Annotated in this window: 46 protein-coding genes; 24 read left to right on the top strand and 22 right to left on the bottom strand. The window is 67.0% G+C overall.

Annotated elements, in window-relative coordinates; all coding sequences use genetic code 11:
* The coding region (locus tag ASD28_RS32265; protein WP_056126451.1) for a hypothetical protein at window positions 1–501 on the top strand (501 nt) is incomplete at its 5' end.
* Between the two features lie 5 nt (window positions 502–506).
* On the opposite strand, the gene ASD28_RS08885 is transcribed toward ASD28_RS32265, so the two are convergent.
* A complete protein-coding gene (locus ASD28_RS08885; RefSeq protein WP_056126478.1) occupies window positions 507–770 on the bottom strand; it encodes a hypothetical protein in 264 nt (87 codons plus the stop codon).
* Between the two features lie 147 nt (window positions 771–917).
* Window positions 918–1,799 carry an NAD-dependent epimerase/dehydratase family protein gene (locus ASD28_RS08880; RefSeq protein ID WP_056126449.1) on the bottom strand — a complete coding sequence of 294 codons (882 nt, stop codon included), beginning with the start codon at window positions 1,797–1,799 and terminating at the stop codon, window positions 918–920.
* A gap of 11 nt (window positions 1,800–1,810) precedes the next feature.
* Here ASD28_RS08880 and ASD28_RS08875 point away from each other — a divergent pair, with 11 nt between their 5' ends.
* The 6 genes from ASD28_RS08875 (at window position 1,811) to ASD28_RS08850 (ending at window position 7,392) form a co-directional block, all read left to right on the top strand.
* The gene (locus ASD28_RS08875) at window positions 1,811–2,839 is read left to right on the top strand and encodes a CDP-6-deoxy-delta-3,4-glucoseen reductase (protein ID WP_056126447.1); all 1,029 of its coding nucleotides are present in this window, start codon (window positions 1,811–1,813) and stop codon (window positions 2,837–2,839) included.
* Between the two features lie 120 nt (window positions 2,840–2,959).
* Window positions 2,960–3,718 (top strand): class I SAM-dependent methyltransferase, encoded by a 759-nt coding sequence (locus tag ASD28_RS08870; protein ID WP_056126445.1) that lies wholly within the window; start codon window positions 2,960–2,962, stop codon window positions 3,716–3,718.
* Window positions 3,719–3,796: 78 nt separating this feature from the next.
* Window positions 3,797–5,059, top strand: a complete 1,263-nt coding sequence (locus ASD28_RS08865; protein WP_056126443.1) for an MFS transporter — start codon at window positions 3,797–3,799, stop codon at window positions 5,057–5,059.
* Window positions 5,059–5,727, top strand: coding sequence for a DUF1345 domain-containing protein (locus tag ASD28_RS08860; RefSeq protein WP_056126441.1), 669 nt, complete (start codon window positions 5,059–5,061; stop codon window positions 5,725–5,727). Before ASD28_RS08865 ends, ASD28_RS08860 begins: the two co-directional genes overlap by 1 nt.
* A 75-nt stretch (window positions 5,728–5,802) precedes the next feature.
* Window positions 5,803–6,177 carry an HPF/RaiA family ribosome-associated protein gene (locus ASD28_RS08855; RefSeq protein ID WP_056126439.1) on the top strand — a complete coding sequence of 125 codons (375 nt, stop codon included), beginning with the start codon at window positions 5,803–5,805 and terminating at the stop codon, window positions 6,175–6,177.
* Between the two features lie 120 nt (window positions 6,178–6,297).
* Window positions 6,298–7,392 carry an acyltransferase gene (locus tag ASD28_RS08850; RefSeq protein WP_056126437.1) on the top strand — a complete coding sequence of 365 codons (1,095 nt, stop codon included), beginning with the start codon at window positions 6,298–6,300 and terminating at the stop codon, window positions 7,390–7,392.
* Here ASD28_RS08850 and ASD28_RS08845 read toward each other — a convergent pair.
* Window positions 7,385–8,173: a helical backbone metal receptor gene (locus tag ASD28_RS08845; protein ID WP_056126476.1), complete on the bottom strand. Its 789-nt coding sequence runs from the start codon at window positions 8,171–8,173 to the stop codon at window positions 7,385–7,387. The genes ASD28_RS08850 and ASD28_RS08845 overlap by 8 nt on opposite strands.
* A gap of 108 nt (window positions 8,174–8,281) precedes the next feature.
* Between ASD28_RS08845 and ASD28_RS08840 the strand changes: the two genes are divergently transcribed.
* The 3 genes from ASD28_RS08840 to ASD28_RS08830 all read left to right on the top strand — a co-directional run bounded on the left by ASD28_RS08840 (window position 8,282) and on the right by ASD28_RS08830 (window position 12,006).
* Entirely contained in the window at window positions 8,282–9,235 is a 954-nt protein-coding gene (locus tag ASD28_RS08840; protein ID WP_056126436.1) for a GGDEF domain-containing protein, read from the top strand.
* Between the two features lie 66 nt (window positions 9,236–9,301).
* Window positions 9,302–10,750: an exodeoxyribonuclease I gene (gene sbcB, locus ASD28_RS08835; RefSeq protein WP_056126434.1), complete on the top strand. Its 1,449-nt coding sequence runs from the start codon at window positions 9,302–9,304 to the stop codon at window positions 10,748–10,750.
* Window positions 10,751–10,791: 41 nt separating this feature from the next.
* A complete protein-coding gene (locus ASD28_RS08830) occupies window positions 10,792–12,006 on the top strand; it encodes an MFS transporter (protein ID WP_056126475.1) in 1,215 nt (404 codons plus the stop codon).
* Between the two features lie 92 nt (window positions 12,007–12,098).
* On the opposite strand, the gene pyrF is transcribed toward ASD28_RS08830, so the two are convergent.
* Window positions 12,099–12,920 carry an orotidine-5'-phosphate decarboxylase gene (gene pyrF / locus ASD28_RS08825; protein WP_056126432.1) on the bottom strand — a complete coding sequence of 274 codons (822 nt, stop codon included), beginning with the start codon at window positions 12,918–12,920 and terminating at the stop codon, window positions 12,099–12,101.
* A gap of 153 nt (window positions 12,921–13,073) precedes the next feature.
* On the opposite strand from pyrF, the gene ASD28_RS08820 reads away from it, so the two are divergent.
* From ASD28_RS08820 to ASD28_RS31735, 8 genes are all read left to right on the top strand, one after another.
* Window positions 13,074–13,652 (top strand): LemA family protein, encoded by a 579-nt coding sequence (locus tag ASD28_RS08820; protein WP_056126473.1) that lies wholly within the window; start codon window positions 13,074–13,076, stop codon window positions 13,650–13,652.
* 9 nt (window positions 13,653–13,661) lie between these two features.
* Window positions 13,662–14,516, top strand: a complete 855-nt coding sequence (locus tag ASD28_RS08815) for a YgcG family protein (protein WP_056126430.1) — start codon at window positions 13,662–13,664, stop codon at window positions 14,514–14,516.
* Complete coding sequence (locus ASD28_RS08810; protein WP_056126428.1) at window positions 14,516–15,025, top strand: TPM domain-containing protein; 510 nt, start codon at window positions 14,516–14,518, stop codon at window positions 15,023–15,025. Before ASD28_RS08815 ends, ASD28_RS08810 begins: the two co-directional genes overlap by 1 nt.
* Before the next feature lie 41 nt (window positions 15,026–15,066).
* Window positions 15,067–15,876 (top strand): YgcG family protein, encoded by an 810-nt coding sequence (locus ASD28_RS08805; protein ID WP_056126425.1) that lies wholly within the window; start codon window positions 15,067–15,069, stop codon window positions 15,874–15,876.
* Between the two features lie 48 nt (window positions 15,877–15,924).
* Complete coding sequence (locus ASD28_RS08800; RefSeq protein WP_056126423.1) at window positions 15,925–16,692, top strand: SDR family NAD(P)-dependent oxidoreductase; 768 nt, start codon at window positions 15,925–15,927, stop codon at window positions 16,690–16,692.
* A gap of 533 nt (window positions 16,693–17,225) precedes the next feature.
* Complete coding sequence (locus tag ASD28_RS30940) at window positions 17,226–17,549, top strand: hypothetical protein (RefSeq protein ID WP_082577584.1); 324 nt, start codon at window positions 17,226–17,228, stop codon at window positions 17,547–17,549.
* A gap of 74 nt (window positions 17,550–17,623) precedes the next feature.
* The gene (locus ASD28_RS08790; protein ID WP_229412275.1) at window positions 17,624–18,025 is read left to right on the top strand and encodes a VanZ family protein; all 402 of its coding nucleotides are present in this window, start codon (window positions 17,624–17,626) and stop codon (window positions 18,023–18,025) included.
* Between the two features lie 141 nt (window positions 18,026–18,166).
* Window positions 18,167–18,847: a hypothetical protein gene (locus tag ASD28_RS31735; RefSeq protein WP_156403955.1), complete on the top strand. Its 681-nt coding sequence runs from the start codon at window positions 18,167–18,169 to the stop codon at window positions 18,845–18,847.
* Window positions 18,848–18,869: 22 nt separating this feature from the next.
* Here ASD28_RS31735 and ASD28_RS08775 read toward each other — a convergent pair whose 3' ends face one another.
* From ASD28_RS08775 to ASD28_RS08750, 6 genes are all read right to left on the bottom strand, one after another.
* The gene (locus tag ASD28_RS08775) at window positions 18,870–21,473 is read right to left on the bottom strand and encodes an NAD(P)-binding protein (RefSeq protein WP_056126416.1); all 2,604 of its coding nucleotides are present in this window, start codon (window positions 21,471–21,473) and stop codon (window positions 18,870–18,872) included.
* 222 nt (window positions 21,474–21,695) lie between these two features.
* Entirely contained in the window at window positions 21,696–23,498 is a 1,803-nt protein-coding gene (locus ASD28_RS08770) for a glycoside hydrolase family 2 protein (RefSeq protein ID WP_056126413.1), read from the bottom strand.
* Window positions 23,485–24,585: a galactokinase gene (gene galK / locus ASD28_RS08765; protein WP_056126411.1), complete on the bottom strand. Its 1,101-nt coding sequence runs from the start codon at window positions 24,583–24,585 to the stop codon at window positions 23,485–23,487. Before galK ends, ASD28_RS08770 begins: the two co-directional genes overlap by 14 nt.
* Before the next feature lies 1 nt (window position 24,586).
* Complete coding sequence (locus tag ASD28_RS08760; RefSeq protein WP_056126409.1) at window positions 24,587–25,702, bottom strand: Xaa-Pro peptidase family protein; 1,116 nt, start codon at window positions 25,700–25,702, stop codon at window positions 24,587–24,589.
* Window positions 25,699–26,793 (bottom strand): galactose-1-phosphate uridylyltransferase, encoded by a 1,095-nt coding sequence (galT, locus tag ASD28_RS08755; protein ID WP_056126407.1) that lies wholly within the window; start codon window positions 26,791–26,793, stop codon window positions 25,699–25,701. The genes ASD28_RS08760 and galT overlap by 4 nt, the downstream gene beginning before the upstream one ends.
* A gap of 322 nt (window positions 26,794–27,115) precedes the next feature.
* Window positions 27,116–28,645 carry a dipeptidase gene (locus ASD28_RS08750; protein WP_056126404.1) on the bottom strand — a complete coding sequence of 510 codons (1,530 nt, stop codon included), beginning with the start codon at window positions 28,643–28,645 and terminating at the stop codon, window positions 27,116–27,118.
* 120 nt (window positions 28,646–28,765) lie between these two features.
* Here ASD28_RS08750 and ASD28_RS08745 point away from each other — a divergent pair, with 120 nt between their 5' ends.
* Window positions 28,766–29,620, top strand: coding sequence for a pirin family protein (locus ASD28_RS08745; protein ID WP_056126402.1), 855 nt, complete (start codon window positions 28,766–28,768; stop codon window positions 29,618–29,620).
* Window positions 29,621–29,684: 64 nt separating this feature from the next.
* On the opposite strand, the gene ASD28_RS08740 is transcribed toward ASD28_RS08745, so the two are convergent.
* Complete coding sequence (locus ASD28_RS08740; protein WP_056126400.1) at window positions 29,685–30,053, bottom strand: hypothetical protein; 369 nt, start codon at window positions 30,051–30,053, stop codon at window positions 29,685–29,687.
* 332 nt (window positions 30,054–30,385) lie between these two features.
* Here ASD28_RS08740 and ASD28_RS08735 point away from each other — a divergent pair, with 332 nt between their 5' ends.
* The 5 genes from ASD28_RS08735 (at window position 30,386) to ASD28_RS08715 (ending at window position 36,110) form a co-directional block, all read left to right on the top strand.
* The gene (locus tag ASD28_RS08735) at window positions 30,386–31,465 is read left to right on the top strand and encodes an asparaginase (RefSeq protein ID WP_056126397.1); all 1,080 of its coding nucleotides are present in this window, start codon (window positions 30,386–30,388) and stop codon (window positions 31,463–31,465) included.
* 75 nt (window positions 31,466–31,540) lie between these two features.
* Window positions 31,541–31,987 carry a MarR family winged helix-turn-helix transcriptional regulator gene (locus ASD28_RS08730; RefSeq protein ID WP_056126467.1) on the top strand — a complete coding sequence of 149 codons (447 nt, stop codon included), beginning with the start codon at window positions 31,541–31,543 and terminating at the stop codon, window positions 31,985–31,987.
* Between the two features lie 26 nt (window positions 31,988–32,013).
* Window positions 32,014–33,516: an MDR family MFS transporter gene (locus tag ASD28_RS08725; protein ID WP_056126465.1), complete on the top strand. Its 1,503-nt coding sequence runs from the start codon at window positions 32,014–32,016 to the stop codon at window positions 33,514–33,516.
* 16 nt (window positions 33,517–33,532) lie between these two features.
* Entirely contained in the window at window positions 33,533–34,957 is a 1,425-nt protein-coding gene (locus ASD28_RS08720; protein ID WP_162252927.1) for an efflux transporter outer membrane subunit, read from the top strand.
* Between the two features lie 4 nt (window positions 34,958–34,961).
* Complete coding sequence (locus tag ASD28_RS08715; RefSeq protein WP_056126394.1) at window positions 34,962–36,110, top strand: HlyD family efflux transporter periplasmic adaptor subunit; 1,149 nt, start codon at window positions 34,962–34,964, stop codon at window positions 36,108–36,110.
* Between the two features lies 1 nt (window position 36,111).
* Here the strand turns inward: ASD28_RS08715 and ASD28_RS08710 are convergent, their stop codons facing one another.
* The 11 genes from ASD28_RS08710 to ASD28_RS08660 all read right to left on the bottom strand — a co-directional run bounded on the left by ASD28_RS08710 (window position 36,112) and on the right by ASD28_RS08660 (window position 47,627).
* The gene (locus ASD28_RS08710) at window positions 36,112–36,402 is read right to left on the bottom strand and encodes a protealysin inhibitor emfourin (RefSeq protein ID WP_056126393.1); all 291 of its coding nucleotides are present in this window, start codon (window positions 36,400–36,402) and stop codon (window positions 36,112–36,114) included.
* Window positions 36,402–37,430: a M4 family metallopeptidase gene (locus tag ASD28_RS08705; RefSeq protein WP_056126392.1), complete on the bottom strand. Its 1,029-nt coding sequence runs from the start codon at window positions 37,428–37,430 to the stop codon at window positions 36,402–36,404. Before ASD28_RS08705 ends, ASD28_RS08710 begins: the two co-directional genes overlap by 1 nt.
* 79 nt (window positions 37,431–37,509) lie before the next feature.
* On the bottom strand, window positions 37,510–38,439 hold the full coding sequence (locus ASD28_RS08700; protein WP_229412276.1) for a 2-hydroxyacid dehydrogenase: 930 nt from the start codon (window positions 38,437–38,439) through the stop codon (window positions 37,510–37,512).
* 5 nt (window positions 38,440–38,444) lie between these two features.
* Complete coding sequence (locus ASD28_RS08695; protein ID WP_056126388.1) at window positions 38,445–39,143, bottom strand: fumarylacetoacetate hydrolase family protein; 699 nt, start codon at window positions 39,141–39,143, stop codon at window positions 38,445–38,447.
* A 97-nt stretch (window positions 39,144–39,240) separates the two neighbouring features.
* The gene (locus ASD28_RS32705; RefSeq protein WP_056126386.1) at window positions 39,241–40,926 is read right to left on the bottom strand and encodes a methyl-accepting chemotaxis protein; all 1,686 of its coding nucleotides are present in this window, start codon (window positions 40,924–40,926) and stop codon (window positions 39,241–39,243) included.
* Between the two features lie 152 nt (window positions 40,927–41,078).
* Window positions 41,079–42,020, bottom strand: a complete 942-nt coding sequence (locus ASD28_RS08685) for a LysR family transcriptional regulator (RefSeq protein ID WP_036238599.1) — start codon at window positions 42,018–42,020, stop codon at window positions 41,079–41,081.
* Window positions 42,021–42,073: 53 nt separating this feature from the next.
* On the bottom strand, window positions 42,074–43,027 hold the full coding sequence (locus ASD28_RS08680) for a glycoside hydrolase family 43 protein (RefSeq protein WP_056126384.1): 954 nt from the start codon (window positions 43,025–43,027) through the stop codon (window positions 42,074–42,076).
* Window positions 43,028–43,124: 97 nt separating this feature from the next.
* On the bottom strand, window positions 43,125–44,108 hold the full coding sequence (gene yjfF, locus ASD28_RS08675; RefSeq protein ID WP_056126382.1) for a galactofuranose ABC transporter, permease protein YjfF: 984 nt from the start codon (window positions 44,106–44,108) through the stop codon (window positions 43,125–43,127).
* A complete protein-coding gene (locus ASD28_RS08670; RefSeq protein ID WP_056126380.1) occupies window positions 44,105–45,139 on the bottom strand; it encodes an ABC transporter permease in 1,035 nt (344 codons plus the stop codon). Before ASD28_RS08670 ends, yjfF begins: the two co-directional genes overlap by 4 nt.
* Window positions 45,136–46,653 (bottom strand): sugar ABC transporter ATP-binding protein, encoded by a 1,518-nt coding sequence (locus ASD28_RS08665; protein ID WP_056126378.1) that lies wholly within the window; start codon window positions 46,651–46,653, stop codon window positions 45,136–45,138. Before ASD28_RS08665 ends, ASD28_RS08670 begins: the two co-directional genes overlap by 4 nt.
* An 11-nt stretch (window positions 46,654–46,664) precedes the next feature.
* Window positions 46,665–47,627 carry an ABC transporter substrate-binding protein gene (locus ASD28_RS08660; RefSeq protein WP_056126376.1) on the bottom strand — a complete coding sequence of 321 codons (963 nt, stop codon included), beginning with the start codon at window positions 47,625–47,627 and terminating at the stop codon, window positions 46,665–46,667.
* Between the last annotated feature and the right edge of the window lie 289 nt (window positions 47,628–47,916).

The raw sequence follows: 47,916 nt of genomic DNA, 5'->3' as shown, positions 1-47,916 counted from the left end.
GAGGACACGGCGCCGCTGGTCGACGTCGACACGTTCTGGCACTACCACATCCTCGACACGATGAAATATGCCGCCGACTGCGAGCAGGCCTTCGGCTATTTCCTGCACCACTACCCGTACGTCGGCATGGGCGGCGGCGATGACGAGCAGTTCCGCCTCGCCAGCGGCGACCGCATGCGCGAGCTGTACGAAGCCACGTTCGGCGACACCTACCCGGGCGCCGTCGCCCAGTCCGCGGACGGCGCGGCCGCATGGTGCGCAAGCCCGCACATCGAGCCGGGCCAGGTGACGGACAGCGCGACCGCATGGTGCGCGAGCCCGCATACCGCGGGCAAGCGCGCCGCCGCCACCGCGTGGTGCGCGAGCCCGCACATCGACAAGCTGACCCGGCGCGCGATCGACACCGCCTGGTGCGCCAGCCCGCACATCGGCAAGCTGACCCACGACGGCGGCGCCACCGCCTGGTGCGCCAGCCCGCACACCGCCAACAAGGCCGCCTGAGCGGGTCAGGCCGCGCTGGCCTCCGCGTGGGGCCGCACCATCAGCGAGCGCAACTCGCGGATGCTGTAGTCGGACACCTCGTGCATGCGCAGCAGGAGGGTGGCGCCGATCGGCAGGGTGTTGTGGCGGATCTTGCTGATCACGGGCGGCGCCACTTCCAGCAGCCGCGACAGCGCGGCGTCGTTCTTGAGCTTGAGTTTATTGATGATGGCGTCGAGGACCCGGTTCGGGTCATACTCGGCGCCGTCAGGTATGCGTCTGATGGGCATGTTCGTCTTTCGCTTTGTGACATCCATGGGAAATTTTCCACAACCCATAGCGGGTTATGGAAAATCAGCCAGTTTCGGGAAATATAAGTTCTTTGTGTGGTCGCTCTACGGCGTACCCGAATGATACATGGATTAGTTGCGAAATGCTTAAGACGCCCTTATGCCGTCGCCGACATGGGGATAGCGCAGGCGGGCCCGCAGCTCCGTGCCGAGGCGGCGGTTGTCCAGCCGGCGCGATTCCGACATGAAGGACAGCAGCATCGGCGACACCGCCTTCTCCAGCTCGGCGCGCGCGAGACGCGGCGGCCGCGCCAGGCCGAATGCATCGGCCACGAGATCGAAATAATCCCCCATCTTCATGCGCGTGTCGTCGGACGCGTTGTAGACACGCCCCGGCCATGCGCGGAACAGCGCCAGCGCGCACAGCCGCGCCAGGTCATCGGCGTGGATGTGGTTCGTGTACACGTCGTCCGCGCTCGCCAGCGCCGGCGTGCCCCGCTGCAGCCGTTCGATGGGCAGGCGGTCCGCCGCATAGATGCCGGGCGCGCGCAGGATCGCCACCTTGCCCCCGCTCGCCACGGCCCATGCGCGCAGCACGCGTTCGGCGTCCACGCGGCGCCGCGCACGCGCATTGCGCGGGGCGACGGGCGTCGTCTCGGGGGTCGCCGCGCCGCTACGGTCGCCGTAGACGCCCGAGGTGCTGACATAAACCACCCGCGCGCCCTCGGGTAGAATGGCGATCAAATTGCGCGTGCGCAAATCGAGCGCGCCGTCCTGCTGTGGCGGCGCTAGATGAACGACCCGCTGCGCCAGTCCTGCCAATCGCTTCAGCGTCGCTGGCCGGTCGAGGTCGGCCACGACGGGGACGGCGCCCGCCGCACGCAATGCCGCGCACCGGGCCGGCTGGCTCGTCACGGCGAACACGCGAAAACGCTCGCGCACCAGCGGCAGCAAACGCATGCCGACGTCGCCGCAGCCCACGATCAGGAGGCGCGGCTTGTTGAACCTGACTTTGTTTTTTGTATCCATTCGAGGATTGTATGACGTTTCAGATCACTGTCCAGCCCAGCGGCCACCACTACGACTGCGACGCGGACGAAACCGTGCTCGCGGCCGCGATCCGCTCCGGCATCGGCCTGCCGTACGGCTGCAAGAACGGCGCCTGCGGTTCCTGCAAGGGCAAGGTCGTCGAAGGCACGATCCATCACAAGCCGCACCAGGCACGCGCGCTGACCGACCAGGAAAAGCTGCAGGGTCTCGCCCTGATGTGCTGCGCCGTGCCCGAGGGCGACGTCGTGATCGAAGCGCGCGAAGTGGGCGGCAGCAGCGAGTACCCGGTGCGCAAGATGCCCACCCGCGTCACCGCCATCCGCCGCGCCGCGCCGGACGTCGCCATCCTCACCTTGCAGCTGCCGGCCAACGAAGCCCTCGCCTACCGCGCCGGCCAGTACATCGAATTCATGCTCAAGGACGGCAAGCGCCGCGCCTATAGCATCGCCAGCGCGCCGTCGCTGGGCGGCCCGGTCGAACTGCACATCCGCCACCTCCCCGGCGGCGTGTTCACGGACCATGTCTTCGGGGCGATGAAGGAACGCGACATCCTGCGCTTCGAGGGTCCGTTAGGCACGTTCTTCCTGCGCGAAGACTCGGACAAGCCGATCGTGCTGCTGGCCTCCGGCACCGGCTTCGCGCCGGTCAAGGCGCTCGTCGAGCACATGATCCACCTGAAGTCGGAACGTCCCGTCGCCCTGTACTGGGGCGGACGCCGGCCGCAGGACCTGTACATGCACGCGTTGTGCGAGCAGTGGGCGCGCGAGCTGCCCCACTTCACGTACGTGCCCGTCATCTCGGACGCGCTGCCGGAAGACGGCTGGACGGGCCGCACGGGCTTCGTGCACGCGGCGGTGATGCAGGACATCCCCGACCTGTCGAACCACCAGGTGTATGCGTGCGGCGCGCCGGTCATGGTCGATTCCGCACGGCGCGACTACGTCGAGCAATGCGGCCTGCCGGCCGACGAGTTCTACGCCGACGCCTTCACGACGGAAGCGGACCTGGCCCAGCCCTGACGTGCCCGGCGGGGCGCACATGCAGACACGATTCCTGTATATCTCGACAAGAATTTGGAGTATGTTCCCGTTTGCCCCGGCCGCACCGGCCGGTTACCAAACAAGAAAGGGTCCATTAACATGCACAAGACGCTCCGCCGTGCCCCTGTCCTGCTCGCCCTGTCGGCCGCCCTGGTGTCGACAGCCCTCCTTTCGGGCGCCCTCCCCGCCCACGCCGCCGACCAGGCGAGCAACAGCTGGCAAACCGTCCTCGCCAGCCCGCTCCGCACGGACGACGACCGCAAGGGCGACGCACACCGCAAATCCGCCGAATTCCTCACGTTCGCCCAGGTGAAGCCGGGCATGAAGGTGCTCGACGTGGCGTCCGGCGGCGGCGCCACCGCGGCCCTGCTGACGGCGGCCGTGGGGCCCAAGGGCGAAGTCTGGGCCCAGAACGCCAAGCCGAACGCCAAGCTGGACGCGCGCCTGGGCCAGGCCACGCTGCCGAACCTGCACGCCGTCGTGGCGGACTTCAACGATCCGGTCCCGAAAGGCACGCCGCCGCTGGACCTCGTCACGATCAACATGTCGTACCATGACATCGTCAACACGCCGGCCGACCGCGCCGCGCTGAACAAGCGCCTGTACGACGCCCTCAAGCCGGGCGGCCACCTCGTCATCATCGACAACGCGGCCAAGAAGGGCAGCGGCCTCACGGCCACGAAGACCCTGCACCGCATCGACGAGGACACGGTCGTCGACGAGGTGACGAAGGCCGGCTTCAAGGTCGACGCGAAGAGCGACTACCTGCGCGCGCCGTCCGACCCGCGCGATCTGCCGTTCTTCGAAATGAAGGGCGCGCCGGACGACAAGTTCGCGATCCGGTTCGTCAAGAAGTAAAGCCGCTGTCAAGACAGCACATCGCGCGGACATCAGGCACAATGAGGGTTGCATTCCCGCCATTCCCTCTCCCAACCTATGTCCGTGCTTTCTCCGACAGGGCGCCTTGCCGTCCTGCGCAACCGTAACGTTTCGTTCTACCTGTCCTCGCGCTTCCTCGGCACGCTCGCCGTCCAGATGCAGAGCGTGGCCGTCGGCTGGCAGGTCTACCAGATCACGCACAGCCTGTTCGACCTCGGCCTCATCGGCCTCGCCCAGTTCGCGCCATTCCTTGTCCTGATCCTGTGGGCCGGCCACGTGGCCGACACGCACAACCGCCGCAACATCGTCCTCGCCTGCATGGCCACGCAGCTGCTGTGCAGCCTGCTGCTCGTCGCGTTCACGCTGTCCGGCAGCAAGACCGTGTGGCCCGTGTACGCCGTGCTCGTGCTGTTCGGCAGCGCGCGCGCCTTCATGCAGCCGGCGTCGCAGGCGGTGCTGCGCAACCTCGTCGCCACGAAGGATTTCTCGCAGGCCGTCGCGCTGAGCTCCTCGACGTTCCAGGTGGCCGTGATCGTCGGCCCGGTGCTGGGCGGCCTGCTGTACGTGTTCGGGCCGAACGTCGTGTATGGCGTGTCGAGCACGCTGCTCGTCATCGCGGTGCTGCTGATGTCCGGCACGAAAAGCGCACCGCAGGCGATGAACAAAGCGCCCGTCAGCTGGCACACCCTGCTGGAAGGCCTGCGCTTCGTGTGGTCGCGGCAGATCGTGCTGGGCGCCATTTCGCTCGACCTGTTCGCCGTGCTGTTCGGCGGCGCCACCGCCCTGCTGCCCGCCTACGCCCATGATGTGCTGCACGCCGGCCCCACGAGCCTGGGCCTGTTGCGGACCGCGCCCGGCGCTGGCGCCACCTTGTGCTCGATCGCGCTCGCGTTCTGGCCGATCACGCGCAAGGTCGGCCCGTGGATGTTCGGCGGCGTCGCCCTGTTCGGCGCGGCCACCGTGACGATGGGCCTCACGCACAGCTTTTATGTCGCCCTCGTCGCGCTGTTCCTGCTGGGCGCGGGCGACATGGTCAGCGTCTACATCCGCCACCTGCTCGTGCAGTACGAGACGCCGGACGAGATCCGCGGCCGTGTCAGCGCCGTGAACGCCGTGTTCATCGGCGCCTCCAATGAACTGGGCGAATTCGAATCGGGCCTGACGGCGAGCTGGTTCGGCCTCGTGCGCGCGATCGTGTTCGGGGGCGTCGCCACGCTGGTCGTCACCGGCGCGTGGATGAAGCTGTTCCCCGTGCTGTCGCGCATGGACCGCTTCCCGCACCACGACGCGGAACAGGCGGCCAAGGCCGGGGCCGCGTGATGGAACGGCAGCCAGGCTTCCTGTTGCGCTTCATCCGCAGCCGCCCGTACCTGCTCGGCGCGCTGATGCTCGGCGTGGCGGTCGCTATGCTCGTGCCGGCGCACTACAGCGACCTGCGGCGCGCCCTGATCGGCTGGAACAGCGGCGTCTGGTCCTATCTGCTGATCATGGCGTGGACGATGTTCCGCGCCGATCACAGCCGCGTGCGCGCGATCGCCGAAAGGCAGGACGAAAGCGGGGGCGCCGTGCTGGGCGCCGTCGTCGTCGGCGCGATCCTGAGCGTGTACGCGATCGTGACGGAACTGGCGAACATGAAGGAGGCGACGGAGCACGTCAAGGCGCTGCACTACGGCTTCACGGCGCTGACCGTGATCGGTTCCTGGCTGCTGGTCGGCGTCATGTACTGTTTCCATTACGCGCACATCTACTACACGGCCAGCAAGCACGCGCTGCCGCTGGAATTCCCCGACCGGCACACGCAGCCGAACTACTGGGACTTCCTGTACTTCTCGTTCACGCTGTCGGTGGCCGTGCAGACGTCGGACGTGACCGTCAAGACGCGCGCCATGCGCAAGCTCGTGCTGGGCCATTGCGTGCTCGCGTTCTTCTTCAACCTCGTCATCCTCGGCCTGTCCGTGAACATCGCGGCAAGCCTCGTGAACACCTGAGTGCGCGTGCGGAACGGCGGGTTTTCTCCAGAGCGGGTAATATCGATGCAAATGTGACCACTTTTGGAGGAGTTTATGGAAGTTAATGTCAACACCGATAACACCATCCAGCGCCATTCCGGCCTCGACGAACGCGTCCGCACCATGGTCGAAGAAGCGATCGGCCGCTTCGGTGACCACGTGCGCCGCGTGGACGTGCACCTCTCCAACGAGAACAAGGAAAAGCACGAAGACGGCAGCAACTACTGCATGATGGAAGCGCTCGTCTCGGGTTATGCGCCCGTCGTCGTGCATGCGCATGCGGAAAACCTGCAACAGTCGATCACGAGCGCCGTCGGCAAGCTCAAGCGCGCCCTGGACAGCGCCATCGGCCGCCTGAACGACAAGAACAAGCGCGAACCGCTGCCCGTGGACGCCGAGTCCGATAAAGACCTGACCAGCAATTCCTGATCGCGGTCGCGGCAACGGACTGCCGCCAGTCCGTTGTCCGCCAAAAGTGTTGCAAAAATTAAAATATGCTTGCGTCATCCGGAGCGTCCATATACGCTTGTACGGACAACAGCAAGCACCATGACCACGACTGCACAACCCACACCCGCCGCCCGGACCGACAAGCTCCTGACCATCGAAGCGGCCCGCGGCATCGCCGCCCTGCTCGTCGCCTTCTTCCACGGATCGCACGTCGTCGAACTGGCCCAGCCGGAACGCGGCGCGCCGTTCGGCGGCTTGTTCACCTTCGGCCATGCGGGCGTGCCCTTCTTCTTCGTCCTGTCCGGCTACATCATCTATTACATCCACCATGCCGACCTCGACCGTCCCAGCAGGCTGGGTTCGTTCGCATGGAAGCGCGCGACGCGCATCTATCCGCTGTACCTGGTCGTGATGGTGCTGATCACCGCGAAATACGGGTTCGCGGGGAATTTTGCGTGGGATTACTGGATAAAATCCGTGCTGCTGCTGCCGCAGAGCCAGTTGCCGATGCTGATCCAGTCCTGGACCCTCGTCCACGAAGTCCTGTTCTACGCCCTGTTCGGCCTGGCCATCTGGCGCGTGCGCGTGAGCCGCTGGGTGCTGCTTTCCTGGGCGATCCTGTTCTGCACGGCGCGCGTGGTCGATCTCCAGCTGCCGGCCGGGCTGTTCGGCGACACCGTCCGGACGCTCGCCTCCCCGTACAACCTGCTGTTCCTCCTCGGCATGGGCGTCGCGTGGGTGCTGCGCCACCGCACGATCGCCTTCCCGCGGCTGCTCGCGCTGGCGGGCACCCTCGCCTTCCTGGCCACGGGCCTCGTGGAAAACACCGGTCTCTACAAGAGCATGGCCGAGCACGGCCTGTTGCCGGTCGTGCTGTACGGCGTGAGTTCCGCCTGCATCATCATTGGCCTCGTCGCAGCCGAGACCGCCGGCAATCTGCGCGTGGGCCGCATCGGCGGCCTGCTGGGCGCGCTGTCCTATCCGCTGTACCTCACGCACGGCATCGCGATCAGCATCGCCGTCGAGGCCGCGCGCAAGCTGCACTACGCCGGGTCGGGCGCCCTGCTGCTGACCGGTGCCGTGGCCGTGGCCTGCGTGGCGGCGCTGGTCGTGCACCGCTGCGTGGAAAAGCCGGTGGCCAGGTGGCTGCGCAACGTGTGGGCCCGCCGCGGCGCGGCGCCGGCCTTTACTTGAGCGTCTGCAGATAGCGCAGCCCGGCCAGCGCCCGGCTGCCGTACCACGACATCATCTCGCCGTCGACGAGATAAACGGGAATCCCCAGCTGCTTTTCCAGTGCGTCCGCATGGTCTTCCGTGAAGCGGTAGGGCTCGGTCGACAGCAGCACGGCATCGAGCCCGTCGACGAGCGCCTGCGACCAGGCGAAGCGCGGATACCGGTCCGTGCCCAGGTCCGGCACGCGCCAGCCCAGCTCGGCCAGCATGGCCGCGATATACGTGTCCTTCGACACCGTCATCCACGGATCCTGCCAGATGCAGTAGAGCACCGTGCGCGCCGGTCCCTTCGGCGCCGCGTGCAGCGCCGCGTACTCGGCCTCGAATGCAAGGCACCAGCGCGCGGCGGCCTCTTCCGCGCCGAAGATCCCGCCCATCAGCCGCGCCAGCGGCACATTGTCGCGCGGCGTGTTCGGATGCGTGACGACGACGTGCGGCACGAACCCGGCGAGGTTCTCGACGGTCGGCTTGGCGTTCTCGTCGATGTTGACGACGACGTGCGTGGGCGCGAGCTTGCGGATCTTCTCGATGTTGACGTCCTTCGTGCCGCCCACCTTGGGAATGGCCGTGACCACGTCGCGCGGATGGATGCAGAAGCCGGTGCGGCCGACGAGCTTGCCCGCGAGGCCAAGGTCGCACAGCAGCTCGGTGATCGAGGGCACGAGGCAGACGATGCGCGCATCGGGCGCGGGTGCGTGGTGGTGGCCGAGGGCGTCGGCCAGGAAATCGGGGGCGGTAGTCATGCCGCCATTGAAACACTGTTGTTTATCGGCGCCAAGCATCGGCGCTGGTGTTTCGTTAAGGTATCATGCGAGGTTGTCAATATAAGTTGTCGCCTGGCAGTCAATCCGATGATCGTGACCGGCACTTTCGGTGCATCCCCCTACCGCATTCGCGACTTGCAGCTCTTTCGCGACATCGACGATCCCGCCGTCGCGCAAGCGCTCGCCGATTCCCGGCTCGTGCGGCTGCCGCGGGGCGAAGCGCTCGAGGACGGCCTGCGCGCCCGCCTCTACATCCTGCTCGCGGGCAGCCTCGCCGTGGAGGGCGCGCTGGGCGAAGGCAATGTCGAGCGCATCCTGCCGGGTGAAAGCGTGGGCGAGCAGTCCGTGCTGGACGATGCCGCCAACCTCGACGCCATCGTCGCGCTGGAAGACAGCGAGCTGCTCGTCATCGAACCCGACCGCGTGTGGCAATTGATCGACGGGCACAATGGCGTGGCGCGCAACCTGCTGCGGCTGCTGTCGTTCCGCATCCGCGCGACCAACGCCCGCCTGCGCCGGCGCCAGAAGCTGGGCGAGTTCTACCGCCAGCTGTCGTTCAACGACGGCCTCACGGGCCTGTACAACCGCGCCTGGCTGAACGACGCGCTGCCCAAGCTCGTCACGCGCGCGCGCCAGGACGGCGGGCCGCTGTCGCTCGTGATGATCGACCTCGACCACTTCAAGCGCTTCAACGACACGCATGGCCACATCGCGGGCGACGCCGCCCTGTGCGCGGCCGCGGGCGTGATCCGCGCGGGCCTGCGTCCGACCGATTTCGCCGTGCGCTACGGCGGCGAGGAAATGATGGCGATCCTGCCCGCCACCCCGCAGGCGCAGGCGCTGACAGTCGCCGAGCGCCTGTGCGTGCGCATGCGCGAGGCCGCCGTGTTCGACGACATGCGCCTGCCGCTGCCGCACGTCACCGGGTCGTTCGGCGTCGCCACGCTGCTGCCCGGCCAGGACGAACGGGGCCTGATCGAGGCCGCCGACGCCGCGCTGTACCGCGCCAAGGAAGCAGGCCGCGACCGCATTGGCACGTGAAGTTCCCAAAACCGGATTGAGCCGGTGCTAGGCCGTGCGAATCATGCACGTTAGAATGGCGCCACGATGAGCAACCACACCTTCCTCTGGCACGACTACGAGACCTTCGGCGCGGAACCGCGGCGCGATCGTCCCGCACAGTTCGCCGCGATCCGCACCGACGCCGACCTCAACGAGATCGGCGAACCGATCATGCTGTATTGCCAGCCGGCGCCCGACTACCTGCCCGACCCGCAAGCCTGCCTGATCACCGGCATCACGCCGCAGCACTGCCTGGAACACGGCGTGCCCGAACACGAATTCGCGGCCCGCATCTGCGTCGCGTTTTCCGAGCCGGGCACGATCGGCGTCGGCTACAACACCATCCGCTTCGACGACGAGGTCACGCGCTTCCTGCTGTGGCGCAACCTGATGGACCCGTATGCGCGCGAATGGCAGAACGGCTGCGGCCGCTGGGACATGCTCGACGTCGTCCGCATGGCCTATGCGCTCCGTCCCGACGGCATTACCTGGCCGCGCCATGACGACGGCCGTCCCAGCTTCAAGCTCGAACACCTCACGCGCGACAACGGCCTCGTGCACGACGCCGCGCACGACGCGCTGTCCGACGTGCGCGCCACCATCGCGCTCGCGCGCCTGCTGCGCAGCAAGCAGCCGAAGCTGTTCGACTTCTGCCTGGAACTGCGCCGCAAGGACAAGGTGGCCGAGCAGATGGGCCTGCACCTGGACCGCGCACTGCGCCAGCCGTTCCTGCACGTGTCCGGCATGTTCCCGGCCGAGCGCGGCTGCCTGGGCGTCGTCTGGCCGCTCGCGACGCATCCCACGAACAAGAACGAAGTCCTCGTGTGGGACTGCCGCCACGACCCGTCCGAACTGTTCAACCTGAACGTCGAGACGATCCGCCAGCGGATGTTCACCCGCGCCGCCGAGATGCCCGAGGGCATGACGCGCCTCCCGATCAAGAGCGTGCACCTGAACAAGTCGCCTATGCTGGTCGGCAACCTGAAAACGCTCAGCACACAGATGGCGGCGCGTTGGGAACTGGACGTCGAGCAATGCCTCGCCCACGCCCGCAGCGCCGCGGCCGGGCCGGACATGACGGCGATCTGGCAGAAGGTGTACCAGCGCGATGCGGTCACCGCGAGCGTCGACGTCGACGAAGACCTGTACGGCGGCTTCGTCTCGAACGGCGACCGGCGCCGGCTGGAATCGTTGCGCGCGGAAGCCGCGCCGAAGCTGGCGACCTTGCGCCCGTCGTTCGAGGACGAGCGCCTGTCGCACCTGCTGTTCCGCTACCGCGCCCGCAACTTCCCGCACACGCTGGGCGAGGACGAGCAGCAGGCCTGGGAAGACCACCGCGCCGCGCGCCTGTTCGACGGCGCGGGCGCTGCGCGCACGATCGATCAATTGTTTGCCGAGATAGACGCGCTGTCCGAGACGGCGGACGAGCGGGCTGAGGAAATCCTCGGGGCCCTGTATGATTACGCGGAGATGATCGCCCCCAGCCGGTATTGATCGGCGCGACGGTGGGCACCGTGTGTCCACCATTCACGCCGATGTCCCGTGCATTCCGTTCGCTAAGCAATTTTAATTACCGCCTCTGGGCCGCCGGCGCCCTGGTCTCGAACATCGGCACGTGGATGCAACGCACGGCCCAGGACTGGCTCGTGCTGACGGAACTGACGCACCACAACGCGTCGGCCGTCGGCACCGTGATGGCCCTGCAGTTCGGCCCGCAATTGCTTCTGCTGCCGTGGACGGGCTGGGCCGCCGACCACGTCGACCAGCGCAAGCTGATGATGATCACCCAGACCGCGATGGGCACGCTCGCCCTCGCGCTCGGTGCGATGACGCTGACCGGCGTCGTCGCGCTGTGGCACGTGTACGTGTTCGCCTTCCTGTTCGGCTGCGCATCGGCCTTCGACGCGCCCGTGCGCCAGACGTTCGTCGCGCACCTCGTCGGGGATGCCGACTTGCCCAACGCGGTCGCGCTGAACTCGACGTCGTTCAACGCCGCGCGAATGATCGGCCCCGCGGCCGCCGGCCTCCTGATCGCCGGCATCGGCACCGGCTGGGCGTTCATCGTCAACGGGCTGTCGTACGTCGGGATCCTGTGCTCGCTGGCCTGGCTGCGCAAGGACGAGCTGCACCCGCGCGCGCCCGGGAGCGCAGGCGGGCGCGGCATGCTGGACGGCGTGCGCTACGTATGGAAGCGGCCGGACCTGATGGCGCTGCTGGGCATGCTGTTCCTGATCGCCACGTTCGGCCTGAACTTCCCGATCTTCATCGGCACGATGGCCGTCTCGGTGTTCCACACGGACGCGCGGGGCTACAGCCTGCTGTCGTCGACGATGGCCGCCGGCAGCGTCGTCGGCGCGCTCCTCGCCGCGCGCCGCGAGCATACCCGGTTCAGCGCACTCGTCGTCGGTGCCGGCGTGTTCGGCGCCGGCTGCGCGCTGGCGGCCGTGTCACCCGGCTACCTGTGGTTCGCGGCCGCGCTGGCGCTGACGGGCGTGGCCGCCCTCACCTTCACGAATACCTCGAACAGCCTGCTGCAACTGTCCACGGAACCCGCGATGCGCGGCCGCGTGATGGCGTTGCGGCTCGGCATCGCATTGGGCACGACGCCGATCGGCGCGCCCATCGTCGGCTGGGTGGCCGACCATGCGGGGCCGCGCTGGGCGCTGGGCGTCGCCGCCGCATCGGGCTTCGCGGCGCTGGCGGTCGGGATGCGCTACCTGGCTATCGCCCGGAGCGCGGGGACGGCCTGATACGGTAGGGTGGGCGGCCCTCCGCCCACCAAACGTATGCGTCGCGCTAACGCATGGTGGGCACAGGGGTGCCACCCTACTGGGAGGGATTCTTAACCGCGATGCGCGTTGATGGCGTCACGCGTTTCGGTCGCCACGCGGCGCGCGGCCGCGGCGAAGTCTTCGCCGCCCTGCGGCTGCGCGTAGATGATGGCGCGCGATGAATTGATCATCATGCCCGCGCCGGCGGCCGTGCGACCCGACTTGACGGTCGCCTCGATGTCGCCGCCCTGCGCGCCGATGCCGGGCACGAGCAGCGGCATGTCGCCGACGATGGCGCGCACCTGCGCCAGTTCTTCCGGGAACGTGGCGCCCACGACGAGGGCGCACTGGCCGTTCCTGTTCCACTTTTCCGCGACGAGGCGCGCCACGTGCTGGTACAGCGGCTGGCCGCCCACGTCGAGGAATTGCAGGTCGGAGCCGCCCGCGTTCGACGTGCGGCACAGGACGATCACGCCGCGGTCCTTCCACGCCATGTACGGTTCGACCGAGTCGAAGCCCATGTACGGGTTCACGGTGACGGCATCGGCGCCATAGCGGTCGAACGCTTCGCGCGCGTACTGGTGCGCGGTCGCGCCGATGTCGCCGCGCTTGGCGTCCAGGATCAGCGGGATATGGGGGTAGGTCGCGCGCAGATAGTTGCAGATGGCTTCCAGCTGGTCTTCCGCGCCGAGCGCGGCGAAATAGGCGATCTGCGGCTTGAAGGCGCAGGCCAGGTCGGCGGTCGCGTCGATGATGGCCTTGCAGAACTCCACGATGCCGTCCGGGCGATCGCGCAGGTGTGCGGGGAAGCGGGCCGTGTCCGGGTCGAGTCCCACGCACAGCAGGGAATCGTTGCGCTTCCAGGCGGCGTTCAGTTTGTCGATGAAGTTCATGGGCGGCCTCTCTGATCTGATTGCAAACCCTCTATTGTAGCCTTGCGCCCGTTTGTCTCGCCATCACTGTGGCATTTCGGTTATATTTTGGCCATTCGACAACTAGTTACGGGACGTCAGATGAAACCTTCCCTGTTCACGCGCTGGGCCGGCATGGTGCTGGCCGCCGTACTGGCCGCCACGCTGCTGTCGGGCTGCGGCTACAACCAGTTCCAGGCCAAGGACGAGGCCACCAAGGCTGCCTGGGCCGAGGTCGTCAACCAGTATCAGCGCCGCGCCGACCTGATCCCCAACCTGGTGAACACGGTCAAGGGCTATGCGACGCACGAGAAGGATACGCTGGAAGCCGTCACGCGGGCGCGCGCGGCCGCGACCAGTTTCCAGATCACGCCGGAAGTCTTGAACAACCCGGAAGCCTTCCAGAAATTCCAGCAGGTGCAGGGTGAGCTGTCGAGCGCGCTGTCGCGCCTGATGGCCGTGTCGGAGAACTATCCGCAGCTCAAGGCCGACGCCAGCTTCCGCGACCTGCAATCGCAGCTGGAAGGCACGGAGAACCGCATCACGGTGGCCCGCCAGCGCTATATCGCAGCCGTGCAGGACTATAACGTCACCGTCCGCAGCTTCCCGACCAACCTGACCGCCATGATGTTCGGCTACCAGGCCAAGCCGTCGTTCACGGTCGAGAACGAGAAGGCCATTTCGACGGCGCCGACCGTCAACTTCGGCAAATAAGGCCATGCCATGAACGCCCTGCCGCGGTTGCTGTGGGCCTGGATGCTGACCTTGCTGCTGGCTTCCCAGGCGCACGCCCAGCAGTTCAAGCCGGTGCCGGCGCTGCGCGCGCGCGTCACCGACGAGATCGGCATGCTGACGCCGGACCAGCGCCAGAAACTGGAAGGCGTACTGGCCGACTACGAGGCCAAGACGGGCAGCCAGATCGCCGTGCTGCTGATCTCCTCGACGGAACCGGAAGCCATCGAGCAGTACAGCATCCGCGTGGCCGACGAATGGAAGCTCGGACGCAAGGGCGTCGACGACGGCGTGCTGCTGGTCGTCGCGAAAGACAATCCGAAGGCGCTGCGCCGCCTGCGCATCGAGGCCGGGCGCGGCGTGCAGGGCGTCCTCACGGATGCGCAATCGAAGCGCATTCTGGAAGACACGATCGCCCCGCACTTCCGCCAGCAGGACTGGTACGGCGGCCTCGTCGCGGGCGTGGGCGCCATCGCCACCCTGCTGAACCAGGAAAAGTTCCCGGCACCGCAGGCGCAGCCGACCGCGCAACAACAGGTGGATGACGGCCCCAACGTCGTCGTCAGCATCTTCCTGATCCTCGTCGGCATCACCGTCCTGCGCTCGGTGTTCCGCCCGCGCCGCACGCGCCTCGCGCAGCCGGGCCGCTATGGCGCCGGCTGGGGCAGCGGCACCACCGGCTTCATCCTCGGCAACATCCTCGCCAACGCGGCCAACCAGCACGACAACGACCGCTGGCGCGGCGGCGGCGGTTTTTCTGGCGGCTTTTCCGACGGGGGCGGCGGCGGCTTTTCGGGCGGTGGTGGCGGCAGCTTCGACGGCGGCGGCGCCTCGGGAGACTGGTGATGGAAGAACCGAACCGCCTGCGGCGCGCCCTGCGCCACCTGCTCAGCACGCGCAACGAAGCCGAGCGCGCGTTCCCGCCGGAAGCGCTCACGGCGATCACGGAAGCCATCACGGCGGGCGAACAGACGCACCGCGGCGAAGTGCGGCTGATCGTCGAAAAAGGCATGCCGCTGTCGCTCGCGTGGGCCGGCGTGACGACCCGCCAGCGCGCCATCGCCCTCTTCGCCGACTACGGCATCTGGGATACCGAAGACAACTGCGGAGTGTTGATCTACGTAAATCTTGCGGACCGGAAGGTCGATATCATTGCCGACCGGGGCATCGACCGCAAGATCGACGCGGCCACGTGGCAAGGCGTGTGCGACACGATGACGCGCGGCTTTGCCAGCGGCGAGTTCCACGCGGCGACCCTGGCCGCGATCGCCCAGGTGAACCAGCTGCTGCGCCAGCATTTCCCGTCCGGGGGTGCGCGGCCGAATGAATTGCCGGATCGGCCCGTGATGCTTTGATCGAGTCGCGGCCCGTCGACGTCGTTGAACGAGGCCATGCGATGAATGCTCTGCCGCGCTTGCTGTGGGTCTGGATGCTGCTCTTTCTGCTGGCCTGTCATGCCCGCGCACAAGCGCCGTTCAAACCGGTCCCGCCGCTGCGGACGCGCGTCACCGACGAGGTCGGCATGCTGACGCCGGTTCAGCGCCAGCAACTGGAAAGCGCGCTGGCCTACTACGAAACGAAGACGGGCAGTCAGATCGCCGTGCTGATCGTGGCGTCCACCGAACCGGAAGCGATCGAGCAGTACGGCATCCGCGTGGCCGACACATGGAAGCTCGGGCGCGCCGGCATCGATGATGGCGTGCTACTGATCGTCGCGAAGGACAATCCGAAGGCGTTGCGCCGGCTGCGCATCGAAGCCGGGCGTGGCGTGCAAGGCGTGCTCACGGACGCGCAATCGAAACGCATCCTGGAAGACACGATCGCGCCGTATTTCCGTCAGCAGGACTGGTACGGCGGTGTCCATGCGGGTGTGGGCGCCATCGCGGTGCTGCTCGACCACGAGTCGTTCATGGCGCCGCGGCGGCGCGCCGGGTCGGAGATGGCCGGTTACATCGTGCTGGCCTTCTTCGCCGTGGCTGGGCTCATTGTCATCATCGTGGCGTTCATCGTGATCCGTGCCGACAGGCGTTCCCGCCGCACGTCACGACCGGTCCGCCGCGCGCCACGCGACACGACATACGTCGACAGCGCCCCTGCCTTCGCCTTCAGCAACGACGACAGCAGCAGCTCGGACAGCAGCAGCGACTTCTCCGGTGACGGCGGCAGCTTCGACGGCGGCGGCGCCTCCGGCGACTGGAGCGATTGACGGGGCCCGCTACAATGGCGGCTTTTCATTGCAGCAGCGAGGACATCCATGAAACTCACCCAGAAAACCGCCATCGTCACCGGCGCCAGCCAGGGCATCGGCCTGGCGTGCGCCGAACGCCTCGTGCGCGAGGGCGCGCGCGTGATGCTCGTCGACGTGCGGCCCGAAGGCGCGGCCGCGGCCGAGGCGCTGGGCGACACTGCCCGCTTCTTCCAGGCGGACGTGAGCATCAAATCCGAAGTCGACGCGATGGTCGCCGCCACGCTGACCGCGTTCGGCCACGTCGACATCCTCGTCAACAATGCCGGCGTCACGCATGCCGCCGATTTCCTCGACCTCGACGAGGAGGATTTCGACCGCGTCCTGCGCATCAATCTGAAGTCCATGTTCCTGTGCAGCCAGGGCGTCGCGCGCGACATGGTCAAACGGCAGTCGGGTTGCATCATCAACATGTCGAGCGTGAACGCGGAACTGACGATTCCCAACCAGATCCCTTACGTCGTGTCCAAGGGCGGCGTCAACCAGCTCACGCGCGTGATGGCCATCAGCCTGGCCCAGCACGGCATCCGGGTCAATGCGATCGGCCCGGGCACGATCCTGACGGAACTGGCGAAGCAGGCCGTGCTGGGCAGCCCGGAGGCGCGCCACACGATCCTGTCGCGCACGCCGCTGGGCCGCTGCGGCGTGCCGGAAGAAATCGCCGCCATCGCCGCGTTCCTCGCCAGCGACGATGCGTCGTACATGACGGGCCAGACGCTGTATGCGGATGGCGGCCGCATGGCGCTGAATTACACGGTGCCCGTCAAGAATGAATAGCGAGATGAACCATTATCACCCGGGGTAATGACAGGTATCCGAATTCATCATTGGACACATATATCGCACCGCAACATAATGGCACCTGTCTCCACTATTCTCCTCCAAGAAAATAGTTTGAAGCCCGCTAACAGCGGGCTTTTTTTTTAGCGTCACGCGACGTGACCAGCCCCATCCGAAAACGTTCCGGCACAAACCGGCGCACTCTTGAGATGTGTCATGGTCCTTTCACATTGTGTCTTTATACTGAGTTCATCTGCATACACGCAACCGATATGCGTGATCGCAGAAGGTGTGCCGCTCGCGGCACACCGCACCGGATTCTGCGTCTCTTGGCCCGATCTTGGGTTGTGCCCGTCCTCCGTTGGCGGGCATTTTTTTTTGTTCCGTATCCTTGTTGTTGTGTTCGCCACGCACTGCACAATTCTTTTGTTGTCGTACTTGAACCATCTCAGGTTTCCGCTATGATGAAATTCGCGCCTCGCGATTTTTCCAGTCGCGTGGGGACAAGACTATTCCAAGGAGCCGGTCCAATGACTTTACCTGTACCTGAGACGATGTCGCCACCCCAGCAGGACCCCGAACCATCGCGCCGCCGCCATGCGGAACCGGAAGACTGTCTGGTTCTCAGCGAGCTCAATCCGCGCATGGTCATCGACCACCTCGACGATGAAGGGCAACCTCTTGACGTACTGACTTTCGGCAGCGTCCGGGAGATTTGTCCGAAATGCCAGAGCGGCCACCTGAAACTGGTCCTGCGCCAATCCTCGGTGCGCGTGGCCCACCTGTTCTGCGCCGACTGCGCCAGCTGTTTCGACGCCCACTACCCGAACGGCGCGCCCGCCCTCACGATCTGAGGCCTGTACACGTGTCATGTGCACGTGCACAACGAGCATGGTAAGGTGAGCGTTTTTTTTCGAGCTGCCTTGCCATGACGATGCCTCTATTCACCTTCCTGCAGAATCCGCGCGTGCGCCTGCTGTGCCTTGCAGGAGCCGTCCTGGTGTACGTGACCATCATTACGGTCGGTAACGTTCCAGGCGCCCGCGCCGACATCGCTGCCTACGCACCGGGAGCGGTCCTGCACTCGATCGCCTATGCCGTGCTGGCCGCGCTGTGGTTCAGCGGCAGCCGCGGCACGCCGCTCGCACGCGCCTGCAAGGCCGTGCTGGCGGTCGCGGCGATGGGCGCGGGCGACGAGTACGTACAGAGTTTCTTTCCCTACCGCGGCGCCAGCGTGCGCGACTGGGCCGTCGACGTCAGCGCCGCCATCGTGGCGGGCAGCGTGATGGCCCTGCTGGCAGCGCGCGCCACGGTCGACGCCGGACGCTGAGCCGGCGCGCCACGACTTTGACGTGGCTCATGTTCAACGACAGGCAGTTTGAACGCCGATACCGAACACGCCTCTTACCAAAGTGGCACGCGGCATCGTCACTCATCTAACCTGACACTATCCCATCAGAAGGAGTTGATCATGAAGCAAAAACACCAGAGCGTCTTCCTGGCGGGCTTGCTGGCGCTGGCAGTCGGGCTGTCCGCGTGCAGTTCCTGGCGCGGCGGCATGGGCAGCAGCGGCAGCAGCGGCGGCGCCGGCGAGACAGGCAGCAGCGGCACGGCCACAGGCACGTCGACCAGCGGCGGCATGTCGGGCACCGGCGGCGGCACCGGATCGCAAGGATCGGGCAGCTGGGGTGGCGGCAGCGGTTCCTCCGGCTCCTCCGGTTCGTCCGGTTCCTCCGGCAGCGCCGGCGCCGCGGGCAGCTCGAGCGGGTACGACACGTCCGGCTCGCAAGGCACTTCCGGCATGATGCAGGACCAGGGCGCCACCACCGGCAGCGGCATGACCGGCGGCAGCCAGAGCAGCTACGGCGCGTCGGGCGGCGGCACGTCCGCGTCCAGCATGAGCCCGAACGCCACCGTCGCCGCCATCGAAGTCATGCCCCGGTCGAGCAGCGCCGCCACCGAAGGCGATACCAGCGCCAGCGCCGCCATGGGCAGCAGCTCCGGCGGCACGACGGGTTCCTCGCCCGACCGCGTCTACCGCGTCACCCTGCGCATGGACGATGGCAGCACGCAGGTCGTGACCCAGCAGACGACGCCGGATTTCCGCACCGGCGACCGGGTCAGCCTGTCCGGCGGCGCCATACAACACTAAGCAGCACCAGGCGGGCGGGCGCCTATTCCGAACTGGCTTTCTGCGCCCGCGCGCGCTTGGCATGCACGATGTCGGCGCCGCGCTTGCCGGCCAGCAGGGCGTGGTCGGAATTGTAGTATTCCCACTCGCTGTAGCGGCCGACGAGCGTGATGTCGTACTGCTTCAGCCATGCCTTGCACGTCTCGACGTTGCGGGCACGCGCGTGGTCGTACAGCACGTAGGCATATGGCATGTCGACCTGGTTCGCGGCGACGATCGTGTCGCCGTCCCGGATCATGCCGACCTTGCGGCAATCCTCGATGGCACGCGCGACCAGCGCCTCGCCGTCGACTGGCAGCGGTTTATACGGTGAGTACGATATCTCGCAGGTGAAACCGAAGCCGCCCGGCGGATTGCAGCCGGGGCTCGCATTGCCTTGCACGAAGATGCGGTGGAAGATCGTGTCTTCCGGATAGTAGATCCAGTGCTTGTCGGTGGCGACGCGGTCGATGCCGATGTTCACGCAGCGGATCGACACATGGCGCAGCCCCTTCGCCGCCGCCCTCACCTCTTCCGGCGCCTCGTTGCCGATCGCCTTGACCAGCTCCGGCAGCGGCATCGTGGAAATCAGGTCGTCGTAGCGGAAGCGGCGCCCGTCGCGCAGGGCGACGATGTGCTCGCGCGGCAGCACTTGCACGACGTCGGCATTCAGTTCGATCTTGCCCTTGATATGCGGCAGGAAGCCATTCATCAATGCCTGGAAGCCGCCCTTCAGCGGATAGCCGAAACGGGCGTTCGGGCCCAGCGGCTTCGGCGACGGTTCCAGCGCGCCCTGGATGATCTCTTCCAGGTTCGGCAGCGGCACGCGGCCGCCCAGCCACGACGTCTCCATCTCGGACAGCGGCACGGTCCAGATCTTGCGGTTGTACGGGATCGCGAAGTGTTTCGCTATGCCCTTGCCCCACACCTTGTAGATGAACTGTTCGAAGTTCTTCACTTCGCCTTTCACCGAGCGATCGGTGTTGCACACGTCCGTCGTGCCGTCGGCGCAGCAGTCGTCGACGGCTTGCGCGGCCGCCGTCCTGCTCTCCGCGCTTTCGTAGCGGGCGTCGATGGCGCCCATGATGCACTCCGTGACGACCTTCGGCGGCAGGCCGTACAGCGCGCCCTGGAACGGGTAGCGGGTGTAGACGCCCTTGCTGTAGATCCAGGCTTCGCGGTTCTGCCAGTGCACGTTATCGCCCAGCAGCACCTCGTACATCTTGAGGACGTAGGGGTCGTTCGAGAACATGATGTGGCCCGCGTGATCGAACGTGAAGCCGTTGTCCTCGATGGAGCGGCACCAGCCGCCGACGGATTCGTTGCGGTCCAGCAGCAAGGTATCGGCGCCGAGGTGGTACGCGGCCGACAGGCCCGTCGGCCCGCCGCCGATGACGACCGTACCCACGTGCGGCTCGTGCGCGCGCAGCGGGTTCACTTTCGATCCGCGCAAGGACGCGGCGGCCGGATCGTTGGCCGCATCCAGGCTGCGCGGCGTGGCACGCCGGTCCGTGTGCGGCGGGGCCGTGTCGATCAGCTCGCGCATGCGCGCGGCCGTGTTGTCCCACGACGTGGCGGCGACGACGGTCTGCATCGCGTCGACCATGTGGCGGCGCTGTTCCGGTGTCTGCGCGAGCGCCGCTTCGCAGGCCGCGACGAATTCGTCGGCGGTGGACGCAATGGCGACCACGTGGCCGTACGGATTGGCCACGTCGGCGATCGGCGTGCTGACGATCGGCAGTTGGGCCGCCATGTATTCGAGCACCTTGGTGGGGCTGATGAACCTGGTCGCCTCGTTGATGGCGAACGGCATCAGGCACACGTCCCAGCCGGCCAGCAGGTCGGGTAACGCCGCGTACGGCTGCTGGCCGAGGTAGTGGATGTTGGGGCGGCGTGGAAGACGCTCCGGATCGATCTTGACGACCGGTCCGGCCAGCACAATCTGCCACTCGGGGTGCGCGTCGGCGACGACGCCGGCGAGGTCCGGGTCGAAGCGCTCGTCCAGCACGCCGTAGAAGCCGAGGCGCGGGTGCGGGATGGCGTCCTGCTGAGCATGCGCGCGCGTGCGGTCCAGCGCCTGCTGGAAGTGCACGACGTCGACGCTGCTGGAAAAGCAGTGCACGTTCGGGTGGCGGTGGCGCTTGGCCTCGTACAGGCTGGGGCCGCCGGCGAACACGAGGTCGGCGATGGAGAGCAGCGCGCTTTCACGCTGCAGCAATTGTTTGGGAGGATTGCGGAACGAGGCCAGTTCATCCATGCAGTCGTACACGACGAGCGCGGGCCGCAGCGATTGCAGCAGCGGCAGGGCCATCGGCGTGTAGAACCACGCGACGACCTCCTCACCTGGCGGTGCCAGCTGCGCGACCATGGGCTGGAGCAGCCGCAGCTGGTCGTCGTGGAAACCGTTGGCGTGGATCGGGGTGTGGGCGCGGCACACGGTCACGTTCGGCGCGGGGCTGGATCGCTCCATGAACGGGGCGCCGTCATCGTACACCGGTTCCTCGACGAACAGGACCGGGTAATGCTGTGCCAGGCGCGACAGCAAATGCTGCGGCCGCTGGAACACGAAATCCCAGCGCAGGTGGCTGAAAACGACGATCGTGGACATGATGGCTCCTTCTCGCCCGCGCGGGGCGTTCAATTGATCGGTGGCGTGGGCCGACCGACCGCGCCGCGGCGGCGAACGCTCTGCACGCGGCACGGACGAGCGAACCCGTCCACAGCGCGGTCAAGGGTGAGCTAGTCAACCGTGGCCGCGCTGCGATGGGGCGGGCGCCCAAAGGGTGCCGTGCTCGCGTCGGGGTTCGGAGCGCGCCGGGCGGCGCTTGCGTCAGCCCGGCTTGTCCCCCTCCTCTTCCACGTCCTTGGGTTCGAGGGTAATGTTGCGCGTCGCCGCGCTGATCAACTCGAACGGCAGCTTGGGTGTACGGTCCGCATTGAGCAGGCCGTTCGCTTCCTGGAACGTGTCGGCGAACTGGGTATAGCAGAAACCGCTGAACATGAAGGTCTCGTTGACCACCTTCAGCAGATCTCGGTACAGCGCGTGATAACTCTCGGCCGTATGGGCACGGGTATAGCCCCACGTGCCGTCCTCGGGCGTCGCGTTCGGATCGAATGCGATGCCGCCGAATTCGGTAAGCACGATGGGCTGGCCGCGGTGCGGGAAGCCGTCCAAAGTAAGGATGCGTCCGCCGGGGCGGCGCTGGTCGAACAGCGTACGCACGGGGTCGGAGACCTCGTAGCGCGCCTTCACCTTGTCCGGATTGCAGTCGTAGTCATGAATGCCCAGGATGTCGGTGGCCGAGGCTTCCCAGCCGTCGTTACCGATCACCGGGCGGGTCGCGTCGAGGGTGCGCGTCAGGTGGTACAGCGCCTCGACCGCATTGCGGTGCGCCTGGGTCAGCGTCAGGTTCGGCACGCCCCAGGATTCGTTGAACGGCACCCACACGATGATGCACGGGTGGCTGTAGTCGCGCTCGATCGCTTCCGTCCATTCCTTGACGATGCGCGTGATCGCGCGCGGCGAGAACCGGTAGGCCGATGGCATCTCTTCCCACACGAGCAGGCCCAGCTTGTCGGCCCAGTACAGGTAGCGCGGGTCTTCGATCTTCTGGTGCTTGCGCACGCCGTTGAAGCCCATCAGCTTGGCCAGTTCGACGTCGCGTTTCAAATGCTCGTCGGACGGCGCCGTCAGGAAGGACTCGGTCCAGTAGCCCTGGTCCAGCACGAGGCGCAGCGGATACGGGCGGCCGTTCAGCAGCAGGCGGTCGCGGTTGATGTGGAACGCGCGCAGCGCCGTGTACGACCTGACCGTGTCGACCACCTTGTCGCCGCAGCGCAGGATCACCTCCGCGTCCAGCAACGTGGGCCGCTCGGGGCTCCACAGCAGCTCGTTGCGGGAATCGTCGATGCCGGGGTCGGACAGCGCGATCTTGCGGTTCGCCTCGCCCTGGAGCAGCTTGTAGTTGTCGTCCGCGAGCAGCTGTTCGCCGTGCCAGATCTTGACCTCGACGAACATGTCTTCCTGGATGTCGCCACCGGCAAATACTTCGCAGCCGATCTCGAACGTTTCGAAGATCGGCGTCCAGCGCAGCGAACGGATGAAGGTGCGCGCCACCTTCTCGATCCACACGGTCTGCCAGATGCCGGTCGTGCGCGGATACCAGATCGAGTGCGGTTCCAGCAGCCAGTCCTGCTTGCCGCGCGGCTTGGCGAGGTCGGCCGGATCATCCTCGACGAACACGGTCACGATCTGCCTGCCGTTGCCGTTCAGCGCGGACGTGATGTCGGCACTGAACGGCGTGTGGCCGCCTTCGTGCTCGGCCACGAGCTGGCCGTTGACCCACACGCGGGCAAAATAATCGACGGCGCCGAAGTGCAGGATGACGCGCTCCTCGGACGGCATCAGCTCGAAGTCGCGCTCGTACCAGCAGAAGCGGTGGAAGCCGGTGTCCTGGATGCCGGACATCTCCGTCTCGGGCGCGAACGGCACGTTGATCTCGTGGGTCCAGCCGGTGACGCCGGCCGGCATCTTGTTGACCAGCTCATCGTCGAAACGGAAGCGCCATTTACCGTTCAGGTTGATCCAATTGTCGCGGACCAGCTGCGGGCGGGGATACTCAAACTGGCTCATTGTTTTCCTTTCCTTGGGTCGGGACCGGGATCAGGATACGACCCCGACGTCCTGCTTTGTTGTAGGTGGAGAGTGCAGTTTCCGCTGCCTGTCTTGCTTGGCCTGCCCGGCACAACGCGACGGTCGCGCCGCCGAATCCCGCGCCGGTCAGGCGTGCTCCGAGCACGCCCGGGGCGGCGCGCAACGCGGCCACCAGCTGGTCGAGCTCGGGAATCGAAACTTCGTAGTCGGCGCGCAGGCTCTCGTGCGACGCGTTCATCAGTTCGCCGAAGCGTTCGGCCGACACGCCCTTCGCCGCTTCGAGCACGCGCAGGTCTTCCAGCACGACGTGGCGCGCGCGCCGGCGCAGCGGCTCGGGCAGCGACTCCACGGCCGCCGGATCGGTCACGTCGCGCAGCGCCTTCACGCCCAGCTTGCGCGATGCCTCTTCGCATTCGGCGCGGCGTTCGTTGTACTTGCTGGCCGCGAGCGTGCGCGGCACGCCGGAGTCGACGACGATCAGCTCCGCGCCTTCCGGCAGCGGCACGAGGTGATGTTCCAGCGTGCGCGCATCGATGAACAGCATGCTCCGTTCGTCGCACAGGCTGGCCGCCATCTGGTCCATGATGCCGCAGTTGACGCGGGCGAATTCGATCTCCGCGCGCTGCGCGATCTGCGCGAGTTTCACGTCGTCGAGGGAGAACCCGAGCAGGTTGCGCATGGCGCGCAGCATCGCCACTTCGAGCGCCGCCGACGACGACAGGCCCGAGCCGACGGGCAGGGTCGTGGTCACGAACACGCGCAGCGGCGGCACGGTGACGCCCGTCGCTTCCACGAGGCGGATGCAGCCTTCGATATAGCTGCCGAAGCCCTGCGGCGCACTGCCCCCTTGCGCCGCGAACGTGACGTTGCCGTCCAGCGTGCCGGAGTACAGGTGGTGCTGGTCGTCGTGGCTGCGCGCGAGGGCGATCTCGGTGCGCTGCGGCGTCGCCACGGGCAGCATGTAGCCGTCGTTGTAGTCCGTGTGCTCGCCCAGCAGGTTGACGCGGCCGGGGGCCGACGCGAACGCTTCCGGAGCGCCGCCGAAGAAGGTCTCGGGATTGTTCATGTCATGTCACCTCCAGCCAGACGGGCCGCGCACGGCCCTGGATTGTCGTCGCCGGCCAGTCGGGATCCAGCGTCAGGTTGTCCAGCCCATGCGCGCCGAGCAGGAACGTGTCTTCCACCAAGGCATAGCCAAAGCGGCCGGTGAAGCTGGGGTTGAACGCGAACGCCATGCCCGTCTCGATACCGGTCGCGGTGCTCGGGCTCGCGACGATCTCGCGCGCCTGGTAGCCCGTGATGCCGCCCTGGTGATGCTCGCGGATGGCCTCCGGCCGGTTCACGTGGCGGTACGCGGCCTCCAGCGCGTGATAGACGGCCGCCAGCGACTGGCCCGGACGCACGGCGTCGAGCCCCGTCGCCTCGACCTGCAGCAGGTCGGCCTGCGCATTGCGCTCGTCGTCAGAGAGCGGAGTGAATGCGACGCCGCGCGACAGGTTCGCCACGAGGCCATGACGACGCGCGCAGAACACGAGCATCGCGCGTGCGCCCAGCGGCTCGTCCGTCGGCACGGGATGGCGGAACAACGGCAACCGGCGCGCACCCGCGGCCAGGACGAGCGCGGGCTGGATCCCGCGCCGCCACAACGCTTGTGCGCCAGCCGCCGCGAGTTCGAGTTCGGTCCATCCGGGCCGCGCGGCACGGAGTGTCTCCGCCATCGCACGCGCGGCGTCGCGCCCGAGCGCACGGTAGCGTTCCTGTTCGGCCGGCAGCAGCACCATGCGGCGCAGGCGCAGGCTCGCGGGCAGCGGCTGTTCAGCATGACCGTTGCCATGGCGAGGATGGTCGGACAGCACGACGCCGCCATTCGCCGCGCCCAGCACATAGGTGTCGCGCAGCTCCGTCTCGGCCCACGGCGCGATGTGGAACGTAAAGCCCGGCGGCACCTGTTCCACGCGCAGGCGCTCGGCGTCGATGGCGTCCGTCAGGATCACGGCGTCGTCGCGCGTGACGAGCACCTCGGCCACGCCGCATTCGGCAGCCAGCAGCACGGACGAATCTCCGCCCGCCGTCGCCCACGCGAACCAGTCGGTGCCGCGCAGCCGGATCGCCTGCGCGCCCGCCTCCGCCAGCGCGGCACGCAGCAGCGCCAGTTTGTCGGCCACTTCCGCCGCGCGGCTCATGCTTCAGCCTCCAGCCGCACCTCGACCTGCTGCAATTCGTACGCCGTGGTCTCGGGCAGCACGTCCATCGCGAACATGCCGGCGCCGATCTCGGTGCCGGCCAGGTATTTCAACCGGTCGCGCGTGCGGTACGGCGGATAGAACTGGCAGTGCAGCTGCGTCTCGGGGTGATCCGCGCCATCCGTCGGCGCCTGGTACCACGTCATCAGGTACGGGAACGGGCGCTCCCACAGCGTGTCGAACTTGAGCAGCACCGTCTTCAGCGCGCGCGCCAGGCTCGTACGCTGCGCGGGGCTCAAGGCCGCGAAATCCTTGCATGGCGCGGTCGGCATCACCCACACCTCGTACGGATAGCGCGCGCAGGCCGGCACGAAGGCGATCGCCTCGTCGTCGCGGTACACGACGCGCTTCTCGTCCGCCGCCTCGTCGCGCGCCATGTCGCACAACAGGCTGGTGCCGTGCTGCAGGTAATACTCGCGTTCCTGCGCGAGCTGGCGCGCGGGCACGGGCGGGATGAACGGGTACGCGTAGATCTGGCCGTGCGGGTGGTGCAAGGTCACGCCCACTTCGGCGCCGCGGTTCTCGAACGGCAGCACGTACTGGATGTGGTGCTGGCCCTTGAGGCGTTGCGTGCGGTCGCCCCACACTTCCAGCAGCAGTTCGATGCGCGCCAGCGGCAGCCGGCCCAGCGCCGATTGTGGATCCTGCGTGAACACGACGACCTCGCATTTGCCGTTGGCGGGCGCGGTCGGCACGGTGAGCGTCGGCGGCTCGTGCGCGTCCAGCGCCAGCGACGGGAAGCGGTTGTCGAACACGGCGATCTCGTAGTCGCCGGCCGGCATCTCGGTCGGGTGTTCGGGATCGCGCGTGGGGGCCAGCGGGTTGTACTGCGGGGGCGGTTGATACGTGCGGTTCTGGCGGAACGCGGCATACGTGACCCATTCGCCGCGCAGCGGATGCCAGCGCAGGTGCGGGTTGGCGTGTTGCGGCTCGGCGAAGGGACTGGTCGCGACGATGCCGTCCGGAATGGGCCGGCTGCTGTACAACGTCAGTTGTCTTCCGTCAGGTTTGATCAGTTCTTGGCTGTGCATGGCATCGGCAGGTCAGGCATTGCTAGGTCAGGTCCGATCCTATCATGGCGTTTTCACCACATTTTCTCGGGGCCACCTCTAGCTTTTCCGACAATCAACTGGGCGTAGAAGGGCCGATCGGGCGGCCGTGGCCCTGCCTGCTGTCTCTCCTAGGGAAACGGGTAGGTAGTCCCTATGAAGACCATGCTCATGTAGGCCTAAACCTACAAAATTTTTGGAAGGATTTACACATTTTGGCGAGAAACCGGCCTACATGACTGCCGGGCGCCCAACATCGTGAAGCGCCCCCGGAAGCGAGCCCGGCGGCGCTGGATCGTGACGTTTATTTCGCGAGCTCGGCAAGCACGGCCGTGTACATCTGCAGGTTCAGCAGAAGCTGCTTCGTGGTAATGAACTCATGCTCCGAATGGCCCGTGTAGACCGTGCCCGGCATCGCCGGGCCGAAGCTGACGGCGTGCGGGAACAGGCGCGAATTCGTGCCGCCGCCGATCGCGACCGGCTTCGGCGCCTTGGTGCCCGTGAAGTATGCGAACGTCTTCATCAGCACCGGCAGTTGCGGCGCATCCTTCTGCACCCACGGGTCGCCGATCTGCATGTTCACCTTCGCCAGCTGCACGTGCGCGCCCTGCCACTGCGCGAGCGCGGCATTGATCTCGTTGGTCAGCTGTTCCGCGGTCTTGCCTTGCGGGCGGCGGATGTTGATCGCCATTTCGATGGCGCCGCCGTCCTGCTGGCGGATCACGGTCGGCGCGAACGTCATCGGGCCCATGAAGGCGTCGCGGTAGGCGATGCTGCCGAACTTCTCGCCGTAATAGCCCGTGCCCACCATCTCGTTGAGGAAGTTCACCAGGCTGCCTGCCGTCGTGTCCGGCCACGCCTGCACGGCGAGCGCGTCGGCCAGCATGCTGATGGCGTTGACGCCGTCTTCCGGTTTCGACGAGTGCGCCGACAGGCCCTTCGCGACGACGAGCAGGTCGCCGTCCTGGCGCTCGAACTGGTAGTGCATGCCCGTCTGCTTGCCGGCGCGCGCGCGGATCTGCGCTTCCAGTGCCGGCGTCGCGTTGGCGATCGTGGCCTGCGCATCTTCCGGAATCTGGCTGCCGAAGAAGCCGCCCTTGAATGCCTTGACGAACGGGCTACCTGCCGGCGGTGCGGCCGTGGTGGCCGGCATCGTCACGGCCAGCGTGCCGTAGCCCTTCTCCGCCGTCACGGCCGGATACTCCGCGTCGAGCGTGATGTTCATCTGCGGCAGCGTGTGCGTCTTGATGAAGGCTTCGAGCGGCGCCCAATCCGATTCCTCGGCCATGTAGACGTACAGTTCGATGCGCCTGGACAGCGGCACCTGCAGGTCCTTCAGCGACTTCATCGCATACAGCGCGGTGGCGATCGGGCCCTTGTCGTCCTCGGCGCCGCGCGCCAGCAGGCGGCCCGGTTCGCTCGTGCGGTCCAGCTCGAACGGCGACTTCTTCCACTTGCTCGCGTCGACGGGCTGCACGTCGCCATGCGCGACGAGACCCACACGCTCAGCGCCCTTGCCCAGGCCGACGATGGCCACGCAGCCGTAGTCCGCGTAGTCCAGGCCGAGGCGCATCGCCTCCTGTTTCAGGGTGTCCTTGAACGCCTGGTGGCGCGGGTTGCGGTCGCACGGGATGTCCTTGTCCGCGACCGTGTTGTAGCTGACCAGTTTGGCCAGGGTGTCGACGACGTCGTCGCGGTATGCCGTGACGGCATGTTTGGCCGCCTTGATCGCCATGTCGCCCGGCACCGCCTGGGCGGGTGCGCCCGTCGCGTTTGCTGCCCAGGCGAGGCTGATGGCCACGGCCAGGTTGCGTGCGCTGGTCTTCGTATGCATTGTCTCCATCTCCAGATTGAAAGGGGGAAACGAGCATAGCAGGGATGCGTAAAGATTGCTGGCGACTCCTCCCAGCGCGATCGGTTATCGTAGGCGCTGCACATTCCAACGAAGACGAATATGACGCACAAGATCATCCGGCGCGTGCACCCCGCGCTGCGCGACGACATCGGCGACCTCATCACCCAGCGCCCCGTGCCGGGTCCGCATCTCGACCAGGTCGATCCCTTCCTGTTCCTCAACCATCACGGCCCGCAGGTCTATCCGCCGCATAACCGCGGCCTGCCGTTCGGCCCGCATCCGCACCGCGGCTTCGAGACGGTGACATTCATCCTCGACGGCCTGCTCGCGCACCGCGACAGCGCCGGCCATGAAAGCGTGATCGGGCCCGGCGGCGTGCAATGGATGACGGCCGGCCGCGGCATCGTGCATGCGGAAGTGTCGCCACGCGACTTCATGGAACGCGGCGGGCCGCTCGAGATCCTGCAATTGTGGGTCAACCTGCCGCCCGCGCTGAAGATGACGGCGCCCCGCTACATCGGGCTGCAGCGCGATGAGATACCCGTCGTGGACAAGGGCGATGGCGTGCGCGTGCACCTCGTGTCGGGCACGTATGGCGGCGTGACGGGGCCGATCGCATCGCTGACGGACGTGTCGCTGTGCACGGTGGAGATGAAGGCAGGTGCGCGCCTGCACGTGGATGGGCTACTCGACCGCAACGTGTTCCTGTACGTCGTGCGCGGCGTGATCCAGGGGGTGCCGGAAACGGTCAGCGCAATGCACCTTGCGGAGTTCGATGCGGAGGGCGATGAACTGGACATCCTGGCCGACCACGACAGCGTGCTGCTGCTCGGTCACGCCTTTCCGATCGGCGAACCCGTCGTGGCGCACGGGCCGTTCGTGATGAACACGCGCGCAGAAATCCAGCAGGCGATCATCGATTACCAGGCCGGGCGCTTCGGCGCGGCGATCTGAGCCGCTGTCGACCTGCGCCGGCCCGGTCCGCATCGGCCAGGCCGGCCGTGTTCGACGCCGCGCATCAGCGCGCGGCCTGGTTGACGACGACCTCGTCGGCGAACGGCACCTGGTTGAAGGCGATCTCGGCACCCGTGTCGCGCGTGACGAATTTCTTCGGAGCGACCGGCACCATTTCCTCGCGCTTGCCGTCCAGGTCGACGAAAAGCTTGTTCATCCGGTTGGTGACCGTGATCGTGCGGCCGTCGGTGAGGCGGAACGAACCGCGCATATGTTCGGCTTCATCCTGGGTCAGGCGGTAGGCGGTGTGCGTCGACGACGACATCATGACGGCGCTGGCGGTGGCCGAGGACGGCGCGACGGACGGGTCGGCGAACGCGCCCAGGGACAGGGTGGCGGCGGCGGTGAAGACCAGGGCTTGTACGATACGCATGATTGCTCCGAGATTAATTTTCGATATGTATTACGGACCATGAGCACGATTTCAAAAGAATCGTCGGATGCTCCAGCGGTCCACCGTTTTTCATATCGCCGCGTCGTTAATGTGCGGCGAGTGATGACAGTGTAGGAACGGCGGCTCGAGGCGTCATCGGGGAGACGCCAAAGCGTCGAAATGGAGGGATGAACTGTCGAAAAACCGGCCCGAAATGCTGTGGATGCATATAGTTTCCGGCATCGTTCCGGGCCGCTTTTGCGCTCCCTGGGCGGCCGGAATCCGTTACAGTGTCGGCTTCGAACAGCCCATCCGGACGAAGGAGCGAACCGATGCATCCAGTGCCTTTGGTCGCCACCACGCGTGGCTATCCGCCCGACGGCGCGCTTGCCGGCGGCTACGCGGTCGAGAACATCCATTACGGTTCGATCGCCGTCGTCGACGTGGCCGGCCGCCTGCTGTGGTCGGCGGGCGATCCCGACTTCATGACCTTCACCCGTTCCGCGCTGAAGCCGTTCCAGGCCCTGCCTTTCGTGCTCGACGACGGCCCCGCGCGCTTCGGTCTTACGCGTGCCGAGCTGGCCCTGCTGTGCGCCAGCCACTCGGGCGAAGAAAAGCACCTGGTGGGCGTGACGTCCATCCTCGACAAGATCGGCCTGGACGAAAGCCACCTCGCCTGCGGCTGCGCGGCGCCGCTGTACTACGACGCCGCCGGCCTGCCCGTGCCGGCCGAACGGCGCTGGCGCACGGTCCACCACAATTGCTCGGGCAAGCACAGCGGCTTTCTCGCCTGGTGCCGCCTGCACGGCGCGCCGACCGAAGGCTACGTCGATCCGGCGCACCCGCTGCAGCGCGCGATCCGCGCCACGCTCGCCGACTGCGTGCAGATGACGGAAGACACGCTCCCGATGGGCATCGACGGCTGCTCGGCACCGAACTACGCGATGCCGCTGGCGCGCCTCGCGCACCTGTACGCGCGCCTCGCGCAAGGCAGCGCGGACGCACGCCTCGGCGCCGCGCTGGGAGACCTGTTCGACGCGATGACGGCGCATCCGGACATGGTGTCGGGCGACGCGCGCACCGACCTCGCGTGGATGCAGGCCGGCGGCGGCGACTGGGTCGCGAAGATCGGCGCGGACGCGGTGCAGGCCATCGGCATCCGCTCGGCCGGCATCGGCATCGCGATCAAGGTGGCGGATGGCGCCGTGCGCGCGCTGCATCCCGCCACGTTCGCCGTGCTCGATCAACTGGGCCTGCTGGACGACACGCGCCGCAAGCATCTCGAGCAATACCGCGCACCGCCCATCAAGAACGCGCGCGGCGTCGTGGCGGGCGACATCCACGCCGTCTTCACTTTGGACAAACCGGGGTCAGAGCCCGATTTTGGGCAATTGATTAAAAACGGGCTCTGACCCCGGTGTTGTCACTTGCGCAGTTCGGTTGCTCGGCATAAAATCGATAGGTTTCTATCTATTTTGTGGCTAATGATGAGCAAACTACCTGAGTCGGTCGAGGAGCGCTTCTCGGCGGCCCTGCACACGAGCGCGCGGCTGTGGCGGCTCGCGCTGGACAAGCGCCTCAAGCACCTGGGCATCGGCCAGTCCGGCTGGATGACGATCGCGATGATCGCCAAGTCGGGCGCGCCGATGTCGCAGCGGGCACTCGCCGACCTGGTCGGCGTCGAGGGGCCGTCGATGGTGTCGATGCTGGACCGCCTGGAGCGCGACGGCTTCGTCACGCGCGCCCCCTCGCCCACCGACCGTCGCGTCAAACTCGTGCACCTGACCGACACCGGCAAGACCGTCTACGCCGAAGTGCTCGCGGAAGCCTCGCCGTTCCGCGCCGACCTGCTGGCCGGCCTCGACCCGCAGGCGCTGGCCGCCGCGACCGTCCTGCTGGAAACCCTCAGGAAGCGCCTCGAGGACGGCCTGTGACGACAGCGGCGCCCATCAACCGCACCATGATCACGATCTCGATCATGCTGGCGACGATCATCCAGGCGCTGGACGGCACCATCGCCAACGTGGCGCTGCCGCACATGCAGGGATCGCTGTCGGCGTCGCAGGACCAGATCACCTGGGTGCTGACGTCGTTCATCGTGGCCGCCGCCATCGCGACGCCGCTGAACGGCTGGCTCGTCGACCGTTTCGGCCTGAAGAAGGTGTTCCTCGTCTCCGTCGCCGGCTTCACGCTCGCCTCGGTGCTGTGCGGGATCTCGGCGACGCTGACGGAAATCGTCATCGCACGCATGCTGCAGGGGGTGTTCGGCGCCGCGCTCGTGCCGTTGTCGCAGTCCGTCCTCCTCGACATCAACCCACGCGAAAAGCACGGCTCCGCGATGGCCGTGTGGGGCATGGGCGTGATGATCGGGCCGATTCTCGGGCCGACGCTGGGCGGCTGGCTGACGGACAGCTACAGCTGGCGCTGGGTCTTCTTCATCAACGTGCCGATCGGCGCGCTGGCCTTCTGGGGCATCTGGCGCTACATCCACGCGGCCGATCCGGCCCGGCGCGTCCGCTTCGACACGTTCGGCTTCGTCACCTTGTCCATCGCCATCGGCGCGCTGCAGATGCTGCTGGACCGCGGCGAACAGAACGACTGGTTCGCGTCGACCGAGACATGGGTCGAACTGATTTTGACGACGCTCGCGTTTTCCTATTTCATCGGCCACACGCTGACGCGCCCCGCCGGCCAGTCGTTCGTCGATTTCCGCCTGCTGAAGAACGCGAACTACGTCACCGGCCTGCTGCTGATCTTCATCGTCGGCATGGTGCTGTTCGCGACGCGCGCGCTGATGCCGACGATGCTGCAAGGCCTGATGGGCTATCCGGCCAAGCTGGCGGGCCTCGTGACGGCGCCGTCGGGCCTCGGCACGATGGCCGCGATGATGATCGTCGGACGCCTCACGGGCAAGGTCGATTTCCGGCTGCTGCTGGGCTTCGGCTTCGCCATCACCGCGTTCTCGCTGTGGCAGATGACGCATTACACGCTCGTGCTGTCGCAGTCCGACATCGTGTGGCCCGGCGTGATCCAGGGCGTCGGGCTGGGCCTCGTGTTCGTGCCGCTGTCGGCCGCCACATTCGCGACCCTCTCGCCGCAGATGCGCGCGGAAGGCACGGCGCTGTACAGCCTCGTACGCAACATCGGCTCGTCGATCGGCATCGCCCTCGTGCAGGCGCTCCTCGTGCGCAACACGCAGATCGCGCACGCATCGCTGGCCACGCAGGTCACTGCGGCGAATCCCGCCGTGCACGATCCGACGAGCCTCTACGACATGGCCACGCAAGCCGGCCCTGCCCTCATCAACAACGAGATCACGCGCCAGGCGTCGATGATCGCCTACGTCGACGACTACTGGCTGATGATGCTGCTGACCATGGCCGTGATCCCGATGCTGCTGCTGATCCGTCCACCGAAGGCGGCCGCCGCGCCGGCGCAGGTGGACCATGCTGCCCTCGAATAACCAACAAGACGACACCGTGCGACATTTCAAACTCATCCCCATCGCGGCCGCCGCGCTGGCCCTGCTGTCCGGCTGCATCAGCGTCCCGCCGGACGCGAACAAGGCACCGGGCCCGGACTTCGCCAAGGCCCAGCATGCGCCGGCGATCCAGCTGCCCGCCGCCGCCTGGCCCGCCGAGCAATGGTGGCTCGACTACCACGACCCGCAGTTGAACGCGCTCGTGGCCCGCGCCCTGCGCGACAACCCGACGCTCGCCGTCGCCGCCGCGCGCGTGGCCAGCGCCCGCGCCGCGTTCGGCGCGGAAGTGGCCAACGAAGGCGGCAAGGTCGACCTGGCGTCTGGCCTGAACCGCCAGCGCTATTCGTCGAACGGCTTCTTCCCGCCGCCGATCGGCGGGGCGTGGTTCAACGACGCCAGCGTGTCCCTGCGCGCCAGCTACGACGTCGACTGGTGGGGCAAGCACCGCGCCCTCATCGCCGCCGCGCTGGGCGAGACGAATGCGGCCGCCGCGGAAAGCGCGCAGGCGCGCCAGGTGCTGGCGGCGTCGGTCGTGCAAAGCTATCTGCGCCTGCAGATGCTGTGGGCGCGCCAGGACAATACGAACGCCCTTATCGCCGTGCAGCGCGACGTCATCGCCGGCCGCAAGGCGCGCATGGCCCACGGGCTCGTGAGTCTCGACAGCCTGCAAAGCGCGGAGCAGGACCTCGCCGGCCTGCAGGAACAGGCCGCGCGCTACGACACGGACGCCGCGCGCGAACGCGAAGGCCTGCGCGCGCTGATCGGCGGTGACGCCGCCGCATTGACCGATCTCGCCCGCTTCCAGCCGGCACCGGCAATCGACGCCGTCCCGCGCGAGCTGGGCATGGAGCTGCTGGCGCGCCGGCCCGATTTGCAGGCCGCGCGCTGGCGCGTCGAGGCGCAGCTGGGCCGCGTGGCCGCCAGCGAAGCCGCGTTCCGGCCCGACATCAATCTCGCCGCGGCGATCGGCCTCGATGCGACGTCGCTCGGCAAGCTGCTGCGCTACCCGAGCCGCACGCCGCTGATCGGCGCGACGCTGGACCTCCCGCTATTCGACAGCGGCCGCCTGCACGCCCGGCTGGGCCAGGCGCGCAGCAGCCGCGACGAATTGCTGGCCGAGTACAACGAGGCCGTGCTGAACGCGGTGCGCGACGTCGCGCGCGAAGCGGCCACCCTGCAAGGCATCGCGAAGGAGACGGCAGCACACGCCGCGACCATTGACGCGAGCCGCAAGCTGGCTGCGAACGCCGAGGCGCGCATGCAGCGCGGCCTCGCCGACCGTGCCGCCGTGCTGCAGGCGCGGCTGGCCGTGCTGCGCCAGCGCGACGTCGACCTGCAGCTGACGGATGCCCGCCTGCAGACGCAGGTCGCCCTCGTGAAGGCGCTCGGCGGCGGTTATCACACCCTCTCGAATACCAGATAAAACCATGAGCACCCAAGCACCCACCAACAACAAGCGCCGCGTCGTCCTGGCCGGCATCACCGCCGCCTTCCTCGTCGCCGGCGCGGCCTATGCGGCCTATTACGCCCTGGTCCTGTCGAAACGCGTCGAGACGGACAACGCCTACGTCGGCGGCAACCTCGTGAACGTGTCGTCGCAGGTGACGGGCAGCGTCGTCGAGATCCGCGCCGACGAGACCCAGCTCGTGCAGGCGGGCACGGAGATCGTCCGCCTCGATCCGTCCGACGCCGAGGTCGCGCTGGCCCAGGCCGAGGCGCGGCTGGGCACCGCCGTGCGCCAGCAGCGCGAGCGCTACACGAACGTGGCGCAGTACGAGGCCCTCGTCGACCAGCGCCGCGTGGAACTGAAGGCGAAGCAGGAAGACCTGGCACGGCGCGCGCCGCTCGCAGCGGACAACATCGTCTCCGGCGAGGACGTGGCGCACGCCCGCCGCGCCGTCGACGATGCGCAGGCGGCACTGATGGTCGCGCAGAAGCAGCTGGCGGCCGCGCGCGTGACGGTGGCGGGCGTCTCCCCGGCCGAGCACCCGAACGTGCTGGCCGCGAAGGCGGATTACCTGTCCGCCTGGCTCGCCGCCCGCCGCAACGCGATCGTCGCGCCGGTGTCGGGCTATGTCGCCAAGCGCAGCGTGCAGGTCGGCAGCCGCATCGCGCCGGGCGCGCCGCTGCTGTCGATCGTGCCGCTGGACCAGCTGTGGGTCGACGCCAATTTCAAGGAATCGGAATTGCGCGACATCCGCGTGGGCCAGGCGGCCACCATCGATGCCGACATCTACGGCAGCAAAGTCGTCTACCACGGCAAGGTCGTGGGCCTCGGTGCGGGCACGGGCAGCGCGTTCTCGCTGCTGCCGGCGCAGAACGCGACGGGCAACTGGATCAAGGTCGTGCAGCGGGTGCCGGTGCGCATCTCGCTCGATCCGAAGGAACTCGCGGCGCACCCGCTGCGCGTGGGCCTGTCGGCCACGGTCGACGTGGACATCAGCCAGAAAGGCGGCAGCGCGCTGGGCACGGTGGCCGCGCCGGCGCCCGCGTATGCAACCACGGTATTGAACCAGCCGTTGCAGCAGGCGCAGGTCGCGACGGACGCGATCGTCGCAAAAAACATGACGAACTGATTCAGTCCGGCGGCCGCGCCTCGAGGATCCCGACGAGTTCGCGCAACGCCGCCGGCGCCGCGTCGAGGTGGAAGCGCACCTGCCTGCCGTCGAGCGTCAGCGTGTACGTGAAATCCCACGGCTGCGGCCGCGGTTTCAGCAGGGTCGCCGGCAGCGGCGCCGCATCCAGCCCCTGCACGAGCGCGCGCACGCGCGCGCCCTCCGCCGCGGGGAGGCGGTCGACGTCGACGCTGCGCGTCTGCGCGCCCGCCGGTCCCGTGAAGCCGCCTACGGAATGCAGCGACAAGCGCATCACACGACGCCCACTTCGTGCCACGCGCCCTGCACGGCCGCGGCCTCGCCCGATCCCGCACCGTGGCGCAGTTCGGCCGCCTTGACGGTGGCCTGGGCGGCGTCCGCGAACGTCGCGTCGGGATGCAGGAGCGACAGCGCCTGGTACCAGATCGGCGCGGCCTTGTCCCAGCTATGCCCGCCCAGCTTCATCGCCGCCAGGTAGAACGCGTGATTCGGGATGCCGGAATTCGTGTGCACGTCCCCACCTTCGACATACCCCCTCATCGTGCCCGGCTGGTCGTCGCCCGACCACGTCAGCTTCGCATTCCCCGGATCGGCCATCGAGCGCAACGCCTTGCCGACGGCGGGTGTCATGATGCCCGCGCCGATCAGCCAGTCGGCCTTCCTGACCGTCTGCTTCGCATGCCATTGCTTGACGACGGCGCCGAACACGTCGGACATCGATTCGTTCAGCGCACCGCTCTGCCCATCGTAGACGAGACCTCCGCCCGGCACGGTGTACTGCGTGACGCCGTGCGTCAGCTCGTGCGCGATCACGTCGAGCGCGTGCGTGAAGCCGGTGAACAGCTTGCCGTCGCCATCGCCGTACACCATCTGGCGGCCGTTCCAGAATGCGTTATTGAAGCGCTTGCTGTAATGGACGCTCGAATCGATGCCCATGCCGCGGCCGTCGATGGAATTGCGTTTCAGGATCTGCTGGTAGAAGTCGTAGGTGGTGCCGGCGCCGTCGAACGCCTCGTTGACGGCGGTGTCGGTCACGGGCGCCGCCGTCTCCGTGCGTACGAGCTTGCCGGGGAGGCGGGTGCCGTGGTGCGCGTCGTACACGGTGCGATGCCTGACGCCGGGCGCCACCAGCAGGCCCGGCGCGGCGAGGCCGCTGGCGGCGCGCTGGCCGCGCAGGAAAGCCGAGCGTTCCAGTTGCTCCAGCAGCCGCTGGCGTTCCGCTCCGTCCGCCTGGATGGCCAGCTTGCGCAACATGGACGACGGGATGATGAAACAGGGGCACGCGGGCGTGTGGATGTGCATATTGCCTCCATGCGGATTGCGCTTGCCTGAAGAGCGTAATCCACACGGCCGCGCTGCGGCGCACAGTACCCGCGGTGCGTCAGCCGGGTTCGACCGGCGTCAGCGCGCGCCCGCTGCGGAACCAGCTGCGCACGTTGTCGAGCATGAGCTGCGCCATCGCCGCGCGCGTCTCGTGCGTGGCGCTGCCCAGGTGCGGCGTCAGCAGCACGTTGTCCAGCTTGAAGAAGCGCGGGTCGATGTCCGGCTCGTTGTCGAACACGTCCAGCGCCGCGCCGGCGATGGTGCCCTGCTCCAGCGCCGCCAGCAACGCCGCCTCGTCGACGAGCGTGCCGCGCGCCACGTTCACGAGGTAGCCATTCGGTCCGAGCGCGTGCAGCACGCGCGCATCGATCAGGTGCTGCGTGTCGGCCCCGCCGGGCGCCACGACGATGAGGATGTCGGAATCGCGCGCGAGCGCGGCCAGGTCGGGCTCGTAGCGCCACGCCAGTTGCTGGTCCGTGCGGCCGTGGTAGGCGAGCGCCACCCCGAACGTCTCCAGCCGGCGCGCGATCTCCTTGCCGATGCGCCCCATGCCGACTATCCCCACGTGCTTGCCCGCGAGGCTCGTCGCCAGCGCGAAGTTCGCGTTCTTCCAGGCGCCTGCGCGCACGTAGCGGTCGGCCTGCGGCAGGCGGCGCAGCAATGCCAGCAGGGAGCCGATGCACAGCTCCGCCACGGCCGCGTTCAGCACGTCCGGCGTGTTGGCGACGACGATGCCCCGTTCGGCCGCCAGCGCGCGCGGAATCAGGTCGTAGCCGACGCCGCACGTGGCGATGATTTCCAGCGCCGGCAGGCGCCGCACCACATCCTCCGGCACCTCCTGGTTGCTGCGCGTGAGGATGGCGCCGACCTCGATCGCCAGGCCGGGCTCGCGTTCGAGATCCGCCAGGCCGACGCAGCGGAATTCGGCGTCGATCCGGGCCTGGATCTCGGGCGCGAAGCCTCCGATCTGCAGGACCGTCTTCCGCATTACTCTCATTCTGCCGCGCCGATCTCGAGTTCGAACGAAGTCACGCCGTCGACGCCGCCGCGCACCTTGTCGCCCGGGTTCAGCGCGTCCACGCCGGCCGGCGTGCCCGTGTAGATCAGGTCACCCGGCGCCAGCGCGACGAGGCGCGACAGGGCCGCGATCACGTCGGGGATCGGCCAGATCATTTCGTTCAGGTTGCCCTCCTGCTTCAGCTGGCCGTTCACTTCGAGCCAGATGCGCGCCGCCGAGGGGTGGCCGGTGCGCTCGACGGGGATCAGCGGGCTGCACGGCGCAGAGGCGTCGAAGCCTTTCGCCATGTCCCACGGGCGGCCGTCCTTCTTGGCGACGGCCTGCAGGTCGCGCCGCGTCAGGTCCAGGCCCACGCCATAGCCCCACACGAGGTCCAGCGCCTGTTCCGGCGCGATGTTCGTGCCGCCGCCTTTCAGTGCGACGACCAGTTCGACTTCGTGATGCAGCTCGCGCGTGGAGGACGGGTACGGCACGGTGCCGCTGGCCGACACGACGGCATCCGCCGGCTTGGTGAAGAAGAACGGCGGTTCGCGGTTCGGATCGGAACCCATCTCGCGCGCGTGGGCCGCGTAGTTGCGGCCAACGCAGAACACGCGGCGCAGCGGGAAAACCTGGTCGGAGCCGGCCACGGCGAGAGCCGGGACGGCGGGAGGCGTAATGACGAAGCCAGTCATGCGTATCCTTGTAAAGACAATGTCGGCGCATCGGCCCAAGGCCTGATGCACCGGACAGCCTATCACAATCGCAAGCTGGACGAAGAAGCAATAACGGTCAGAACTCTTCCCAGTCGCTCTCGGCGCCCACCTTCGCGGCAGTGGACTGCGGACGGGCCGGCGCCTTCGCAACCGGCTTGCTCAACCGCGGTGCGGGCGCGGGAGTCATCGCATGCGTCGGCGCTGCCGCCGGCGCGCCGCCGTCGAGCCGGAACACGGCCACGGCCTCCGCCAGGCGCGCGGCCTGGTCCTGCATCGCCTGCGACGCGGCGGCCGCCTGCTCGACGAGGGCCGCGTTCTGCTGGGTCACGTCGTCCATCTGCGTGATGGCCTGGTTGATCTGCTCGATGCCGGCGCTCTGCTCCTGGCTCGCGGCCGTGATCTCCGTGAGGATGTCGGCCACGCGGCGCACGCTGTCGACGATCTCGCCCATCGTGCTGCCCGCCTCGCGCACGAGCGAGCTGCCCGTGTCGACCTTGCTGGTGGAGTCGTCGATCAGCGCCTTGATCTCCCTGGCGGCGGCGGCCGAGCGCTGCGCCAGGTTGCGCACCTCGCCCGCCACGACGGCGAAGCCGCGGCCCTGCTCGCCGGCGCGCGCCGCTTCCACGGCCGCGTTCAGCGCGAGGATGTTGGTCTGGAACGCGATGCCGTCGATGACGCCGATGATGTCGACGATGCGGCTGGACGACGTGTGGATCTGCGTCATCGTGTCGACGACCTGCTCGATCACGTCGCCGCCCTTGGCCGCGACCGTCGATGCCGTCGCGGCCAGCGTGTTGGCCTGGCGCGCGTTGTCGGCGTTCTGCTTCACGGTCGACGTCAGTTCTTCCATCGACGACGCCGTCTCTTCCAACGCGCTGGCCTGCTGCTCGGTGCGCGCCGACAGGTCGCGGTTGCCGGCCGCCACTTCGCCGGACGCGAGCGCGATGGCATCGGTGCCGCCGCGCACGGTGCCGACGGTGGCCACCAGGTTCTCGTTCATGCGCTTCAGGGTGCCCAGCAGCTGGCCCACTTCGCAGGTGCTGTCGACGTCCACGCGCGTCGTCAGGTCGCCGCCGGCGACCGCGGTCGCCACGTCCAGCGCACGGCGCAGCGGCCGCGTGATCGAGGCGCTGATCCACCAGGCCAGCGCGCAGGCGATGGCCAGCATGACGGCGCCCAGCACGATCATCAGGGTGCGCGTGTTCGCGTACATGGTCTGCGCTTCCTTGGCCGTGTCGTGGGCGAGGCCGGCCTGGACCTGGATCTGCGCGCCGATCACGGCCTTGTAGTCCGCCAGGATGGGACGCAGCTTCGTCTTCAGGTAGGCGCGCGCGCCCGCGTCGTCGCCGCTCTCGATCAGGCGGATCAGGTCGATCTGCCCCTGCGTGTACTTCGCATTGAGTTCGACTTCCTGCGCCAGCAAGGTGCGCGACCTGGGCGCGCGCAGCAGGCCGTCGAGCTGCACGAGCAGGCTGTCGAGGTCCTTGCGCATGGCGGTGATGCTGGCAACCTGCTTCGCGCGGTCGTCGGCGCTGTCGTCCAGCATCATGTTGCGCAGCGCGATGGCGATGTCGTTCACGTCGCTGAGCATGCGCGCCGTCAGTTCCATGCGCGGCAGCCGCTTGTTGACGATCTCGTCGGTGCCGTCATTGACCCGGCCCAGCATGATCGTGCCCTGCCCGACCATGAAGACCAGCGCCACGCACAGGAAGCCAAAGCCCAGCGCGAGGCGCGTACCAATTTTTAAATTTCGAATGTTCATCGTTCTCTCTTTCCGCACGGATGTCCCGTTTTGCCGGTTTCCCACACACCGAGAAATGTTACGGTGTGGAAAGAGTCGAGTCGATGTCGAGATGTTAAATCAGGGCAATATATTTAAATGATGAAGTTTGCACGCAACACTTTAGTGCAAGCTCAATAAATTTCCTTGGCCGCGGCCCGCACGGCACGCAGCAGCAGGTCGGCGCCCGGCGACAGCAAATGGTCCTGGTGACGGATGATGCCGAACGCATCCATCTTGCACGGAATCTCGATGGGCAGGATGCGCATCACGTTCAGCGACGCATAGTATTGCGCCACCTCGATCGGCATCACGTGCAGCGAATCCGTCTGCTGCAGCAGCGCCGTGATCATCAGCATCGCCGTCGTGTCGACGACGTTCGCGGGCGGTTCCAGGCCGGCGCGGCGGAACATCATGTCGAAGCGGTAGCGCAGGATACTGCCGTGCGGCGGCACGATCCACGGCAGCGGCGCGATGTCCTGCAAGGTGAGGTTCTTGCGCTCCAGCAGCGGATGGCCGGGGCGCACGACCGCGCAGGCCGGTTCCTCCGTCAGCTCTTCGTAGATCAGGCCGGAGGTGTCGCCGGTGTCGAAGATGCGGCCGATCATGAAGTCCAGCGTGCCATGCTGCAGCTTGTCCAGCAGCAGGTTACTGGTTTCCAGCTGCACGCCGATGCGCAGCAGCGGGGCCTCTTCCTTGACGCGGGCGATGGCGCGCGGCAGGAGCGCCATCGCGGGCGTCATGATCACGCCAACCTCGACCTGGCCCGTGAGGCCGGCCTTCAGCGTGACGATGTCGTCGTGCGCCAGCGCCAGGCTCGTCAGGGCCATGCGCGCGTGGCGGATCATCGTTTCGCCGTAGATCGTCGGCTCCATCCCGCGCGGCAGGCGTTCGAACAGCTTGACGTCCAGCATCTCCTCCAGATCCTTGATCTGCTTGGAGGCGGCCGGCTGCGTCATGTGCAGTTCGTCGGCCGCGCGGTGGATGTTGCGGTAGTCGTCCAGCGCGATCAACAGCAGCAGTTGACGCGTCTTGAGGCGGGCCTTGAGAAACCAGTTCGGATTGGTCGTGTCCATCAGACAATCATATCATTATCGATATCGGTTTTACGCAGATTGGCGCGCAACTTTTATCGCTTGCACGCTGCCGACGGATTGGCGGCAGGACCTTGCTCAGTCTGCGGTACGGGCAGGATCTTGCCGTTCGGACCGTAGTGCAATTCCTCGATGGCGACCGAGCGTCGGTAATCGCCACCGGTCGGCAGCTTGCCGTTGTGATAAATGATGTAGGACTTGCCGTTGAAGTCGATGATCGCGTGGTGGATCGTGCCGACGTTCGTGTTCTTTTCCATGATCACGCCGCCATACGACCATGGCCCGGTGGCCGTCGGCCCCGTCATGTACACGGTCTCTTCCGGCCACTTGCGCGAATACGACAGGTAGTACTTGCCGGCGTGCTTGTGCAGGTAGGACGCTTCCGTGAACTGGTCCAGGCCCACCGTGTGGATCGGGCCGTCCAGTTCCGTCATGTTGGCTTTCAGCTTCGCGTACTTCATGACGGTATTGCCCCAGTACAGATAGGCCTGGCCATCGTCGTCGACGAAGATCGCCGGGTCGATGTCGTCCCAGCTGATTTCCGTCTCGTGCGTCATGTCGTTCGTGATCAGGGCCGTGCCGCGCGCGTCGACGAACGGGCCCGTCGGGCTGTCCGACACGGCCACGCCGATCGCCTTGCCGGGGATCGTCTTGTGCTCGACCGTCACGTACAGGTAGTACTTGCCGTTGCGCTTGGTGACGTCGCTGGCCCAGGCGTCCCTGGCGGCCCATTTGAACGTGGAAAACGGCACGCCGGCCGGGTGCTCGGTCCAGTGCTGCATGTCGCAGCTGGAGAACACCTTCCACTCGTTCATCACGTAATCCTTGCCGCCGACCGGGGCTTCGTCGTGGCCCACGTACAGGTAGACGCGGCCGTTGTCGACGAGGGCCGCGGGGTCCGCGGTGAAGATCCTGCTGGTGAGGGGGTTGGCGGCACCGGCGAGTGCCGTCGTCGCGAGCAGCGTCGCGGCGATCAGGGGCTTGAGCATGTAGTCTCCAGTTTTTATGTTTATTCGGTGGGCAATAAGCCCCCGTCGCCCCCGCCGAGGCGGGGGCGCAAGTTCAGCGCCGTGGCAACGTGACTTGTTATTGCTTGGCGCGGCCGCCCATCACCCTCTGCACGACGCAGAAGACGAACAGCAGCGCGCCGATGACGATCTTGGTCCACCACGAGCTGAGCGTGCCGTCGAAGGCGATCAGCGTCTGGATGGCACCCAGCACCAGCACGCCCGACAATGCGCCGGCGATGTAGCCGTAGCCGCCGGTGAGGAGCGTCCCGCCGATGACGACGGCGGCGATGGCATCGAGCTCCGTGCCCTGGCCGTGCAGGCCGTAGCCGGACAGCATGTAGAAGGCGAACAGCACACCGCCCAGCGCCGCGCAGAAGCCCGACAGCGCGTACACGAGGACCTTGGTGCGGCCCACGTTCAGGCCCATCATCGCGGCCGACTGCTCGTTGCCGCCGACGGCGTACACGGCACGGCCGAACGCGGTGAAGTGCGCGAGCCAGATGGCGACCAGCAGCACGACCAGCGCGATGATGGCGCCCGGCGACAGGAAGCCGTCGAGGATGGGCACCTGCGTCTGCGACATCGCCGTGAACAGCGGGTCATCGATCGTGATCGACTCGACGCTGATCAGGTAGCACAGGCCGCGCGCCAGGAACATGCCGGCCAGGGTGACGATAAACGGCTGCAGCTTGAACAGGTGGATGATCGCGCCCATCGCGCCGCCGAAGCACGCGCCCAGGAGCAGCACGAGCGCGATGACGGCGGCCGGCGGCCAGTGCGCGTGCTGCAGCAGCCAGGCCGAGATCATCGTCGACAGCGCGAGCACGGAACCGACGGACAGGTCGATGCCGCCCGCCAGGATCACGAAGCCCATGCCCACCGCGATCACGAGCAGGAACGCGTTGTCGATCAGGAGGTTGAAGATCACCTGCAGCGACAGGAAGCCCGGGTACACCGACCCGCCGATGCCCAGCATCGCCACCAGCAGGACCACGGTGACGAGAGACGTGAACCACGGCGCGCTCGTGACGCCGCGGGTACCGGTTGCGACCGCGCTCATGCGGACCTCCGCAGGATGTTCTTGAATTCGCTCGACTGCGAAATGCAGACGACGAAGACGACGATGGATTTGACGACCATGTTCACTTCGGGCGGCACGCCCAGCGAGTAGATCGTGTAGGTCAGGGTCTGGATGATCAGCGCGCCGATCATGCTGCCCACCAGGCTGAATTTGCCGCCGGCCAGCGACGTGCCGCCCAGCGTGACGGCGAGGATCGCGTCCAGCTCCAGCAGCAGGCCCGCGTTGTTCGCGTCCGCGCTCTTGATGTTCGACGTGATCAGCATGCCGGCCAGGCCCGCGCAGGCGCTGCAGAACACGTACACGAAGGTGATCAGGGTCGCCGTGCGCAGGCCCGCGAGGCGTGCCGCCACCGGATTGATGCCGACCGCCTGGATGAACAGGCCGAGGGCCGTCTTCTTCACCAGCAGCAGCGTGGCCGCGAAGACGGCAGCGACGACGAACAGCGAGAACGGCAGGCCGGCGAGGTAGCCGCTGCCCAGGAAGAAGAACGGCTCGTAGTACACGGTGACGATCTGGCCGTCCGTCAGCAGCTGCGCGAGGCCGCGGCCCGCCACCATCAGGATCAGCGTGGCGACGATCGGCTGCAGCTTGATGCCGGCGACGAGGACGCCGTTCCACAGGCCGCACAGCAGCGCGACACCCAGCGAGGCCGCCAGTGCGAGCGCCATCGGCGTCGTGGGCTCGCTGCCGCCGATCAGCATCGCGGACACGGTGCCGGACAGCGCGACGACGGCGCCAACGGAGATGTCGATACCGCGCGTGGCGATGACCAGGGTCATGCCGAGCGCCGCCAGCATCAGCGGCGCGGCGCGGTTGAGGATGTCGATGATCGCGCCGTACAGGTGGCCTTCCTTGACTTGCAGGTGGAAGAAGCCGGGCACGAGGAACGCGTCGACGAGCAGCAGCGCGACGAGCGCGCCCAGCGGCCGCACGAGCGGGTGCTGCAGCCAGGCAGTGCGCGATGCCGCTGCCTGCGCGGACGGTTTGACGGTAGCGCCGGTCGTGCTCATGCCGTCTCCCCTGCGATCACGTGCAGCACGGACGTCTCGTCCAGTTCACCGCGCTGGTATTCGCCGCACGCCTTGCGGTCGCGCATGACGATCATGCGGTCGGACACGCGCAGCACTTCCGGCAGTTCGGACGAGATGAAGAGAATGGACATGCCCTTGCGGCACAGGTTACTGACGTAATCCATGATTTCCTGCTTGGCGCGCACGTCGATGCCGCGCGTCGGTTCGTCGAGGATCATCAGGCGCGGATCGGTCGCGAGCCAGCGCGCCAGCAAGACCTTCTGCTGGTTGCCGCCGGAGAGCGTGCCGATCGGCGTCTCGATGCTGGCCGTCTTGATGCCCAGCCACTTGACGTAGTCGGTCGCCAGCTGCTGCTGGCGCTTGAAAGGAATGGCGCGGAAGATGCCCTGCCGCGCCTGCAGCGCGAGGATCAGGTTTTCGCGCACGGACAGCGCGAGGATCGCGCCTTCGTGCTTGCGGTCTTCCGAGCAGAAGCCGATGCCCTCGCGAATCGCGTCGCGCGGGTTCGAGAAGCTCACCTGCCTGCCGTCGATGTCGAAACTGCCGGCATCGAGCTTGTCGGCGCCGAACAGCAATCGCGCCGTCTCCGTGCGGCCGGAGCCGAGCAGGCCGGCAAGGCCCAGCAACTCGCCGCGGCGGATTTCCAGGTCGACCGGCGACAGCACGCCCTTGCGCGCGATGCCGCGGGCGCGCAGGAAGACCTCGCCGTGCTCGTTGGCTGCGCCCTGCTCTGCTGTCTCCGACGCGTGCTCCGCGTCGGCCGGTGCACCGATCATCTTGTTGACGAGCGCGAGGCGCGACAGGTCCGCGCAGGCATATTCGCCTTCGCGCTCGCCGTTGCGCATCACGGTGATGCGGTCCGAGATCGCGTAGGTCTGGTCGAGGAAGTGCGTGACGAACAGGATCGCCATGCCCTCTTCGCGCAGGCGGCGCAGCACCGAGAACAGCATCTGCACTTCCGCCTCGTCCAGGCTGGACGTGGGCTCGTCGAGGATCAGCACGCGCGATTCCGTGTTCAGCGCGCGGGCGATGGCGACCATTTGCTGGATCGCGAGCGGGTAATCGGCGAGCGGTTTGCTGACGTCGACGTGGATCTCGAGGCGCGCGAGCAGCGCCATGGCCTGCGACCGCATCGAGCGCCAGTCGACCATGCCGAAGCGGCGCGGATAGCGGCCGATGAAGATGTTTTCCGCGACCGACAAATTCGGGCACAGATTGACTTCCTGGTAGACGGTGCTGATGCCGAGGTTCTGCGCATCCTGCGTGGAGCGCGGCTGGATGGCCCGGCCCTCCAGCACGATGCTGCCGGCGTCCGGCTGGTAGACGCCGGTGAGAACCTTGATCAGCGTGGACTTGCCCGCGCCGTTCTGGCCCATCAGCGTGTGGACTTCGCCGGGGAACAGGCGCAGTCCGGCATCGGACAGCGCCTTCACACCCGGGAAGGCTTTATGGATGCCGGTGACTTCCAGCACCGGCTTCTTCGAATCGATCATGCCCCGCCCGATCAGTACTTGCGGTTCGGGAGTTCCTTCGCCGCCACCTCAGCCGGGAACACGCCCTCGTTGACGACGATGCGTTTCGGGACCGGCTTGCCGGCCACGACGTCCTGCGCCGTCTGGATCAGCGTCGGACCGAGCAGCGGATTGCACTCGACCGTCACGTTCAGCTTGCCGGCCTTCATGGCTTCGAACGCGCCCTTCACGCCATCGATCGAGATGATGATGATGTCCTTGCCCGGCTTCAGGCCCGCTTCCTCGATGGCCTGGATCGCGCCGATGGCCATGTCGTCATTGTGCGCGTACAGCACGTTGATCTTCTTGCCTTCCGACTTCAGGAAGGCTTCCATGACTTCCTTGCCCTTGGCGCGGGTGAAGTCGGCGGTCTGCGAGCGGATGACCTTCAGCTTCGGATTCGTGCCGATGACTTCGGCAAAACCGTTCCTGCGGTCGATCGCGGGCGCGGCACCGGTCGTGCCCTGCAGCTCGACGATGTTCAGCGGCTTGTCGCCATTCTTCTTGGCGTAATCCAGCAGCCAGCGGCCGGCGCGGCGGCCCTCTTCCACGAAGTCGGAACCGATGAAGCTGACGTACAGCGACGGATCGGTGACCTTGACAGCGCGGTCGGTCAGGATCACGGGGATCTTGGCGTTCTTCGCTTCGCGCAGCACGGTCTCCCAACCGGTTTCCACGACCGGCGAGAACGCGATCACGTCGACGCGCTGGGCGATGAACGAGCGGATGGCCTTGACCTGGTTCTGCTGCTGTTGCTGGGCGTCGGCGAATTTCAGGTTGACGCCGGCCTTCTTGGCGGCGTCCTTGATCGAGGCGGTATTCGCGGTGCGCCATTCGCTTTCGGCACCGACCTGCGAGAAGCCGATCGTGAGGGGTTTGGCGGCGAATGCCGGGATGGCGGCGGCGCACGCGATGGCGGCAGCTGCGCCCAGGAGGGTCCTGCGGGTGATGATCATCACTTAGTCTCCGGAATTGTTGTGCATGGATACTATGACAGAACTGACATATCTATCCAATCATTTTTTTGACGGTAGACATATCCATTTCGACATCAATACAAATGTCGGTTGCATGGCCGAGCCGCCGCGCTATACTTGCCTTTTCATTCACTGACGAGGAGCGCCCCATGAACCAGCCGGATATTGCCCTCCCGTCGGCCGCCTGACCGCCTTTCTCCGCCGATCACCGTCGTCGCTCATCGTCGTTGCGAATGGGCGCGCCAGCCGCGCCGACCTTCCCTGACCG

This window comes from Massilia sp. Root133 (assembly GCF_001426525.1).
GTDB lineage: Bacteria > Pseudomonadota > Gammaproteobacteria > Burkholderiales > Burkholderiaceae_D > Telluria > Telluria orientalis.
Note: the sequence above shows the minus strand (reverse complement) of the source record. Positions and strands in the feature narration are given on the sequence as shown.

Coding starts and splice junctions, on each gene's coding strand:
- ASD28_RS08885 (WP_056126478.1), bottom strand. CDS start 770: ATGCCCATCAGACGCATACCTGACGGCGCCGAGTATGACCCGAACCGG.
- ASD28_RS08880 (WP_056126449.1), bottom strand. CDS start 1,799: ATGGATACAAAAAACAAAGTCAGGTTCAACAAGCCGCGCCTCCTGATC.
- ASD28_RS08875 (WP_056126447.1), top strand. CDS start 1,811: ATGACGTTTCAGATCACTGTCCAGCCCAGCGGCCACCACTACGACTGC.
- ASD28_RS08870 (WP_056126445.1), top strand. CDS start 2,960: ATGCACAAGACGCTCCGCCGTGCCCCTGTCCTGCTCGCCCTGTCGGCC.
- ASD28_RS08865 (WP_056126443.1), top strand. CDS start 3,797: ATGTCCGTGCTTTCTCCGACAGGGCGCCTTGCCGTCCTGCGCAACCGT.
- ASD28_RS08860 (WP_056126441.1), top strand. CDS start 5,059: ATGGAACGGCAGCCAGGCTTCCTGTTGCGCTTCATCCGCAGCCGCCCG.
- ASD28_RS08855 (WP_056126439.1), top strand. CDS start 5,803: ATGGAAGTTAATGTCAACACCGATAACACCATCCAGCGCCATTCCGGC.
- ASD28_RS08850 (WP_056126437.1), top strand. CDS start 6,298: ATGACCACGACTGCACAACCCACACCCGCCGCCCGGACCGACAAGCTC.
- ASD28_RS08845 (WP_056126476.1), bottom strand. CDS start 8,173: ATGACTACCGCCCCCGATTTCCTGGCCGACGCCCTCGGCCACCACCAC.
- ASD28_RS08840 (WP_056126436.1), top strand. CDS start 8,282: ATGATCGTGACCGGCACTTTCGGTGCATCCCCCTACCGCATTCGCGAC.
- sbcB (WP_056126434.1), top strand. CDS start 9,302: ATGAGCAACCACACCTTCCTCTGGCACGACTACGAGACCTTCGGCGCG.
- ASD28_RS08830 (WP_056126475.1), top strand. CDS start 10,792: ATGTCCCGTGCATTCCGTTCGCTAAGCAATTTTAATTACCGCCTCTGG.
- pyrF (WP_056126432.1), bottom strand. CDS start 12,920: ATGAACTTCATCGACAAACTGAACGCCGCCTGGAAGCGCAACGATTCC.
- ASD28_RS08820 (WP_056126473.1), top strand. CDS start 13,074: ATGGTGCTGGCCGCCGTACTGGCCGCCACGCTGCTGTCGGGCTGCGGC.
- ASD28_RS08815 (WP_056126430.1), top strand. CDS start 13,662: ATGAACGCCCTGCCGCGGTTGCTGTGGGCCTGGATGCTGACCTTGCTG.
- ASD28_RS08810 (WP_056126428.1), top strand. CDS start 14,516: ATGGAAGAACCGAACCGCCTGCGGCGCGCCCTGCGCCACCTGCTCAGC.
- ASD28_RS08805 (WP_056126425.1), top strand. CDS start 15,067: ATGAATGCTCTGCCGCGCTTGCTGTGGGTCTGGATGCTGCTCTTTCTG.
- ASD28_RS08800 (WP_056126423.1), top strand. CDS start 15,925: ATGAAACTCACCCAGAAAACCGCCATCGTCACCGGCGCCAGCCAGGGC.
- ASD28_RS30940 (WP_082577584.1), top strand. CDS start 17,226: ATGACTTTACCTGTACCTGAGACGATGTCGCCACCCCAGCAGGACCCC.
- ASD28_RS08790 (WP_229412275.1), top strand. CDS start 17,624: ATGACGATGCCTCTATTCACCTTCCTGCAGAATCCGCGCGTGCGCCTG.
- ASD28_RS31735 (WP_156403955.1), top strand. CDS start 18,167: ATGAAGCAAAAACACCAGAGCGTCTTCCTGGCGGGCTTGCTGGCGCTG.
- ASD28_RS08775 (WP_056126416.1), bottom strand. CDS start 21,473: ATGTCCACGATCGTCGTTTTCAGCCACCTGCGCTGGGATTTCGTGTTC.
- ASD28_RS08770 (WP_056126413.1), bottom strand. CDS start 23,498: ATGAGCCAGTTTGAGTATCCCCGCCCGCAGCTGGTCCGCGACAATTGG.
- galK (WP_056126411.1), bottom strand. CDS start 24,585: ATGAACAATCCCGAGACCTTCTTCGGCGGCGCTCCGGAAGCGTTCGCG.
- ASD28_RS08760 (WP_056126409.1), bottom strand. CDS start 25,702: ATGAGCCGCGCGGCGGAAGTGGCCGACAAACTGGCGCTGCTGCGTGCC.
- galT (WP_056126407.1), bottom strand. CDS start 26,793: ATGCACAGCCAAGAACTGATCAAACCTGACGGAAGACAACTGACGTTG.
- ASD28_RS08750 (WP_056126404.1), bottom strand. CDS start 28,645: ATGCATACGAAGACCAGCGCACGCAACCTGGCCGTGGCCATCAGCCTC.
- ASD28_RS08745 (WP_056126402.1), top strand. CDS start 28,766: ATGACGCACAAGATCATCCGGCGCGTGCACCCCGCGCTGCGCGACGAC.
- ASD28_RS08740 (WP_056126400.1), bottom strand. CDS start 30,053: ATGCGTATCGTACAAGCCCTGGTCTTCACCGCCGCCGCCACCCTGTCC.
- ASD28_RS08735 (WP_056126397.1), top strand. CDS start 30,386: ATGCATCCAGTGCCTTTGGTCGCCACCACGCGTGGCTATCCGCCCGAC.
- ASD28_RS08730 (WP_056126467.1), top strand. CDS start 31,541: ATGAGCAAACTACCTGAGTCGGTCGAGGAGCGCTTCTCGGCGGCCCTG.
- ASD28_RS08725 (WP_056126465.1), top strand. CDS start 32,014: ATGATCACGATCTCGATCATGCTGGCGACGATCATCCAGGCGCTGGAC.
- ASD28_RS08715 (WP_056126394.1), top strand. CDS start 34,962: ATGAGCACCCAAGCACCCACCAACAACAAGCGCCGCGTCGTCCTGGCC.
- ASD28_RS08710 (WP_056126393.1), bottom strand. CDS start 36,402: ATGCGCTTGTCGCTGCATTCCGTAGGCGGCTTCACGGGACCGGCGGGC.
- ASD28_RS08705 (WP_056126392.1), bottom strand. CDS start 37,430: ATGCACATCCACACGCCCGCGTGCCCCTGTTTCATCATCCCGTCGTCC.
- ASD28_RS08700 (WP_229412276.1), bottom strand. CDS start 38,439: ATGCGGAAGACGGTCCTGCAGATCGGAGGCTTCGCGCCCGAGATCCAG.
- ASD28_RS08695 (WP_056126388.1), bottom strand. CDS start 39,143: ATGACTGGCTTCGTCATTACGCCTCCCGCCGTCCCGGCTCTCGCCGTG.
- ASD28_RS32705 (WP_056126386.1), bottom strand. CDS start 40,926: ATGAACATTCGAAATTTAAAAATTGGTACGCGCCTCGCGCTGGGCTTT.
- ASD28_RS08685 (WP_036238599.1), bottom strand. CDS start 42,020: ATGGACACGACCAATCCGAACTGGTTTCTCAAGGCCCGCCTCAAGACG.
- ASD28_RS08680 (WP_056126384.1), bottom strand. CDS start 43,027: ATGCTCAAGCCCCTGATCGCCGCGACGCTGCTCGCGACGACGGCACTC.
- yjfF (WP_056126382.1), bottom strand. CDS start 44,108: ATGAGCGCGGTCGCAACCGGTACCCGCGGCGTCACGAGCGCGCCGTGG.
- ASD28_RS08670 (WP_056126380.1), bottom strand. CDS start 45,139: ATGAGCACGACCGGCGCTACCGTCAAACCGTCCGCGCAGGCAGCGGCA.
- ASD28_RS08665 (WP_056126378.1), bottom strand. CDS start 46,653: ATGATCGATTCGAAGAAGCCGGTGCTGGAAGTCACCGGCATCCATAAA.
- ASD28_RS08660 (WP_056126376.1), bottom strand. CDS start 47,627: ATGATCATCACCCGCAGGACCCTCCTGGGCGCAGCTGCCGCCATCGCG.